Origin of the sequence: Campylobacter concisus, from assembly GCF_003048905.1 — a bacterium.
Lineage (GTDB): Bacteria > Campylobacterota > Campylobacteria > Campylobacterales > Campylobacteraceae > Campylobacter_A > Campylobacter_A concisus_V.
On record NZ_PIRO01000006.1, the window covers coordinates 1 to 57074 of the forward strand.

61 protein-coding genes and 1 other RNA gene (1 of these 62 running past the window's edge) are annotated in these 57074 nt (G+C 37.6%); 39 read left to right on the plus strand and 23 right to left on the minus strand.

The features are described from left to right. The 3 genes from CVS95_RS08600 to CVS95_RS08610 form a co-directional block, all read right to left on the minus strand. The coding region (locus tag CVS95_RS08600) for an Rrf2 family transcriptional regulator (RefSeq protein WP_107696316.1) at positions 1-341 on the minus strand (341 nt) is incomplete at its 3' end. Positions 342-441: 100 nt separating this feature from the next. Continuing rightward, positions 442-1077, minus strand: a complete 636-nt coding sequence (locus CVS95_RS08605) for an NAD(P)-dependent oxidoreductase (RefSeq protein ID WP_107696317.1) — start codon at positions 1075-1077, stop codon at positions 442-444. A gap of 28 nt (positions 1078-1105) precedes the next feature. Beyond that, positions 1106-1480 carry a cupin domain-containing protein gene (locus CVS95_RS08610; RefSeq protein ID WP_107696318.1) on the minus strand — a complete coding sequence of 125 codons (375 nt, stop codon included), beginning with the start codon at positions 1478-1480 and terminating at the stop codon, positions 1106-1108. A gap of 127 nt (positions 1481-1607) precedes the next feature. On the opposite strand from CVS95_RS08610, the gene CVS95_RS08615 reads away from it, so the two are divergent. The 8 genes from CVS95_RS08615 to CVS95_RS08650 all read left to right on the plus strand — a co-directional run bounded on the left by CVS95_RS08615 (position 1608) and on the right by CVS95_RS08650 (position 7973). Next, a complete protein-coding gene (locus CVS95_RS08615; protein ID WP_413784128.1) occupies positions 1608-2516 on the plus strand; it encodes an ABC transporter six-transmembrane domain-containing protein in 909 nt (302 codons plus the stop codon). Then, positions 2494-3408, plus strand: coding sequence for a cation diffusion facilitator family transporter (locus CVS95_RS08620; RefSeq protein WP_107696320.1), 915 nt, complete (start codon positions 2494-2496; stop codon positions 3406-3408). Before CVS95_RS08615 ends, CVS95_RS08620 begins: the two co-directional genes overlap by 23 nt. A gap of 37 nt (positions 3409-3445) precedes the next feature. Further along, positions 3446-3835 carry a transporter gene (locus CVS95_RS08625; RefSeq protein ID WP_107696321.1) on the plus strand — a complete coding sequence of 130 codons (390 nt, stop codon included), beginning with the start codon at positions 3446-3448 and terminating at the stop codon, positions 3833-3835. 89 nt (positions 3836-3924) lie between these two features. Then, complete coding sequence (lepA, locus tag CVS95_RS08630; protein WP_107696322.1) at positions 3925-5715, plus strand: translation elongation factor 4; 1791 nt, start codon at positions 3925-3927, stop codon at positions 5713-5715. A 172-nt stretch (positions 5716-5887) separates the two neighbouring features. Further along, positions 5888-6118 carry a 2-hydroxymuconate tautomerase family protein gene (locus tag CVS95_RS08635; RefSeq protein WP_107696323.1) on the plus strand — a complete coding sequence of 77 codons (231 nt, stop codon included), beginning with the start codon at positions 5888-5890 and terminating at the stop codon, positions 6116-6118. Then, on the plus strand, positions 6112-6834 hold the full coding sequence (locus CVS95_RS08640) for a hypothetical protein (protein WP_107696324.1): 723 nt from the start codon (positions 6112-6114) through the stop codon (positions 6832-6834). The genes CVS95_RS08635 and CVS95_RS08640 overlap by 7 nt, the downstream gene beginning before the upstream one ends. A 12-nt stretch (positions 6835-6846) precedes the next feature. Further along, positions 6847-7404, plus strand: coding sequence for a YajG family lipoprotein (locus tag CVS95_RS08645; RefSeq protein WP_107696325.1), 558 nt, complete (start codon positions 6847-6849; stop codon positions 7402-7404). After that, positions 7404-7973, plus strand: coding sequence for a phosphoribosyltransferase family protein (locus CVS95_RS08650; RefSeq protein WP_107696326.1), 570 nt, complete (start codon positions 7404-7406; stop codon positions 7971-7973). The genes CVS95_RS08645 and CVS95_RS08650 overlap by 1 nt, the downstream gene beginning before the upstream one ends. Positions 7974-8053: 80 nt before the next feature. Here CVS95_RS08650 and CVS95_RS08655 read toward each other — a convergent pair whose 3' ends face one another. The 10 genes from CVS95_RS08655 to murJ all read right to left on the minus strand — a co-directional run bounded on the left by CVS95_RS08655 (position 8054) and on the right by murJ (position 19136). After that, positions 8054-8692 carry a YggS family pyridoxal phosphate-dependent enzyme gene (locus CVS95_RS08655; RefSeq protein WP_199906352.1) on the minus strand — a complete coding sequence of 213 codons (639 nt, stop codon included), beginning with the start codon at positions 8690-8692 and terminating at the stop codon, positions 8054-8056. Continuing rightward, a complete protein-coding gene (gene rseP, locus CVS95_RS08660; protein ID WP_107696327.1) occupies positions 8689-9798 on the minus strand; it encodes an RIP metalloprotease RseP in 1110 nt (369 codons plus the stop codon). Before rseP ends, CVS95_RS08655 begins: the two co-directional genes overlap by 4 nt. Positions 9799-9994: 196 nt before the next feature. After that, positions 9995-10540, minus strand: a complete 546-nt coding sequence (pgsA, locus tag CVS95_RS08665; protein ID WP_085657289.1) for a CDP-diacylglycerol--glycerol-3-phosphate 3-phosphatidyltransferase — start codon at positions 10538-10540, stop codon at positions 9995-9997. 33 nt (positions 10541-10573) lie between these two features. Continuing rightward, positions 10574-11362, minus strand: a complete 789-nt coding sequence (locus tag CVS95_RS08670; protein ID WP_107696328.1) for an enoyl-ACP reductase — start codon at positions 11360-11362, stop codon at positions 10574-10576. Continuing rightward, positions 11362-12231, minus strand: coding sequence for a 4-hydroxy-tetrahydrodipicolinate synthase (dapA, locus tag CVS95_RS08675; protein WP_054197407.1), 870 nt, complete (start codon positions 12229-12231; stop codon positions 11362-11364). The genes CVS95_RS08670 and dapA overlap by 1 nt, the downstream gene beginning before the upstream one ends. Before the next feature lie 26 nt (positions 12232-12257). Further along, positions 12258-13499, minus strand: coding sequence for a M16 family metallopeptidase (locus tag CVS95_RS08680; RefSeq protein WP_107696329.1), 1242 nt, complete (start codon positions 13497-13499; stop codon positions 12258-12260). A gap of 11 nt (positions 13500-13510) precedes the next feature. Beyond that, entirely contained in the window at positions 13511-14584 is a 1074-nt protein-coding gene (locus tag CVS95_RS08685; protein ID WP_107696330.1) for a quinone-dependent dihydroorotate dehydrogenase, read from the minus strand. Between the two features lie 53 nt (positions 14585-14637). After that, positions 14638-16362 (minus strand): ABC transporter ATP-binding protein, encoded by a 1725-nt coding sequence (locus CVS95_RS08690; RefSeq protein ID WP_107696366.1) that lies wholly within the window; start codon positions 16360-16362, stop codon positions 14638-14640. After that, a complete protein-coding gene (cysS, locus tag CVS95_RS08695) occupies positions 16355-17749 on the minus strand; it encodes a cysteine--tRNA ligase (RefSeq protein ID WP_107696331.1) in 1395 nt (464 codons plus the stop codon). The genes CVS95_RS08690 and cysS overlap by 8 nt, the downstream gene beginning before the upstream one ends. Continuing rightward, the gene (gene murJ, locus CVS95_RS08700; RefSeq protein ID WP_107696332.1) at positions 17736-19136 is read right to left on the minus strand and encodes a murein biosynthesis integral membrane protein MurJ; all 1401 of its coding nucleotides are present in this window, start codon (positions 19134-19136) and stop codon (positions 17736-17738) included. Before murJ ends, cysS begins: the two co-directional genes overlap by 14 nt. A 123-nt stretch (positions 19137-19259) precedes the next feature. On the opposite strand from murJ, the gene CVS95_RS08705 reads away from it, so the two are divergent. From CVS95_RS08705 to CVS95_RS08735, 7 genes are all read left to right on the plus strand, one after another. Next, the gene (locus CVS95_RS08705; protein ID WP_107696333.1) at positions 19260-21173 is read left to right on the plus strand and encodes a flagellar assembly protein A; all 1914 of its coding nucleotides are present in this window, start codon (positions 19260-19262) and stop codon (positions 21171-21173) included. 17 nt (positions 21174-21190) lie between these two features. Beyond that, positions 21191-21745: a Holliday junction branch migration protein RuvA gene (gene ruvA, locus CVS95_RS08710; RefSeq protein WP_087578896.1), complete on the plus strand. Its 555-nt coding sequence runs from the start codon at positions 21191-21193 to the stop codon at positions 21743-21745. An 11-nt stretch (positions 21746-21756) separates the two neighbouring features. Further along, the gene (locus tag CVS95_RS08715) at positions 21757-22797 is read left to right on the plus strand and encodes a D-alanine--D-alanine ligase (protein ID WP_085657260.1); all 1041 of its coding nucleotides are present in this window, start codon (positions 21757-21759) and stop codon (positions 22795-22797) included. Between the two features lie 64 nt (positions 22798-22861). Further along, positions 22862-23092: a type II toxin-antitoxin system Phd/YefM family antitoxin gene (locus tag CVS95_RS08720; protein ID WP_021091404.1), complete on the plus strand. Its 231-nt coding sequence runs from the start codon at positions 22862-22864 to the stop codon at positions 23090-23092. Beyond that, complete coding sequence (locus CVS95_RS08725) at positions 23082-23867, plus strand: alpha/beta fold hydrolase (protein WP_107696334.1); 786 nt, start codon at positions 23082-23084, stop codon at positions 23865-23867. The genes CVS95_RS08720 and CVS95_RS08725 overlap by 11 nt, the downstream gene beginning before the upstream one ends. After that, positions 23864-25288, plus strand: a complete 1425-nt coding sequence (locus tag CVS95_RS08730; RefSeq protein WP_107696335.1) for a Mur ligase family protein — start codon at positions 23864-23866, stop codon at positions 25286-25288. Before CVS95_RS08725 ends, CVS95_RS08730 begins: the two co-directional genes overlap by 4 nt. Next, positions 25285-25725 (plus strand): hypothetical protein, encoded by a 441-nt coding sequence (locus tag CVS95_RS08735; protein ID WP_107696336.1) that lies wholly within the window; start codon positions 25285-25287, stop codon positions 25723-25725. The genes CVS95_RS08730 and CVS95_RS08735 overlap by 4 nt, the downstream gene beginning before the upstream one ends. Before the next feature lie 11 nt (positions 25726-25736). Here CVS95_RS08735 and CVS95_RS08740 read toward each other — a convergent pair whose 3' ends face one another. After that, positions 25737-26750, minus strand: a complete 1014-nt coding sequence (locus CVS95_RS08740; RefSeq protein WP_107696337.1) for a hypothetical protein — start codon at positions 26748-26750, stop codon at positions 25737-25739. Between the two features lie 62 nt (positions 26751-26812). Here CVS95_RS08740 and CVS95_RS08745 point away from each other — a divergent pair, with 62 nt between their 5' ends. The 4 genes from CVS95_RS08745 to rnpB all read left to right on the plus strand — a co-directional run bounded on the left by CVS95_RS08745 (position 26813) and on the right by rnpB (position 30255). Further along, complete coding sequence (locus CVS95_RS08745; protein ID WP_107696338.1) at positions 26813-27634, plus strand: thiamine-phosphate kinase; 822 nt, start codon at positions 26813-26815, stop codon at positions 27632-27634. Then, complete coding sequence (gene truD, locus CVS95_RS08750) at positions 27612-28736, plus strand: tRNA pseudouridine(13) synthase TruD (RefSeq protein ID WP_107696339.1); 1125 nt, start codon at positions 27612-27614, stop codon at positions 28734-28736. Before CVS95_RS08745 ends, truD begins: the two co-directional genes overlap by 23 nt. A 433-nt stretch (positions 28737-29169) precedes the next feature. Then, complete coding sequence (locus tag CVS95_RS08755; protein WP_159071268.1) at positions 29170-29787, plus strand: Type 1 glutamine amidotransferase-like domain-containing protein; 618 nt, start codon at positions 29170-29172, stop codon at positions 29785-29787. A 142-nt stretch (positions 29788-29929) separates the two neighbouring features. After that, an RNA gene (gene rnpB, locus CVS95_RS08760) (RNase P RNA component class A) lies at positions 29930-30255 on the plus strand. Positions 30256-30269: 14 nt separating this feature from the next. On the opposite strand, the gene CVS95_RS08765 is transcribed toward rnpB, so the two are convergent. From CVS95_RS08765 to CVS95_RS08780, 4 genes are read right to left on the minus strand one after another with little or no spacing between them, the layout of a single operon-like run. Beyond that, positions 30270-30497: a hypothetical protein gene (locus CVS95_RS08765; protein WP_107696341.1), complete on the minus strand. Its 228-nt coding sequence runs from the start codon at positions 30495-30497 to the stop codon at positions 30270-30272. Continuing rightward, positions 30490-30861 (minus strand): flagellar export chaperone FliS, encoded by a 372-nt coding sequence (fliS, locus tag CVS95_RS08770; RefSeq protein WP_072594313.1) that lies wholly within the window; start codon positions 30859-30861, stop codon positions 30490-30492. Before fliS ends, CVS95_RS08765 begins: the two co-directional genes overlap by 8 nt. A gap of 9 nt (positions 30862-30870) precedes the next feature. Next, entirely contained in the window at positions 30871-32631 is a 1761-nt protein-coding gene (fliD, locus tag CVS95_RS08775) for a flagellar filament capping protein FliD (RefSeq protein WP_107696342.1), read from the minus strand. Positions 32632-32633: 2 nt separating this feature from the next. Further along, on the minus strand, positions 32634-33029 hold the full coding sequence (locus CVS95_RS08780; protein ID WP_072594311.1) for a FlaG family protein: 396 nt from the start codon (positions 33027-33029) through the stop codon (positions 32634-32636). 120 nt (positions 33030-33149) lie between these two features. Here CVS95_RS08780 and CVS95_RS08785 point away from each other — a divergent pair, with 120 nt between their 5' ends. The 14 genes from CVS95_RS08785 to CVS95_RS08850 all read left to right on the plus strand — a co-directional run bounded on the left by CVS95_RS08785 (position 33150) and on the right by CVS95_RS08850 (position 44627). Beyond that, entirely contained in the window at positions 33150-33494 is a 345-nt protein-coding gene (locus CVS95_RS08785; protein WP_107696343.1) for an ornithine carbamoyltransferase, read from the plus strand. Next, positions 33491-34057, plus strand: coding sequence for a 16S rRNA (guanine(966)-N(2))-methyltransferase RsmD (gene rsmD / locus CVS95_RS08790; protein WP_107696344.1), 567 nt, complete (start codon positions 33491-33493; stop codon positions 34055-34057). The genes CVS95_RS08785 and rsmD overlap by 4 nt, the downstream gene beginning before the upstream one ends. Before the next feature lie 64 nt (positions 34058-34121). Then, positions 34122-35174, plus strand: coding sequence for a flagellar basal body P-ring protein FlgI (locus CVS95_RS08795; RefSeq protein WP_021091361.1), 1053 nt, complete (start codon positions 34122-34124; stop codon positions 35172-35174). After that, positions 35174-35473, plus strand: a complete 300-nt coding sequence (locus CVS95_RS08800; RefSeq protein ID WP_107696345.1) for a rod-binding protein — start codon at positions 35174-35176, stop codon at positions 35471-35473. Before CVS95_RS08795 ends, CVS95_RS08800 begins: the two co-directional genes overlap by 1 nt. A gap of 58 nt (positions 35474-35531) precedes the next feature. Next, on the plus strand, positions 35532-35735 hold the full coding sequence (locus tag CVS95_RS08805; protein ID WP_188116655.1) for a flagellar biosynthesis anti-sigma factor FlgM: 204 nt from the start codon (positions 35532-35534) through the stop codon (positions 35733-35735). Positions 35736-35748: 13 nt separating this feature from the next. Next, complete coding sequence (gene flgN / locus CVS95_RS08810) at positions 35749-36180, plus strand: flagellar export chaperone FlgN (RefSeq protein WP_072594306.1); 432 nt, start codon at positions 35749-35751, stop codon at positions 36178-36180. A gap of 3 nt (positions 36181-36183) precedes the next feature. Then, positions 36184-38055: a flagellar hook-associated protein FlgK gene (gene flgK / locus CVS95_RS08815; protein WP_103600858.1), complete on the plus strand. Its 1872-nt coding sequence runs from the start codon at positions 36184-36186 to the stop codon at positions 38053-38055. Further along, positions 38052-38819: a TIGR02757 family protein gene (locus CVS95_RS08820; protein WP_107696346.1), complete on the plus strand. Its 768-nt coding sequence runs from the start codon at positions 38052-38054 to the stop codon at positions 38817-38819. Before flgK ends, CVS95_RS08820 begins: the two co-directional genes overlap by 4 nt. Before the next feature lie 66 nt (positions 38820-38885). Further along, a complete protein-coding gene (locus CVS95_RS08825; RefSeq protein WP_021091394.1) occupies positions 38886-39422 on the plus strand; it encodes a superoxide dismutase family protein in 537 nt (178 codons plus the stop codon). Positions 39423-39575: 153 nt separating this feature from the next. Beyond that, positions 39576-40337: a TSUP family transporter gene (locus tag CVS95_RS08830; RefSeq protein ID WP_103579803.1), complete on the plus strand. Its 762-nt coding sequence runs from the start codon at positions 39576-39578 to the stop codon at positions 40335-40337. Between the two features lie 65 nt (positions 40338-40402). After that, the gene (locus CVS95_RS08835) at positions 40403-41086 is read left to right on the plus strand and encodes a F0F1 ATP synthase subunit A (RefSeq protein WP_107696347.1); all 684 of its coding nucleotides are present in this window, start codon (positions 40403-40405) and stop codon (positions 41084-41086) included. Positions 41087-41250: 164 nt separating this feature from the next. Next, on the plus strand, positions 41251-42672 hold the full coding sequence (gatB, locus tag CVS95_RS08840) for an Asp-tRNA(Asn)/Glu-tRNA(Gln) amidotransferase subunit GatB (RefSeq protein ID WP_107696348.1): 1422 nt from the start codon (positions 41251-41253) through the stop codon (positions 42670-42672). A gap of 12 nt (positions 42673-42684) precedes the next feature. After that, a complete protein-coding gene (locus tag CVS95_RS08845; protein ID WP_107696349.1) occupies positions 42685-43575 on the plus strand; it encodes an NAD(P)H-dependent glycerol-3-phosphate dehydrogenase in 891 nt (296 codons plus the stop codon). Further along, complete coding sequence (locus CVS95_RS08850) at positions 43572-44627, plus strand: glycoside hydrolase family 3 N-terminal domain-containing protein (RefSeq protein ID WP_107696350.1); 1056 nt, start codon at positions 43572-43574, stop codon at positions 44625-44627. The genes CVS95_RS08845 and CVS95_RS08850 overlap by 4 nt, the downstream gene beginning before the upstream one ends. Before the next feature lie 15 nt (positions 44628-44642). Here the strand turns inward: CVS95_RS08850 and CVS95_RS08855 are convergent, their stop codons facing one another. From CVS95_RS08855 to rarD (CVS95_RS08880), 5 genes are read right to left on the minus strand one after another with little or no spacing between them, the layout of a single operon-like run. Further along, a complete protein-coding gene (locus CVS95_RS08855) occupies positions 44643-45836 on the minus strand; it encodes an McrC family protein (RefSeq protein WP_103628834.1) in 1194 nt (397 codons plus the stop codon). Beyond that, positions 45808-47850: an McrB family protein gene (locus CVS95_RS09815; protein ID WP_234400052.1), complete on the minus strand. Its 2043-nt coding sequence runs from the start codon at positions 47848-47850 to the stop codon at positions 45808-45810. Before CVS95_RS09815 ends, CVS95_RS08855 begins: the two co-directional genes overlap by 29 nt. 47 nt (positions 47851-47897) lie before the next feature. Continuing rightward, positions 47898-48350 (minus strand): aryl-sulfate sulfotransferase, encoded by a 453-nt coding sequence (locus CVS95_RS08870; RefSeq protein WP_107696351.1) that lies wholly within the window; start codon positions 48348-48350, stop codon positions 47898-47900. Continuing rightward, positions 48343-49230: an EamA family transporter RarD gene (gene rarD, locus CVS95_RS08875; protein ID WP_107696352.1), complete on the minus strand. Its 888-nt coding sequence runs from the start codon at positions 49228-49230 to the stop codon at positions 48343-48345. The genes CVS95_RS08870 and rarD (CVS95_RS08875) overlap by 8 nt, the downstream gene beginning before the upstream one ends. Then, a complete protein-coding gene (gene rarD / locus CVS95_RS08880; protein WP_021091407.1) occupies positions 49214-50101 on the minus strand; it encodes an EamA family transporter RarD in 888 nt (295 codons plus the stop codon). Before rarD (CVS95_RS08880) ends, rarD (CVS95_RS08875) begins: the two co-directional genes overlap by 17 nt. A 144-nt stretch (positions 50102-50245) precedes the next feature. On the opposite strand from rarD (CVS95_RS08880), the gene CVS95_RS08885 reads away from it, so the two are divergent. The 6 genes in view from CVS95_RS08885 to CVS95_RS08910 are tightly spaced (at most 24 nt apart) and all read left to right on the plus strand, a layout consistent with a single transcriptional unit that may run on beyond the window. After that, complete coding sequence (locus tag CVS95_RS08885) at positions 50246-51586, plus strand: class II 3-deoxy-7-phosphoheptulonate synthase (protein WP_107696353.1); 1341 nt, start codon at positions 50246-50248, stop codon at positions 51584-51586. Between the two features lie 24 nt (positions 51587-51610). Then, positions 51611-52567, plus strand: coding sequence for an NAD(P)/FAD-dependent oxidoreductase (locus tag CVS95_RS08890; protein WP_107696354.1), 957 nt, complete (start codon positions 51611-51613; stop codon positions 52565-52567). Positions 52568-52569: 2 nt separating this feature from the next. After that, entirely contained in the window at positions 52570-54822 is a 2253-nt protein-coding gene (locus tag CVS95_RS08895) for a vesicular transport factor Uso1p (protein ID WP_107696355.1), read from the plus strand. Beyond that, positions 54819-55526 (plus strand): tRNA1(Val) (adenine(37)-N6)-methyltransferase, encoded by a 708-nt coding sequence (locus CVS95_RS08900; protein WP_107696356.1) that lies wholly within the window; start codon positions 54819-54821, stop codon positions 55524-55526. The genes CVS95_RS08895 and CVS95_RS08900 overlap by 4 nt, the downstream gene beginning before the upstream one ends. Continuing rightward, positions 55523-55888 carry a YkgJ family cysteine cluster protein gene (locus CVS95_RS08905; protein ID WP_084107877.1) on the plus strand — a complete coding sequence of 122 codons (366 nt, stop codon included), beginning with the start codon at positions 55523-55525 and terminating at the stop codon, positions 55886-55888. The genes CVS95_RS08900 and CVS95_RS08905 overlap by 4 nt, the downstream gene beginning before the upstream one ends. Before the next feature lie 8 nt (positions 55889-55896). Continuing rightward, a protein-coding gene (locus CVS95_RS08910; RefSeq protein ID WP_188115817.1) for a tetratricopeptide repeat protein crosses the window boundary here: on the plus strand, positions 55897-57074 show its 5' portion. Its footprint extends 58 nt past the window's final position; the window shows 1178 of its 1236 coding nt (coding positions 1-1178); its start codon is at positions 55897-55899; the stop codon falls past the right edge of the window.

Below are 57074 nucleotides of genomic sequence, written 5' to 3' on the forward strand. Positions count from 1 at the left end.
TTTAGGAAGTGACCAGTTAAGAGTCCCTCGATCTTGCTACCAAGTGGGCAGGCTTTGGGTGAGTCAGAGTGGATCTTAAAAAGTTTTTCTTTATCATTTACTGCGTTAAAGATTTGAAGGAGGGTTATATCTTTTGGCTCTTTCGCAAGACTCACACCACCAACTCCAGCTACAATATTCACAAGTCCTGCAGCCTTTAGAGTGCCAAGCAGGCGCCTAACGATAACTGGGTTTGTGTTTATGCTGCCAGCTATAAATTCGCTAGTAACCTTTTCGTTTTCAAAAAATTTAGCACATAAAAGCGCGTGTATTGCAGTTGAAAATTTAATGCCAACTTGCATGATCGTCCTTAAATTTTTCGTGATTATACTTAAATTTTCTGCCAAAGACAGCCAGCTAAATTTGACTTATGAGCCTTTGCTAGCTGTCAAATTTATAAACTCATGCTCTCTCTCCGACGGCGGTAAAGCGCTTTTGGATAAATTTCTTGTTTTTTAGCTCGTCAATGATCGCAAGCGCAAGGTCTGCGTAGCTTATGTAGCTCTCATTTTTTGAGTTTAGTATGAGATCATCCCCGCCAAGCACGTATTTGCCCGTGCGAGCGCCATTTGCGTCGTAGTCGCCTGCTGGACTTACATACGTCCAAAGCACATTTGTGCTACCTTTTAGCTCAAAATATGACTCCGCCGTAGCCTTTGCCACACCCATATATGCTGCTGGGAAGTCTGGCGTATCCATGACCATAGTGCCTTTGCTATCAACAAATAACGTGCCAGCGCCGCCAACTACGATGAGCCTTGTGTTAGTGCCTTCTAGTAAATTTACTAGGTGGGCGGCCACTTTTTTGTGAAGTGGGAAGGTTTCTTCGCTCCATGCTGCAAATGCGCTAATAACCGCGTCAAAGCCTGCTAAATCAGCCTTTGTAAGCTCGAAAATATCTTTATAAACGACCTTTACGCTTTCGTTTTTATACTCTTTGTTTCTAACGATCGCTGTGACGTCGTAACCTTGTTTTAGCGCCTCATTTACTAAATTTGCACCGCTTTTGCCGTTTGCACCTATGATTGCTATTTTCATTGTTTATCCTTTAAATTTGTCTTTAAATTTAGAGCCAGCTTGGCTTTACGTCATCAACTATCACGCCGTCGCTCATAGTGTATTGCTCTAGGCTACCGCGTTTTGTCTGGATGCAGATCATTTTGATGCCGTTTTTGCCAGCTTTAAAGCACCTCTTACCCTCTGGATCTATGCGCACCGCGTCACCTTTGCTTACATTTATCACTTCGCCGTCGATGAAGAGCTCGCCATCGCCATCAGTGATGATGTAAAGCTCCTCGTTTTGCTTGTGCGCATGGACAAATGGCACGCTTACATTTGCCGCAAGCTCATTTATAGATACCTCACAGCCAGTTAAATTTAAAGCTTCTTTTAGCTCGACTCTTGGCTCGTTTGCGACCTTTGCAACCTGATAATTTTTCATTTTTTCTCCTTATTTTTATGTTGTAATCTTTTTACTTACAACTGATGAGCGAAGTATAATAATTTTTTGTTGTAATGTCAAGAGTTACAACAAAAAATTTCAAATTTTTATAAATTTGGGCTAGAATTTGCAAAAAATTCTAGGAGTAAATTTGCAAAATAACGCCTTTAAAACGCTAAAGAGCATAGCGACCGAGCATAACAAAAAGCTCATTTTGACCTTTGCTTTGGTGCTAGCAGAGAACGGACTTTTTCTAGCATACCCGATATTTGCGGGCTTTGCGATAAACGCAATCATGCAAGGAAATACGTTAAATGCTCTCATTTACGCACTTTTTGTGCTCATAGCGTGGCTTGTAGGAGCCATTAGACGCCGCGTGGATACGCAAGTTTTTGCAAATATCTACGCAAAGCTTGCTGTAAATGTCATCATGAATGAAAAACAAAATGCCAAAGACGACTCCGCCATCATCGCCAGAGTAGCGCTCTCGCGAGAGTTTGTAAATTTCTTTGAGACGCATTTTCCTATATTTTTTACATCGGTTATTTCGATCATCGGCTCAGCGTTTATGCTCATTTTTGTTGAGCCAAAGGTCGCTGTGGCGTGCTTTGCCGTAATGATCGCTTTTCTTATATTTTTACCAAGATATATTAAGAAAAATGACGACCTTTATCTTCGCTTAAATGACCGCCTAGAAAAAGAGGCAAAGGTGATAGGTGTTTTTAACAAAAGCACGCTAAATAGGCACTACGATGTCGTTTCTAAATTTCGTATAGCGATCTCAAATAGGGAGGCGATAAGCTATTTTATCATCGGCATTAGCGCTTCACTGCTCTTTTTGGTGGCGATAATAGTGTTAAGCTCGCAGCAGACAAATGCCGGCCACATCTACTCTGTGATGACCTATATATGGAATTTCGTCATCAGTCTTGATGACTCGCCAAAGCTCATAGAGGAATTTTCAAATTTAAAAGATATCGGCAAGAGGATCGACGCCCAAAAGAAGGACAATGATGCACAACAAGAACGTTCTTAGAAATTCATTTTTTCTAATTTTCACGTTTATGATAGTTGAGGCCGTTTTTGGCTTCGTTTCAAACTCGCTTGCGCTTGTTAGCGACGCATTTCACATGCTCTCAGACGCTGCGGCTCTCTTTTTGTCGCTGATTGCTTTTAAGATCGCAGAAAAAAGGGCAAATTTACAAAAGACCTTTGGCTACAAAAGGGTCGAGATCATCGCTGCTTTCATAAATGCCATCGCTCTTATCGCACTTGCAGTCTTTGTCGTAGTCGAAGCTATCATCAGGCTTTTTAACGAGCCAGAGATCAAAGCTGAGACGATGCTTTTTGTTAGCATTTTGGGGCTTGTGGTAAATTTAGTCGTGGCTATTTATATGCATAAAAGTGCTGATACAAAAGAAAATTTAAATATGAAAGGTGCTTATTTGCACGTGCTTGGCGACACGCTTGGCTCGGTTGGTGCCATCGTCGCGGCACTTCTTGTGATGAAATTTAACTTCACGCAGGCCGATAGCATCGCAAGTATCTTTGTCTCGCTACTCATCATAAAAAGTGGCGCTAGCTTGCTAAAAGATAGCTTTAATATCCTGATAGAAGCCGTGCCGCTTAAGCTTGATACGGATGAAATTTTAGGCGTTATAAAGGGCGTAGATGGCGTTAAAATCGTGCATGACCTACATATCTGGGCGATAAATGCTGGCACAAACGCGCTCATAGCCCATGTGGTGGTGGATGATGCGCTAAGCGTGGCTGAAATTTCAAAGATGATAAAGCGCATCGAGCACGAGCTTTCTCACGTTGGCATCGGCCATGTCACGCTTCAGTTTGAGAGCGAGAGCCTTGGGCACAAAGATGATCTCATCTGCGAGCTAAATGATGAAGATGATCACTTTGGGCATCATCACTAAAATTTGAGTGAAATTTGACGCAAAAGGCTTAAATTTAATGTTTCGCATAAAAAATGAATATCCAATGGTCGTGGCTATCGGTTTGCTTGGTATTTTTATGGATATGGTTCCTCTTATCGCAGTAAATTTCGTAGTAGCCTTGATCTGCGCTCTATTTTGTATGAAAAAGGGCTATATATTCATTTTGTTGCTGGCGTTAAATTTTGCTCTGTATTTTAATGCCATAGATGCTCCGTTTAAGCAGCCAGAGCTTTGGACTTATCACGTGCCAGTGCTGGCAACTGCGACATACGGGCTTAGTGCTTTAGTTTATGCTTCAGCTTTTCTCGCTTTTTTACCGCTTTTTGCTTATCTTTATTTTTTATATTCACTTTGCGTTGTGCTCTGCGCTTTGCGTAAAAGTTTAAGAGCTAAATTTGAGCTTTAAATTTAAGCCTTGCTAACCTAGCAAACTCATTTTTACTCAACTTTAACGATTTTTTTTATAAAATCGCCTAAAATTTAACTAGGGATTTCATGAAAAACATTAGAAACTTTAGCATCATAGCTCACATCGACCACGGCAAAAGCACGCTTGCTGATCGCCTCATTCAGGAGTGTGGCGCCGTAAGTGACCGTGAGATGAGCAGCCAGATCATGGATACGATGGATATCGAAAAAGAGCGTGGTATCACGATCAAAGCCCAGTCTGTCCGCCTAAACTACGCAATAAATGGGCAAAATTTTGTTCTAAATTTGATAGACACTCCAGGACACGTCGATTTTAGCTACGAGGTAAGCCGTAGCCTAGCTAGTTGCGAGGGTGCGCTGCTAGTCGTAGACGCTTCTCAGGGCGTAGAGGCGCAGACTATCGCAAACGTCTATATCGCGCTAGAAAACAACCTAGAGATCATCCCAGTCATCAACAAGATCGACCTACCAGCGGCTGACCCTGCTAGGGTAAAAGACGAGATCGAGCACATCATAGGACTTGACTGCTCAGGAGCGATCGAAGTAAGCGCAAAAACAGGCGTTGGCATAAAAGAGCTGCTTGAAGCGATCATCACGAGGATCCCTGCACCAAATGGCGACGTAAGCAAGCCTACAAAGGCGCTAATCTACGATAGTTGGTTTGACAACTACCTTGGCGCGCTTGCTCTTGTGCGTGTTTATGATGGTGAAATTTCAAAAAATGATGAAATTTTGGTCATGGGCACGGGCAAAAAACACATCGTGCTAGACCTCATGTATCCAAACCCTATCGCTCCTATCAAGACAAAAAGCCTTGCAGCTGGCGAGGTTGGCATCGTTGTTTTGGGGCTTAAAAATGTTAGCGACGTGCAAGTTGGAGATACGATAACGCAGTCAAGAAATCCTCTAAAAGAGCCAGTTGGCGGCTTTGAGAGGGCTAAGCCGTTTGTTTTTGCGGGACTTTATCCAATAGAAACTGATAAATTTGAAGATCTGCGTGATGCGCTGGATAAGCTAAAGCTAAATGACAGCTCCATTAGCTACGAGCCAGAGACCTCGGTCGCACTTGGATTTGGCTTTAGGGTTGGCTTTTTAGGTCTTCTTCATATGGAGGTCGTCAAAGAGAGGCTGGAGCGTGAATTTGACCTAGATCTCATCGCCACAGCGCCAACTGTGACTTATGAAGTCATCCAAACTGATGGGCTAAATTTAAAGATCCAAAACCCAAGCCAGCTGCCACCAGTCAATAAAATAGACTCGATCCTTGAGCCATACGTGAAAGCGACTATTATCACTCCAAGCGAGTTTTTGGGCAACATTATCACACTCTTAAACAACCGCCGCGGCATACAAACGAAGATGGACTACATCACGACTGACCGCGTATTGCTCGAGTATGACATACCGATGAACGAGATCGTTATGGACTTTTATGACAAGCTAAAGTCAAGCACCAAAGGCTACGCGAGCTTTGACTACGAGCCTAGCGACTACCGCGTGGGCGATCTAGTAAAGCTTGATGTCAAAGTGGCTGGCGAGACGGTCGATGCGCTCTCTATCATCGTACCTGAGAGCAAGGCGCAGACAAAGGGCAGGGACTTCGTAAAGGCGATGAAAGAGATCGTGCCGCGTCAGCTCTTTGAGGTGGCGATACAAGCTAGCATCGGCAATAAAATAATCGCTCGAGAAACCGTAAAATCAATGGGTAAAAACGTCACAGCCAAGTGCTACGGCGGCGACATCACTCGTAAGAGAAAGTTGCTTGAAAAGCAAAAAGAGGGTAAAAAGCGTATGAAGGCGATAGGAAAGGTGAATTTGCCGCAAGAAGCATTCTTATCCGTCTTAAAAATAGACTAGAGGCGTGCCGTGAGCGCCTTTGAATGAGCTTTAAATTTTCTCTCTTCGATGGACTATTTGTCCTATCTTGATCGAAAATTTATGCGCAACATCCAAAATCATCTCACGACATTATGACTTGTCTTATGCTGTTTTGATAGGTTTAAATACTAAATTTACAAAAAGGAGCACTATGCCATTTGTGAAAATTTGTGTGACAAAAGAGGGTGATAGCCCAAGTGTGGAGCAAAAAGAGAAGATGATAAGCGGAGTTACAAAGCTAATAAGCGAAATTTTAGGTAGAAGCGCTCAAAATACCGTTGTCATTATCGATGAGATCGATACGAATAACTATGGCATCGCAGGCGAGAGTGCGAAAAATCTTCGTAAAAAACAAAACGAGCAAAAGGAAGTAAAATGCTAAGAATGACATTACTGGCAGTTTTTGCAGCTGTCTTTCTAACTGGCTGTGTGGCAAAAGCTAGCCTTTGTCTATCATGTGAAGGAATAGACGGCGTGCAAAGTACGAGCATAAATAGCGAAGATAAGATGTATTTTGAAGAGGTTATGAGGATACCGGCTGACTGCAGCGCTTGTAAAGGCAGGGGCGATGGTCTTTTTATAAATGGTGTTAAATACAAAAGTGATGTAGCAATAAACTGCTGCTTGGAAAAAAACATGATCGATACTAATGTTGGATTAAAAAAGGTTTATTTTCACAGAATCGTTGATGCTAGAAGTAGTGCAAGATCGATATATTACACAGGCGTTGAAGGAAATACTGCAGTTTTTAACTCAAATCCGCGCCTTGAAGTGCTTTTTTACATGTTTTTGCAGCGTGAGTTAAATTCTCGCGGGATCGTTGTTGTCGATACTCAAACATCGCCTTACACATATAGGCTTGATTTTAGATTTGACGAGCTTAGAGGAAACTACTCAGGAAGTTCAGAAATTTTAAATGGACATCTAAATGGGCTTCTTATTCTTTCAAATATAAATTTCAAAAAAACGTTACCTATCTCGACTAGGCACCATGTGGAGAAGCTAGAGGCTTCAGAGTCTGGTCAGTTTGACTTTTTTATCGCACTTTTGGTTAAACAAGCCGCGATAAAAGTAGCCGATGAGATCACTAAACTTTAAAAAGGAAAAACGATGAATAAATTTAAATTTTTAGCTATTTTTGGATTTTTTGTTTTATTTTTAACTGGTTGTGCGCCAAGTCAAAGTGTTGTCGCATTTGATCCATATAAGGCTGCTGCGAGCCAGCAAAATAGCGGCTTTGAGGCCTACATAAGCGCAGTGCATGATAACCGCAAAAATAAAAGTACCATTGCTACGATCACTGATAGCAAAGGTACCGTAAAAGAATATGTCGTGCTTCAAAACGATCTTGCTACTTATTTTATTGATTCGCTCAAAAAAGAGCTTATGGCGCGCGGTGCAAATGTAAATGGCATGGGTGGCGTTGTAGTTGAAATTTTTATCAACGAGTTTGAAGCAAATATGAGCGGATACGGCACTGATAATACAAAAGGTAATATTAAGATTACACTTAAGATCCAAAAAGGCGATCAAAGCATCGTTAAAAACATTTCAAATAATCAAACCAAATTTGAGTTAATTCCCACAGGTGGAGCATTTAAATCATTTTTAACTGAGATCATAAATGATGCCATCAAACGCACAGCAATTGCTATTTTAAATAGCTAATGTTTTGTGCGTTTTGCAAGAGCTTTACGCTAAATACATTTTGTAAAATTTGCTCACAAATTTTAAGCGAGCCAAGCCCGATAGTAAGAGAACTAGAGGGCTTTAAAATTTATAGCTTTTACGGCTACTCTGAAATAAAAGAACTCATCCACTCCAAGCACCAAATGTACGGATATCTTATATATAAAAACTTAGCCAAATTTGCATTTAATAAATTTGCTAAAAGCTTTAGCTTTCCGGAGAAAGTCTATGCTCTGCCTATAGATGATAGAGTTCATTTTGGCTACTCACACACGGCTATTTTGGCAAATGCACTAAGGGCTAAAAATCTAAAGCCCATATTTCATGCACTGCATGCAACCAGTAAGATCAGCTATAGTGGTAAGGATTTACAATTTAGACAAAATAACCCAAGAAATTTTAAAATCCTAAAAAAGATCACTGCGCCAGTTATTTTGGTAGATGACATCGTAACCACTGGCACTACGATACTTGAGGCTAAAAACACTCTAGAAAAAGCTGGCGTAAAAGTACTTTTTGCTCTAGTTTTAGCTGACGCTAAATATTAAATTTTAATTTTTTTCAAGTCTTTTTAGTAAAAATTTATCAAGCTCCAGCAGCAGAGGCAAATCAGACAAAAGCGATAAAATTACAGATAAAGCATAGTGCCAAGGCGGATCATATTTGAGCCACATTTTATCGCTAGCTCGAAGTCACTACTCATGCCCATTGAGCAGATAGTTGCACCTTTTGGCTTTAGGCTATCAAAAATTTTATAAGTTAGTTTAAAGCTCTTTTGAATCTCTTTTGGCTCATCCACATGCGCTCCGATACTCATCACACCTTTTAGATTGATATTTTTGCACTCGCTTTGGATACGCTCATAAATTTCTGCCGCATTTGCTACGCTTACGCCTTGCTTTGTATCTTCATCAGCCGAGTTTATTTGAAGCAAAGTATCTAGCTTGTAGCTAAGCCTTTTATCGACCTCTACAGCTCTTTCAAAGCTATCGCAGCTTTGCCAAAGTGTGGGCTTTAGGCTTACCATTTGATTTATTTTGTTATTTTGCAAGCGGCCGATCATATGCCATTTTATATCAGTAAAATTTTGTAGTTCTAGCTCTTTTTTGGCTAGCTCTTGGACTCTATTTTCGCCAAAATTTCTTTGCCCCTGTGCGTAAAGCTCTCTTACTTCAGCACTTGTGACGTTTTTGCTAACGGCGATGAGCGTCACATCTTTGCTTAAATTTTCGATTTTTTCTAGCAGCTCTTTTAAAACTATCATCATAAACCTCCGCTTAATCTCATAATGTCATTAAAAGTCGCAAGTACCATTATGCCAAGCAGTAGTGCCCAACCACAGTAGGTGAGCATGATGAGCACTCGCTCATTTACCTCGCGTCTAAAAATCAGCTCATATAAGTTAAAAAGTATGTGGCCACCATCAAGTGCAGGGATTGGGAATAAATTTAAAACGCCTAAATTTACTGAGATTAAAGCAACAATCGTCAAAAGTACGCCAAGACTTATTTTTGCGGCTTTTGAAGTGACATCAGCTATCTGTACGATGCCGCCAACTTCTTTTAATGGCACCGCTCCGCTTACTAGTTTGGTAAAGCTTTTAAAGATTAGTTTTGATGCCTCGATCGTCTCACTAAAGGCAAAATCTATGCCCGCAAGACCAGTGTGGTAAATTTTTATCACTTCTCCATTTGGAGAGATCCCGATCAATGGGCGTTGCACCTTTTCATTAAATAGATTTATCGTCTCGCCTATCTTTGGTGTTAAATTTATAGTCATTTGCGAGCCGTTGCGATCTATCAAAATGGTGCTTGGCTCAAGCTTTACATTTTTACTGATCTCATCCCACTCGTTTATCTTTACGCCATTTATTGCTAAAATTTTATCATTTTTAGCTAGTCCAGCGCTCGCAGCTGCCGAGCCTTCAGCTATGTGGCCGATACTTGGTGCAAGTCTTTCAACTCCGATAAATCCAAGCAATATATATATAAAAAACGCCAAGATAAAGTTAAAAAATGGCCCTACAAAGAGGATGTAAATTCGCTTTATAGGACTTAGCACGTTGTAGCTGTCCGCGTCGTAGTTTTTAGCTTTTGGGTCGGTATCGTCTTGACCTTTTAGCTGTACGTATCCACCAAGTGGGATCGCGCTTAGGCAGTAGTCGGTGCCGCCAACATTTTTGGTGTAAATTTTCTCCCCAAAGCCGATACTAAAGGTATTTACCTTTACGCCAAGCGTTCTTGCTGCCAAAAAGTGGCCAAGCTCGTGAAAAAATATGAGAAAACTAATGGCTAAAACGGTCACTAAAAAATAAAATGAATACGCATAAAGCCCAAGACAAAGTAGGGCTAGCGTGAAGAAAATACCTTTCAAAACTTACCTTTTTTTGAAAAATTGATGAGATTTTAGCCAAAATTTATAAATTTACTCTCAAACGGCGTTTAGCTAAAAATTTCTTTTAGCTAGGAGAAATTTTTAACTTAATTTTACTTATTTAGAAAATGAAGATTTGATTATTTTATATAAAATTTTGCAAGTAAAAACTTTAGGTCTTACGAACGAAAAAAATTTAGCTCTTTTTCATCGCCTTTACATAGGCAAAGATATATTCAAACCCAGAATAAAGCGTGAGCGCAACAGCGATCCAGAGTAAAAGTTCGCCACCAGGCCAGCTCATCAGTAAAAATCCAACCGCAAACATCTGCGAGACTGTTTTTACTTTGCCAGCCATTGATGCAGCGACCTCGACACCATCACTTGCCATCACGACACGAAAACCAGTTATAAAAAACTCCCTTACCAAGATGAGATAAACAGCCCAAGCGCTCGCTCTACCAAGCATCATAAGGCCTAAAAATGCAGCCAAGATCAGCATCTTATCAGCTAGTGGGTCAAGGATAGCGCCAAGTTTGGTCTTTTGATCCCAACTTCTGGCGATGTAGCCGTCAAAAAAGTCAGTCACCGAGGCGATCACAAAAATAAGAGCTGCGAAGTAGTTTATCCAGCTTATGTGAATTTGCGTAAAAATTCCTGGCGCATTTACAAGCATAAAAAACATAAGTGGAGCCAGTAGTATCCTAAAAAATGCCAATGCGTTTGGTAAATTTAAACTCACAAATATGCCTTTATGCTTAAAATTTCAATCTTCTCATTTAAAGGTCGTGCCACCATCTATTATAAATGTATGTCCAGTCACCCAGCTAGCCTTAGATGAGCACAAAAATAGACATGCTCCGGCTAGATCAGCAGGCTGTCCCATGCGGTTTAGCGGGCTAAGCTTTGCTGTCATATCGCGCACCTCTTCGTAGTTGGTAAAGGCTCTTAGTGCATCTGTCTCGATAGGGCCGCCACTTACGACGTTTACACGGATATTTTTCTCGCCAAGCTCGGTCGCAGCGTATCTTGCCATGGCTTCAACGGCTGCTTTTGCTGTACCGTGACCTGCGTAGTTTTCGATATATACTAAATTTCCAGTCGATGATAGGCTGATGATGCTACCACCACCCACTTTTTCCATGCGTTTTGCAGCTTCTTGAGTGCCTACAACAAAGGCATTTACTGTTGCTGTAAAGATATTGTTTATGCCTCTTGGTTTTAGCTTCATAAATTTAGTGTATCCGCCAGCTACTGCACGACCTGAGATGATAGCATTTGAGATGAAAAAATCAATCCTGTCAAAATCCTCGTCTATCTTTAAAAATAGCTCTTTATAAGTCTCTGGCTCGAGGATATTTAGTGCATATGCTCTTGCTTTTATCTTGTAAGTAGTCTCAAGCTCTTTTGCTTGTTCTTTTGCAAGCTCTTCGTTTGAGTTGTAGGTAAATGCTATATTTACACCAGCTTTTGCAAATTCTTCAACTATAGCTCTACCGATACCTCTAGTACCGCCGCTGATGACTAGTGTTTTACCTTTAAATTCGTTTAGTGTGTCCTTCATTAAAAACCCTTTATTTCGTAATTTTTTATTACTTCTTCTATCTTTTTAAAATTTTCTTTACTTGGTTTGCAAAGTGGCAAGCGGTACTCCAAAGAGTCGATGAGCCCAGCTAGATACATCGCCGCTTTGATCGGTATCGGATTGCTTTCGCAAAAGAGCGTTTTATTTATAGTATATAGATTATCGTTTATTAGTTTTGCTTTTTTGTACTCTTCGTTCATTGCAAGGTGTGTAAGCTCTGAAATTTGATCTGGTAAGAGGTTTGCAGTAACCGAGATAACGCCTTTACCGCCATTTGATATGATAGGATAGTTGATCGCATCTTCGCCGCTAATGACTACTAAATTTGGCTCGTGAGCTAGCAGATCTACGCATCTATCTATACTACCTGTAGCCTCCTTGATGCCGTAGATATTTTTACACTCTTTAAAAAGCCTAAAAACGGTTGCTGGCAAGATATCCACGCCAACTCTGCCAGGAACATTGTAAAGAAGCACAGGGATTTCAATGCTATTTGCGATAGCTTTGTAGTGCTCGTAAAGCCCTTCCTGTGTTGGTTTGTTGTAATAAGGCGCAACTGAAAGGATACCATCAGCGCCATGGGCTTGAGCAAATTTAGCAATACCAATAGCTTCGTGAGTGGCGTTACTACCAGCTCCAGCTAGTACTTTTACATTTGTGCCTTTACATGCATCTACGGCTATTTCGATACAAATTCTATGCTCATCATGCGTTAGTGTTGCACTCTCGCCGGTAGTTCCAACTGGCACAACAACATCTATGCCGTGTTTTATCTGTCTTTTTATTAGTTTTTCAAAACTGACTTCATCCACTTTTTGATTTTTAAATGGCGTAATGAGTGCGGTCATCGCACCTTGAAGCGAATTTTCCACGTTTATTCCTTTTTTAAAATTATTGTTGTGCTGGTTTTTTCATTAAAATATCTATTTGCTATCTCTTTTAAAAGCTTGGCATCTATCTTATCGATATTTTTTTCAAGCTCATAAAGTGGCTTTATGTCGCCTCTAGCAAGATATGAGCCATATAAATTTGCGACCTTGCTTGCACTCTCAAATGAGTAAATAAAATCAGTTTTTATCAAATTTTTAACTCTTAAAACATCATCTTTGTCGATTGGTTTATTTTTTAAATCATCTATGATCTTTAAAATTTCAGCCTCAACCACACTTGCTTCGACATCTGGATTGCAAACTGCTAAAAATATAAATAAATTTTCATCAACGCAGCTCATATTATAAGCATAAATTTGATTTACAAGCATGAGCTCATCGATTAGACGTTGCTGTAAAATCGAGCTTTTGCCAGTAGCTAGATATTCACTGATCGCATTTAGTCCCACTTGATCAGCATGCCTAAAGTCTGGGATCTTATAAGCGATAGCTAGCATTTGCGTTTGGCTATCTTTATAGATGATAGCCCTTCTAGCGCCGTCTTGCTCAGGCTCTTTGCAGTGTAGTTTTGGGATGGCTCTTTTGTTTTTTATGCCACTAAAATTTTTCTTAGCTAGCTTAAATGCCTCATCCTTGCCGATGTCGCCACTTATCATCAAAATCGCATTTTTGGGCTGATAATACGTAGCGTGAAATTCTTTTATGTCGGAGATATTCCAGTTTTCGATATCTTTTATAAAGCCTATCGGTGTCCAGTGATATGGATGATAGATAAATGCGTGGTTGTAGAGCCTAAAGTAGAGGTATCCCATAGGGTTGTTGTCTGTTCGCCACCTGCGCTCTTCATGCACCACGTCTCGCTCTGGCTGAAATTCTTTATCTTTTAGGCTTAAATTTTTCATAAGCTCGGCAAAAAGCCCAAGCGTTTTGTCTAAATTTTCATTTGAGGCTTTTATGAAGTAGTGAGTGTAGTCAAAGCCTGTACTTGCGTTATTTACGCCACCAAAGCCCTTTACTATCTCGTCAAATTCGCCAGCACGTAAATTTTTGGTTGATTTGAAATTTAGATGCTCTAGCATGTGAGCGATGCCGCTTTTGCCCATCACTTCGTTTCTTGAGCCAACTTTGTAAAATACATCGACACTTATCACTTTTGAGCCAGGATTTACTGGTACATGATAAATTTCTAGTCCGTTTTCTAGTTTTGTTTTATTAAATTTTATCAATCTTTTGCCTTTTATTTTTTAACATTAATACCGACCGCTTCACTAATAGAGGCAAAGCCATCTCTTTTTAAAAGTTCTAAAATTTCTAAATTTATATCTCTTGCGATCATCGGCCCTTTAAAGATAAAGCTTGTAAAAATTTGCACTAAATTTGCTCCCATTTTTATGCGTTCATATGCTTCTGCACCGCTATCTATGCCGCCACATGCGATAAGCGTCGTCTTGCCATAAAGTTCGTCTGCCACGGCTTTAAAGATCTCTTTTGACTTTTTAGTGATCACCTTGCCGCTTAGTCCGCCAAAATCCTTTAAATTTGACGAGTGAGAGAGCGAGTAATCAACGCTTGTATTTGAAACAAGCACGCCGCTAGCGCCGTTTTCTACCGCGCAGCTACAAAGCTTGATCGCATCTTCGTGGCTCATATCAGGAGCGATTTTAAAGATGATCGGCCTTTTAGTAAGTGGCAAAATGACACTAAAAAGCTCTTTTATAAAATTTTTATCTTGCAAGGCTCTTAAATTTGGCGTGTTTGGCGATGAGACGTTTATGACAAAGGTGTCGCAAATTTCACTAAATTCTCTTACTAAAATTTCATAGTCTTTTATTGCGTCTTCGTTTGGTGTAACCTTGTTTTTACCGATGTTTGCCCAGATAGGTAAAGTATAAGGATAAAGTTTTTTGACTCTATTTTTAATAGCCTCGCAACCATCGTTGTTAAAGCCCATCGCATTTTGGATGCTCTCTTCGTCTATAAGCCTAAAAAGTCTTGGTTTGTCGTTGCCAGGTTGAGGTTTTGGAGTAAATGTGCCAAATTCTAAATACCCAAAGCCAAGAGCCGTGAGTGATTCAAACATTGTGGCATTTTTATCAAAGCCCCCAGCTATGCCAACTGGGTTGTGATAAGTGCTTGAAAATAAATTTTGTTTTAGTGCATTGTCATCGACCACGCACTTATTTGCTACAAAGCTTAAAGATCCTGGAAAAATTTTATTTGCTCCGACCATTGCAAATTCTGCGATTTTATGGGCGGTTTCAGGATCAAATTTAAAAAATATAGATTTTAAAGTATCGTAGTTTAAGCTCATTTTAACCTCTTTAAAATGCCTAAAAATTTACGCAAATCTTAGCAAAAATCGCCTTAAACTAAGGCTTTGCCTTTAAGTTTTGCATAAATTTCATTTCTCTTGCTAAGTTCTTCATCGCTTCCAATATCAACTATCTTTCCACCACTTAAAACTGCGATCTTATCAGCACTCTCAACCGTGCTTAAGCGGTGAGCGATGACAAAGATGATCTTTTTGTTTCTTAGGTTGTTTATAGCCTTTGTGATCTCTTTTTCACTCTCGTTATCAAGCGCTGAAGTGGCTTCGTCAAAGATAAGAATTTGTGGGTTTTGATAAAGAGCCCTTGCTATTGCTATACGCTGTCTTTGACCGCCTGAAAGGTTTGTGCCAAATTCATTTAAGATAGTGTTTATGCCGTTATCTAGTTTACTTACAAATTCATAAGCATTTGCCATTTTTAGTGCATTTATCACGGCTTCTTCGTTAAATTCTCTACCGTAAGCCACGTTTTTAGCGATTGTATCGTTAAAGATATAGACACGCTGGGTTACAAGTCCGATATTTTGGCGAAGTGAGTGGATTTTGATATCTTTTAAATTTGTCTCATTTATTAAAATTTCTCCGCTATTTACGTCGTAAAATCTCATAAGTAGATTCATGAGCGAGGTTTTTCCGCCACCGCTTGAACCAACCAGGGCTATAAATTCTGACTTACGAGCCTCCAAATTTATACCTTTTAAGACCTCTTTGTCGCCGTAGTTTAGGCAGACATCATTAAATTTAATCAAATTTATCTCTTCACTTAACTCTTTTTCGCCATCTTTTATCTCGCTTACCTTATCCATTAAGAAGAAGGTTCTCTCACTTGCGGCGATGGCGTCTTGCATTTTGTTGTATATATTTACGATGCGTTTTAGTGGAGTGTAGAGCATAAAAAGTGCAGTTAAAAATGAAAAGAAAGCACCCATGTTTATATTTCCGTCAATGACGTCTTTGCCGCCTATTATGATGACAGCAGCTACTCCGATCGAGCCAATTGTTTCCATTAGTGGGCTTACTAGTTGCTCGATTTTTACTGTTTTAAGGTTTAATTTGAAAAATTTGTTATTTTCTTCAATAAAACGTGAATGCTCGTATTTTTGGGCGTTATTTGCCTTGATGATCTCGATATTTGTAAAAATTTCACTAAGTGCAGAGGTGATATCAGATGTCTTTTCTTGTGATTTTTTTGAGATTTTTTTCATCTTTTTAGCAAGGCGCGAGATCGGATAAATCGCTATTGGCATAACAACAAGTGCAAAAAAGGCTAATTTAGGGCTTTGATATATGACTACACAAAGCAGACCTATGATAGTTACAAGCTCTCTAATAAGCTCAGGTATGATGCTTGAAACAATAGATCTTATGCGCTCTATGTCGTTCGTGGTTCTGCTTATTAGCTCGCCTGTTCTAAAATCATTAAAAAATTTCATGTCCAAATTTAGTAAATTTTCAACCATCTTTTCACGAAATCTTCTAATCGTATCTTGCCCAATATATGCCGTAAAATAAGCCTGCATAAATGTGCCTATATTTTTTAACACATAAATGGCAATAATCGCACATGGCAGCATATAAAGCAGTATTTCATTTCTTTCAACGAAAATTTTATTTAATACTGGCTCCACCAGATACGCACTGACCGCTGTTCCGCCACTTGCAAGCCCCATGCCGATGAAGGCTAGGATAAAGTGTGGGATGTAGTCTTTAAAATATGGGCCAAAGCGTTTTAGAACATCTTTTAAGCCAAAGTTAGTCATTATTTTTCTCCCAAACTGCGCCATTTGGTGTATCCATGATAGAGATGTTCATCTTTTCTAGCTCGTCTCTTATCTCATCAGCTCTTGCAAAATTTCTCTCTTTTTTAGCTATCGTCCGCTCATCAAGAAGCCTTTTTATCTGTTCCTTTTGCTCGTTGCTTACACCAAATTGAAAATACTCCACATAGTTTGTGCTAGCAATGCCTAAAATTTCACTTATAAGCTCCAAATTTGCCACTACTTCGGCCTTGTAGGCTTTATCTTTTGGGCTATTATCAAGCCTTTCGTTTGCTGTTTTTACAAACTCATCAACACTTGCAAGCGCTTTTGAAGCGTTTAGATCATCACTTAGTGCCTCAAGTAGCTCATTTTTAAAGCTCTCGTTTATAGCGCCAGCTTGCACGCCATCAACCCTTTTTTTAAGGCGATAAATTTTATCTAGCCTCTTTTTTGAAGCCACTAAGTCTTCATCTGAATAATTAAAATGCGCCCTGTAATGGCTCGTAAGCAAGTAATATCTAAGTACTTCACCATGAACGTTTTTTAGGGCGTCTTTTACGAAAAAGCTGTTATTTAGGCTCTTACTCATCTTTTCGTTATTTACTTTTATGAAGCCGTTATGCATCCAGTATTTGCTCAAATTTTTATGATAGGCGCATCTGCACTGGCTTGCCTCATTTTCATGGTGCGGAAAGAGTAGGTCGATGCCACCAGCGTGGATATCGATCTCAAATTTATCATTTTCTTTGTTGCTTAAAAACTCCCTTATCATCGCCACACATTCGGTGTGCCAGCCAGGACGACCCTTGCCAAATGGGCTCTCATACCATTTCTCGTCAAATTTCCAAAGCACGAAGTCTTTTTCATCTCTTTTCTCGCCAAAACTAGCCACTCGTGCGATTAGATCGGTATTATTATCCTTTCCGCTAATGCTAAAATATCCACTATCCTTGCTCGTATCAAAGTAAATTCCATCACTCGTTTTATACGCCACACCTCTATCCATAAGCACCTTGATGTAGCTAATGATCGCATCCAAGCACTGCGTAGCCTTTGGCTTAAAGTCTGGATCAAGCACGTTTAAAGCGCCCATGTCGCTCTCGTAGTGCGCTATATATTTGTTTGTGATCTCCTCTAGGCTTTGACCAGTCTGCGCCATTTTATTTAAAATTTTATCGTCGATGTCGGTGTAGTTTCTTGCAAATTTGACCTTGTAACCAAGCGCTTTTAAGACCCTTCTTAAAAGATCAAAGCTAACGGCTGACTTTGCATGCCCCAAATGTGCGTCGTCATAGACCGTTGGACCGCATAGGTAGATGCTAACTTCACCTTCTTTTATTGGGCTAAACTCAACCTTTTCTCTTTTAGAAGTATCAAAAATTCGCATTAAATATATCCTTTAAAAATGTTAAACCAAAATAGAGCAAAACCGCCAAAATAGCGATGGCGGCTATAAATTTAGGCTCGATTATAGCTAAAAATCGCTTAGCTCCAAAGGCTCTTATATATAAAATAAGCTGTAAAAATCCCCCAAGTGAGCTTGCAAATGCAAGGCCAGCAGCTCCAAATTTCTGCATCAAAATGACTGCTAGGATCAAATTTATCACAAGGCAGATGATGGAAATTTTAGCTGCCTCTTTTTGCTTCATATTTGCGTAAAGCCAAAGTGAGAAAATTTTAGCCAGACCAAATGGCGTAAGCCCCACCAAATAGGCACTTAGCACCTTAGCGCATTCAATGGTGTTTGCCCTTACGAAATTTCCTCTCTCAAACAAGAGCCAAATGATAAATTCGCTTAGCACGACACCTGTGATAGTGGCGGCTAGTAGGGCGCAAAGAAGCAGATAAAAGCTCTTTTTCGTCCAAACTAGGGCGTTTACTTCATCTTTTTGCTTTAAAAGTCTAGTGATCTTTGGAAAAAGCGCCTGGGAGAGCGCGATCGCAAAGATGGCAAGCGGAAGCTGAAAAATTCTATTTGCATAAAAAAGGTAGCTTATCGAGCCACTTACTAAAAAGCTAGCCAGCCAAGTGTCCATAAATGCGCTTATCTGCATCGAACTTGATCCAAGTAAGCCGTGGTAGAAATTTATGAAAAAGCCTTTGCTACTAGCTTTTTTGCCTTTAAAATATCCGCTTAGACCGCCCCAGAAAATTTTATTTAAGGCGTTAAATTTCATAGCGATTAGATGCACCAAAACCTGCAAAATGCCGCCTGCAACGACGCCAAAGCTAAGATAAAGTGCGACCACGCTCTCGCTCTTGCCACGAGCCAAAAGTAGCGATGCGATCATGGCTAAATTTAGTAGCGCAGTTGAAAACGCAGTCGTTGCAAAGTGCCCTTTATACTGAAGCAGTGCACCCATGAAAGTGACGATATAAACAAGGGCTAGATAGTAGAAATTTATACGCACAAGCGGCACTGCATCCATGATATTTTGCTCGCTTAAACCGCTTGCGATGATCTTTATAAAGTAGGGCGTAAATAAATTTACAAGAAGCGTCAAAACGCCTATAAAAAGTAGAAATTTGATGAAAATTTCAGCCTGAAAGATCGCTTTTTTCTTGCTATTTGCAAAATTTGGCAAAAATGCCTGCGTAAAGGCGCCTTCGCCAAAGATGCGGCGAAATAAATTTGGTATCTTAAATGCTATAAAAAAAAGATCGCTAAATATGCCAGCTCCAAGGATAGAAGCTGTTAAAAGGTCTCTTATAAGTCCAAGAATTCTTGAAACCATAATGCCAACTGAGTTTGAAAAAAAACCTTTTATAAACATCGCTCACCTAAATTAAATTTGAAAACGCAATAGTAACAAAAGATGCTTTAAAGCTTACATAACCCAAATTTAATAAAATTTTGGCGATAATAAGAGCCAAATTTTATGTGAAATGGATCAATTTTGAGCGAGAACGTGCAAGAAAACGAGAGATTTTTACCGCCAACGCAAATTCAAACTTCAACGCCTTATATATCGCTTAAAGAATTAAGCAAGCAACACAGCGTACCGGTAGAATTTATAGATTTTAAAATTTTAGATATTTTGACTTATTATAAAAATAAAGATAATGAAGAGCCAGTTTTTGTCTCTGAAGAAAATTTAAACTTTTTTGATGATAATGCATTTTATCTTGACGAGACATTGGAGATCGAGCAGGTCTATGACGTGGAATTTTTTGATGTTAGGCTAAATGCTGTACCAAAGCTTCCAAAGATAGAAATCGGTGTAAATTCAACAGTTACAAAAGTAGTCGCAAAGGTAAAAGCCACAAAAGATTGTGAATACGAACAGCATTACGAAGATAAACTTTTTGAATATATCGCCAAACAGCTTATGAAAGCTCAAATTTTAATAGGTATAAGGATCGGCAAACTAAAAGATGAGTTAAAACAAATAGCCTCAGTTGTGCATGTAAAGGGCGAACTTGATAAAGACTACATACTAAACATAACACAAGGTATAAATCCAAAAAAAGCTACCGATGCAAAGATACTTTACTACTACAAAGATAAACTTGATTCGATAAAAGAGGAAGATAAGGTTGATTACGCTGATAGAGGTTTTGTTTTTGGCGTGGCACAAGATGAAGTGATAATGGAAGAGAAAAAGTCTCACGAAGGGCAAAATGGCCGTGATGCGAGAGGCAAATTATTAGCAGTAGAAAAGCCAAAAGAAGATACTGGCAAAGAGATAAGTATAAGCGAAAATATAGAGAGAGTAGAAAATGACGATAGCATAATATACATCGCTAAAAAATCAGGATATGTAGTTGAGAAGAATGGCTCATTTGACATTGAAGAGCGTATAGAGATAAATGAGGCAAATTTTAAAACAACTGGCTCTATTCAAGCAGGCACTGATACAAATGTGACTTTGGTGGTTAGGGAAACTGATACTATAAAAGACGCCATCGGCACTGGCATCATCGTGGAGGCTGACGAGATAGAGGTTAAAGGAAACGTCGGTGCAAATGCGATGGTTAAAGCAAATGAAGTAATAATCGGCGGTCAGACACACCAAAAGGCTAAAATTTATGCAAAGAATGCAAAAATTTCTATCCACATCGGTAAGGTTGAAGCTGAAAATGTTGAGATAGATAGGCTAGAAGGCGGAAATGTCGTAGCAAAAAGAGTTAAGATAAATAGCGTCGTTGGTGGCTCTATAACCGCTCAAAATATCCAAATAAATACGCTTGGCTCAAACTGCACTATCACAGCTTCACACTTAATAGACGTAAGATATCTAAGAGGCACTGACAATAAATTTATAATCGATACTAGCAAAATGCCTGAGAGTGCTGAGGCTACGCAAGAGCAATTAAATAAGATCGAATATACAAAAGCAGAGCTTGCTTCGCTTCTAAAAAATATTGAAACAAAGAAAAATGTCATAAATGAAAATAAAGACTCGATTTATACCATAAAAGCAAAGGTAGAAGAGCTCTCAAAAGCTAAAGTGATACCGCCAGTTACCTTCATGAAAAAGCTAAAAGAGTATCAAGGCCTAGTCAATGAATACAATACTTTGCTAAAAATTTTTAAAGATAAAAAAGAGTTGCTAGCTACTCTAAAAGATGAGCTTGAGATCATGCAAAATGGAATATTTTCTGCAAAAGTGATAAATAGAGGCAACTGGGTTGAATTAAATGAGATTAGATTTGTTATCGTTGATCCTCCACAAAATGTCACTTATATCTCAAAGCAAAATGAAACCGCTCATGCCATTACTTTAGAGAAGATCGGTGATGGTGATGAGGCTGAGTATAAGATCAAAAAGTCAAATAAATTAGAAGACTACACAGATACAAATTTTTAAGAATAAAAGGTTAAATGATGATAAAAGCGATCGAAGGTATCGTCAGCAAAAAAGATCCCGCGTTTGTGATACTTAAGACAAATAGCGGCGTAAGCTATGGAATTTTTATCTCGCTTTTTTGCTCAGCCAAGCTTAGCAAGGGCGAAAAAGTCGAGCTTGCCATAACACAGATCATAAGAGAGGACGCAAATTTACTTTACGGCTTTTTGGATGCAAATGAGCAAAAGATGTTTGAAATGCTTATTAAATTAAATGGTATCGGAGCTAGCACGGCTATGGCAGTTTGTTCAAGTCTAAGCTCACAAGCATTTACAAATGCCATAATAAGCGGTGATGCAGACACCTTTAAAAGCGTGCCAGGCATCGGACCAAAGACCGCTAGACGCATCATAGCTGAGCTGAGCGACGCAAAACTAATAAGTGATGAGAGCGTGCCAAGCTATCAAAATGAGGCACTTTTGGCACTTGAAGCGCTTGGCTTTAAGCGTGAGAAGATAGTAAAAATTTTGCCTGAGTGCAAGAGTGAAAATACGAGTGATCTTATAAAAGAAGCATTAAAGAAATTAGGATAAGGATTAAAAAGATGAATTTAGGTGTGGTATTTGGAGCAAAGAGCTATGAACATGAGATAAGCATAGTTAGTGCGATAGTTTTAAAAAATGTCCTAAAGCAAGAGCTAAAATTTATATTTTGCGACGCAAATAGGGACTTTTACTTGATCGAGCAAAAAGATATGAGAGCAAATTTCTTTAGCTCTGGTAAATACAAAAATTCAAAAAAGCTCATTTTGTCTAAGGGTGGATTTTTCATACACTCTCTCTTTGGCGATAAAAAAGTAGAGTGCGACGTCATTATAAATTTGATCCATGGCATGGACGGCGAAGATGGCAAGATAGCGGCACTTTTTGACTTTTACGGCATAAAATATATAGGTCCAAGGCTTGAAGTGAGTGCGCTTAGCTACAACAAAGAGCTTACTAAATTTCTAGCGCAAAAAGCTGGTGTAAAGGCGCTTGACTATGAGATGCTAACTCGTCAAAGTGAGCCAAAATTTCACTATCCTATTATCTTAAAGCCAGCAAGACTTGGAAGTAGCATTGGTGTAAACATAGTGCATGACGCTAGCGAGCTAGCTTATGCAAAAGACGTGGCATTTGAGTTTGATAAGGATGTGCTTGTCGAGCCTTTTATAAAGGGAGTAAAAGAGTATAACCTCGCAGGCTGTAAGATAGATGGAAAGATAAAATTTTCTATCATCGAAGAGCCAAAAAAGAAAGAATTTCTTGACTACGAGCAGAAATATCTTAGCTTTTCAAATGAAAACAAGGTAAAAGAGGCTGAAATTTCTGAAGAGCTAAAGCAAAAGCTTAAATTTAACTTTTCAAAAATTTATGATTGTGGATTTGACGGGGCGATAATTAGATGCGACTTCTTTGTGATAGATGATGAGGTCTATCTAAATGAGATAAATCCAAATCCAGGAAGCCTTGCAAACTATCTATTTGAGGATTTTGAAAGCACTTTAAATGCTCTTGCAAACTCACTTCCAAGAGAGCGTAATATAAAGATCGATTATAGCTTTATAAACTCGATCACTTCAGTAAAAGGTCGCGGAAAAATTTAGGCCATTTAGTAGATTATAAAGTAGTTTGTGATATTTTACGTAAAATTTTACACAAAGAGCGACAATGGTAACTTTTACAAAAGACGAAATTTATACAGCAACTGAAGTAGTTAGAAATTTTAGTTCAGTGCTCTCTCGTGTGGGAGCTAATGAATTAAAAAGAGCGGTCATTGTTAAAAATAATAAATTTGAAGCAGTGCTTTTGAATATGGAAGAATATGAGCGCCTTTGCGAGGCAGTAAGCGTGCTTGAGAGCATTTATACTGCAAAAAAGAGAGAAAACGATGGCGAGTAGGGCGGTAAAATACGGCTCAGACGAGTATGAGATCAGCTACGAAGTAGTAAATCCAAAATGTAAAAAAATAGTGCTTTTCTTGCACGGCTGGGGTGCAAACAAAGAGATAATGAAAAAGGCTTTTGGGCACTATCTAAACGAGCTTTGCCATGTCTATATCGACACGCCAGGCTTTGGTAAAAGCTCCATTATTGATCCGTTAAAAACAAGTGATTACGCAAAAATCGTTGAAATTTTCTGTGATGAGCTTGGCATAAAGCCAGATATCATCGTAGGACATAGCTTTGGTGGCAAGGTTGCAACGCTTCTAAAACCGCCATATCTTGTGCTTTTGAGCTCAGCTGGCATAGTTGTCAAAAAGCCATTTATTGTGCGCACAAAGATCGCTATTTTTAAAATTTTTAAGCTTTTTGGATTTGGAAAATTTTACAAACTCTTTGCCACAAAAGATGTGAGCGGTATGAGTAGAGTGATGTATGAAACCCTAAAAAACGTCGTTGATGAGGATTTTACAAAGCATTTTGCCAGCTTTAGTGGCAAGGCTTTTATATTTTGGGGAGAAAATGACAAGGCAACGCCTATAACAAGCGGAGAGAGTATACATAAGCTCATAAAAAATAGCTCATTTTTTCCGCTTAATGGTGATCATTTTTTCTTTTTACTTCACGCTAAATTTATAAGTGACGAGATAGAAAAAGGGATAAATTTTGAGCTAAATGAAGCAAAAAATGTTGTGCTAGATGACGATGAGAGCGGGATTGAGGAGATAAGATGAGTATATTTTTAAGCATAAGCACGGTTTTATTTATCTTTGCGCTCGCTTTTTATGTGATTACTTGCTTTCAGTGGTTTTCATATAGGCCTGAGCGAGTGCTCTTTTACTTCACAAAGCCTGCTTGGCACGTCTTTTTCTTTATCGTACCGTTGGTATTATTTTACACGACTGGTAAGTGGTTTTTTATCTATTTTTACTTTGCGCTTTTACCAGCTCTTTATCTTTGGAACAAAAAACTTGATAAAAAGCTAGTAATTACTGGCAGGATCAAGCACTTTTTTGTAATCCTTGCTTGCGCTATTATCCTAAACTATGCTCTAAATTTCATCATCCACAAGGCATTTTTAGCTCCGATGCCACTTTTTGTCTTGGTTGTGAGCCTATTTTTTAGTGAAATTTTAGAAAAGATAAAATTTCAAGGCTTTAAAAACAAAGCACTTAAAAAACTGGGCGCAAATAAAGATCTAAAAATTATCTTGATCACAGCAAGCTATGGCAAAACTAGTATCAAAAATTTCTTATTTGAAATTTTAAAAGATAGCTTTGTCTGCTACAAAACACCTCGTAGCGTAAATACAATGGCTGGCATCATCAAAGATATCAATGAAAATTTAAACGAGCAAACGCAAATTTACATCGCTGAGGCAGGCGCTAGGCTAAAGGGCGACATCCTAGAGATCACTAAATTTCTAAATCCGCAAATCGTAATCGTTGGCGAGATCGGCGCGCAACACATTGAGTATTTTAAAACGCTTGATAATATCCGAGCCACCAAGCTTGAAGCACTTCAAAGCACTCGTTTGCAAATGGCATTTTTACATAGCTCGACAAAGAAAGAGCCAAGCCAAAATTTAGAAATTTACGATGAAAGTCTAAAAGATATCAATGCAAATTTATATGGAATTTCGTTCACGCTTGATGGCAAGAGTTACGCTTCGCCGCTGCTTGGCAAATTTAACGCTACAAATTTAGCCGTTTGTATCAAGGTGGCAAGATATCTAAAAATGAGCGATGAGGCGGTAGATAGAGCGCTATCTAAGATGAAAAACGTCGAGCACCGCCTAAGCAAGATCGAGGCTGGCGGCAAGCTGATAATCGATGATAGCTTTAATGGAAATTTTTCAGGCATGAGTGCAAGCTACGAGCTTGTAAGCACCTATACTGGCAGAAAAGTGCTGCTAACACCTGGTATCGTCGAGAGTGACGCGGAGCAAAATGCAAATTTAGCTAAGATCATCAACGAAATTTTTGATCTTGTCATCATCACAAGCTCGCTAAATGCTGAAGTTTTACTAAAGCACATCGTAAAGCCAAAGATCATCATCTTAAAGGATAAAAATAAAATGCAAGAAATTCTAGCTCAAAATACGCGTGCTGGCGATCTCATACTTTTTTCAAACGATGCACCGAGCTTTATATGAAAAAGATAGTTTTTTTAATCCTAGCTTTAAATTTGGTATTTGGCTTTGATATTGATGATTATGATAGAGGTATTGAGGCGCTAAATGCCGGAGATTACGTAGCTGCGTATGAAATTTTCTACGATGGCTGTGAGCAAAAAGATGTGCTTTCGTGCGAGGCTTTGGGTGATATGTTTGTAAATGAAGAGATAAATGAGCAAATGGATAGTGATCTAAAAAAACACTCAAATATCGAGCTTGGCGTGAGTTATTATATGAAAAGTTGCGACCTTGGCTACCAAAATGCTTGTGATGATGTGATGAGCTTAAGGGACGATTTAAACATAAGCCTACCAGCTGGTGTTTATGAAAACGCCAAAGCAAGGTACGATGAGATAAGGCAAGAAGACGAAAAAGAAGAAGCCTTAAGCGAGCAAAATGCGACTTTGCAAAAATAAATTCTCTAGTTTTAGACTAGATTTACTTTTAGCGTATGCTCTTTTATGCTTGCTGGAATTTTGCCATTTTCAAGCTCTATCAGTTCGCTAACTCTTAAAATATAAAAATCCTGCAAGCTTCTGTTTGTAAATTTTTCAAGCTTTTTTGAAAGCGTGTCAAACATATAAAACTCAGCCTCATTGCTAGCTAGTAAAAAATCAGCCCCGCTATCAAACGCATTAAAGATGGTCTTACTTGCAAATGCAAATGCAAGCTTTTCGTTTACTTTTAAAAGTTCAAACCCACAAGGAAATTTGATGTTTAGATTTATAAAATTCGCTCTAAATTTATCTAAATTTACAGGGATTTTATCGCTTACGGCTATTTTAAACTCTTTAAATTTATCCAAGCTCTTTATCTTTTCAAGCTCGTTTTTTGAGGTTTCATCCTCTTTTATCCCTAAAATTTCTTTAAAAAACCTAATCGCTTCGGTATAAATTTCGCTTCCGCCAAAGATAAAATCATCAATCTTGCAAGCTATCAAAATACCATTTTCATTGTTGATAAGCCTTACGATCTCATCATTTTTTTCTTTTTTATAAAGATGATGAGCTAGTATGATAGCAGCTGCACCTATAAAATTTGGCTCGTATTCTCTCACAAAATCAGCATAAAAATATGACTTTAAGCTCGCATAAAATTCTTTGTCTGCTTGATCACAAAATTTATCAAATGGCTTAAATTTCTCCCAAAAGTCGTCATCATTTATCTCAAGATCTAAAACCGCTCGTCTTTCATCAAGTGGCGAAATCACAAGCTCGCCTGCAAATTTTTCATATAAATTTACCAATGGTTCAGCAGTGCTCACTACGACATCATTTACTTTCACAAAGCCAGTTGTTAGCTGAAAATAGGGATCAATTTTTTTAACATGCAAAAATAGCTCGTCAAGGTTTGCGTAATCTAAAATTTCTAAAAAATATGGTTTAAAATACGACAAAATATCCTTGTTTACATTAAATCTAAAAATTTCTATTTTTTGCATTTGACTCCTTTTTTTGGCTTATTTTATCCTAAAATTAAAAGGAGTTTCATTATAATGGCCCGATGGATAAAGAAAATTTCACGATTGAATGCTTTGGTAACGCTTATATTGGCGATGATGCGGCCGTGCTTGGCAAGCAGGTCTTTAGCAAAGACATCTTTGCTGAAAACTCGCACTTTAGACATGGCTGGCTAAGCATTGAAGAGATTGGCTACAAGGCGATGATCGTAAATTTTTCAGATACGATCGTGATGAATGCTAGACCAAAATTTGCGCTTCTTGGACTTAGCTTGCCAAAGAATTTTTCGCCGCAGCAAATCAAAGAGCTAAGTGGCGGCATAAACAGAGCTTGTGATGAGTTTGGTGTAAAGATAATCGGTGGCGACACGATAAGTAGCAAAATTTTAAATATAAGCGTTAGTGTAATTGGCGAGCTAAATGGCAAAGCCGTGCTTAGGAAAAATGCAAAATACGGCGATCTGGTAGCTTTTACTGGTGAGCTTGGAGGTAGCAAAAAGGGGCTAAATTCGCTTCTAAGGCTGGCTAAAATTTCAAAAAACTCACGATTTAAAAAGCCTATTTTAAGAGATAAATTTTTCTACAAAGCAGCTCATCTTATAAACTCCGCTATGGATATCTCAGATGGGCTAAATATCGATCTTGCTAAGCTTTTAAAGGCTAGCAAAAAGGGTGCTAAATTTACAAAAAAGCTAAGTAAATTTGAGCTTAGTAGCGGCGAGGAGTATGAAATTTTATTTACTTTTAGTCCTAAAAATTTAAACGCTATCAAAAGGATCGCCGCAAAAACACGGACAAAGATTAACGTCTTTGCAAAAATTTCACACAAAAGGTTAAGACAAAATGCAAGAAGCCACCACTTTTAAGCCACTTTATGCACTCACTCATGCGCCTATCGAGGCCTATTTTTCTAAAAATTCAGATGATTTTGTTGTACGCGAGATACCACTTTATGAGTTTAGCGGTGACGGCGAGCACTTGATCGTTGAAATTTCTAAAAAAGATATGACGACAAGCGACGCTTTGCATGTTCTTAGTGAAGTTACAGGGGCTAAAATGCGCGACTTTGGCTATGCTGGACTAAAGGACAAGCAGGGTATGACGACACAATTTATCTCAATGTCGCGTAAATTTGAGAGCGCACTTGCAAACTTTAGCCACGAAAAGATGAAAATTTTAAGCCTTAATGTGCATAAAAATAAGCTTCGTATCGGACATCTAAAAGGAAATAGCTTTTTCATCCGCTTAAAAAAGGTACTACCAAGTAATGCCAAAAAGCTAGAGCAAGCATTTGTTAGTATCGATAAAATGGGCTATGCAAACTATTTTGGTTATCAGCGTTTCGGTAAATACGGCGACAACGCGCAAAGCGGGATGGAGCTACTAAAATCAGGCACCGTAAACGGTAAAAAGAGCAAAAATCCAAAGCTAAACGACTTTTTGATCTCGGCATATCAAAGCGATCTTTTTAACCGCTGGCTTAGCAAACGCGTGGAAATTTCTAGGTTTGCGCAGGATTTTAGCCTAGGCGAGCTAGCTCAAATTTACCCGTATCTGGGTGGCGAAAATTTGAAAAATCTAAAATCACAAAAGAGATTTTTTAAGCTGATAGAGGGCGAAGTTTTAGGGCACTACCCGCACGGCAAGTGCTTTTTGTGCGAGGATTTGGACGCGGAGGGCGCGCGCTTTGACGCTAGGGATATCACTAGCTGCGGGCTGATCGTGGGCGCGAAGGCGTATGAGGCTCAGGGTGTGGCGAGAATGGTCGAGGATCAAATTTTCACGCAGGCAAATGAATACAAAGCTAAAATGACGGGATCTAGGCGCTTTGCGTGGTGCTATTTGGAGGATGCAAGCTATAAATACAACGAGGAAAAAGCGCACTTTACGATAAATTTTACGCTGCAAAAAGGCAGCTACGCGACGGTGGTGTTAGAAGAAATCTTGCACAAAAATATCTTTGAGTAGGGCGGTGGCTCGCCTTGCGAGCGCTTTTAAATGATTTTTGCATCTATGCTCGCAAGTGCAAGCAGAGTATAAATTTTGCTCTGCGATAGGCTGTATTCCTTATTTTTGGACGAAATTTACTTCTTTTGTTTAGCTACGAGCATAGTGACACAGAAAACACTTAAAACCATCTCGCAAGACTTCACCTTAACTTTCAAGTTTAAATTTTTGTAAATCAAAATCCGCCTCGCCTAACGCTTTTTAAAAGCTGTGAGCAAAACGGTGCAAAAATTTTGCCTTGTCGTTTTAAGCTCAAATTTGTTCACTAAGACCCATATCTTAACATCACTAAATTTTACCCGTGGAGCAAGACGCGAGCGACGTGAAATACAAGCGTTTCTAGGCTCGTTTGGATATAATGGGTTTACAAATTTATATTTTAAAAGGATTAAAAATGGCGAATATTTTTCTTTGCTCTTATTTCGCGGAGGTTGCAAGTAAGATTAATGAAGTGGTAAAATTTCAAGGCAAAGATATTGTTTTTATCGATACGGCAGCAAAATTTGAAGAGGTGAATTTTTACGTAGATGAAGCGGTGGAAATTTTAGAAAATTTTGGTGCGAAGCTAAGACGCCTTGACGTCTCTTGCGCCAAGGATTCGGCAGCGCTAGTATCTAGCCAAGATGAGCCATCTTGTGAAGATGAAATTTTATCTACCATTAGTCAGTGCGATATCATTTACGTTAGCGGCGGAAATACGTTTTATTTGCTTAACGAGCTGCGAAAATCGCGCGCCTGGCAAGCCATAAAAGACGCTGTCAAAGCAGGTAAAATTTACGTCGGCGAGTCGGCGGGAGCGATCGTGGCTGCACCAGATACGAGATATGCTACGCTAATGGATGAAAATAGCGCGAAAACGAGCGATTTTACAGGGTTAAATTTGGTTGATTTTTGCGTCGTGCCGCACTTTGGCTGCGAGCCTTTTACGCAGGCCACGCACGAGATAATGGAGAAATTTGGGAACTTATACGATTTACGACCTATAAATAATGCTGAATTTATTGCGCTTTGAGATAAAATTTTATACGTTCTTTGCGCTAAATATTTACTCAAAGCATTCTATCTGCCTGCAAATTTACCTTTTAAATAAAAGAATATAAAGTTTAAAGTTTTAAAAAACTAGAAATTTAAGCCAAAGCCGCTATAATTTCGCTCTGGCACGGTAAGCGATCGCTTTTGTTTTTGCAAAAGAGGAAAGTCCGAGCTGCGATAAGACAAGGTTCCATCTAACGGATGGCTAGGGAAACCTAAGGGATAGTGTAACAGAAAGCAGACTTCCGCTTCGGCGGTAAAGGTGAAACGGCGGAGTAAGAGCCCACCGGCACGCTTGGTAACTTGCGTGGCCATATAAACCCAACCTGCAGCAAGAAGGGATGGTTTTGGTCTTATATTAAAACCCTTCGCTAGAGCTTGTTTGTAAAAGCAAGCGTAGATAAATGATCGCTCAAGACAGAACTCGGCTTAACGCCGTGCCTTTAAATTTATAAAAATTGATTAGTTTGTTACGTATTTTTGAGCTTTTTGTAGTTTTATAAGCTCATTTTGGATGTGCGAAGACTTGCTTTTTAAAAGCTCTATTGCGCCGCCAATTAGTGCTTGTGCTTCTTGTGCTGAAGCTAGGGTCGTAAACATATCCTCACTAAAATTTTGTGATAAAGCAGCTATCTTGCTCGTGTCTTCGTTTATCAATGCTAATTTAAATTCATTGATCCAACTATTCACCTGATGTTACCTCTCTCCATGCTTCTGATAATTGCTTTACAACATTGGTTACTTCATTTAAAGCTGCGACATCGTTTTGAATATTTGCCATAGCAAGAAGCTGCATCTGTCTTGTATAAAGGCCGCTAAGATAGTGAGCTACATCACCCTGAGAATAATCAAGCGAATTTAAAAGCTCAACAAAAATAGCGTTTGTTCTATTAATATAATAAACTTTTTTCTCTATATCTCCAGCTTCTATCGCCTTTTTGGTACGAAATATAAATTTTAAAATTCCGTCATAAAGCATTTCTATTAATTTAGTTGGGGACTCAATGCCCCCAAAACTAGACTGTGCGTATGCACTATATGCACTTTGATTCATCTTTATCTCTTATTTTCTGCTATTTATCTCTGCATCGATCATTGATTTTAGTGTCGAGAACTGATTTTCTAAGCTTGCGATGATAGCGTTATACTTGATAAAGCGCTCTTGCATTGTTGTATATTTTTCATCTAAAAGCTTTTGTGTGCTCTCTTTGTTTTTTGTGATCGACTCATTTTCATCTTTTAACTGATTTTGCATAGCAACCATCGTACCACTTTTGCCAACGACACCATCAAGCATTTTAGCTAGCTTTGTAAATAGCCCATCTGTTTTTTTAGTTACTGAATTTACAGTAGCTTCATTCATACCTAGAGCTGTTAGAGCTGGAGCTTTACCTTTTACTTCGATATTTTCACCATCACTTCTTTTTAAAATGATCCTTTTGCCGCTTTGATCAAGGCTAGCTGTCACTCCGTTGATGCCAGCATCGTTTATAGCTTGTTGAAGTTTTAGTGCATTTTCTTCGGCTGTGGCAGTAGCAGTAGTTGAAAATGTAACTGACTTGCCGTTTATCGTAAGATCGCCAGCTTTTATGTCTAGTGCTCCAGCACTAACGGTCGATGTTCCCATATAGCTTATTGGCTCGATCTTACTTGATCCCATGAAAAATTTCTGAATCTCTTCAGGATCTTTGCTAAGAGCTGCGTTAAATTTATTTAGATCAAGCTGAAGCTGACCGTCTTTATCAGGTACTATGCCATATTTACTTAATGCTTTGCCTTCGCTATCTTGTCCATTTACAAGACGACCAATGTTTGATCTTAAGCTTGAAATTTCGCTAACGCCTTGGAAAGTGCCAGCTCCCTTTTCCTCGTCATATTTTGTAGCTATGCCAAGGTTCATAGTCATTAGGTTGTAGTCTTTGATAAATTCTTCAACCGCTTTTATTACCTCTTTTGTATCCTGAGAGACGCTTACGTTTGTTTTGCCGGTTTCGTTTAATGTAATAGAAATTCCCGGTCTTAAGTCGTTGAAGGTATTTTTGCTTCTTTTTACATTTACTCCGTTATATGTAAATTCCGCATCTTGTGCCTTTAAAATTCTATTTTTTTCAAAATTTGATGTCATCTTTGGTGTGCCATCAGGATTTGTTAGTAGAGTGCCATTTGCATCTTTATCTTGAAACTGCGTACTATCCCAGCCAAGCTTATCTAAAACACCAGCCGTATCATTTGAAAATTTAATAGTCTGTGTTGCACCAGTGTTGCCTGATTGAAGCATGATTTGATTTGATTTATCTCCGCCAACGTTTAAAATTCTAGCTTGTAATTTACCGCCACTGATATCATTTATCTTGTCTACAATATCCTGATACGTGGTTGATCTAGTTACGCTAATAGAAAATTTTTGTCCATCGATCTCAACATCAAAAGAGCCGTTATTTGTTGCACCTACTAAGCTTGAAGCGTTTTTGAAATTTGAGCTTTGAAATGTATCTTTTTGAGCAAGTTTTTGCACATCTATACTAAAATTTTGAACGCTAACGCCATTTGCTGCTGAGGCTGTTACGCTTTTGCCAGCATTATTTGTAGTTCTTTTTAGATAAAGTGCCTCTCCGCCAAGTGTTTTGCCACTTACATTTACGTTGCTAACTAGAGTTTTTAGAGCTGCAAGGTCTTTTTGTTTTAGGTCGTTTCTCTCTAGCCTTTTTGTTAAAGGCTTGATCTGTCCTGCCTCATCTGCTTCTTTTAGCTTTTTGATAAGATCGTCATTTAGTCCGCTATTTTTTGTACCGATTCCTAAATTTGTTACGTTACCTACTGCCATTTTTAACTCTCCTTGTCAAAAAGTATTCCGATACTTTCCTTGAAATACTCGCTTATTCTTATAGCTTCTTTGCTTGGAAGTTGTGTTATCTCTTCGCCAGTTTTAGCATCTTTTACTTGTACGACCATTAAATTTAGCTTCTCATTGTAAGCAAATCTTACATTAGTATCGAGCTGCTGCATTTGATAGTTTAGTCTGTCAGTGACCTCTCTTGTTCTTTTGGCAAGCTCTTCGTTGCTAAGTCCGTCTAGCTCGTTAATGTCTTTTGTTTCATTGTTTTTATCAGCACTTAATTTAACATCAGAATGCTCGATAGGTCTGCTATCTATTTGACGTTGAGCGGATGTGCTCATGCTCGTATCTAGTACCTGATTTGCTGCTGCCTTAAAGATTTCCATAGTTTTACTCCTTAAAACTTACGTTAGTTTCTACATCGGTAAAATTTTAAAATCCTTTAGTGTTTATATAAATTTTTGATTATTTAGGCTAAAATCGAGCAAAAATTTATAGGAAGAGATATGAAAATTTCATTTGAGTGCGAGTGTATTTTACTTCAAAAGACACTACTGCTTTTTTGTGGAAATTTAGCTGCTCATCATAAGGATTGTGATTTTGTAGTGAGTGACCGCGAGATTGCGACAAAAAAACCACTATTTATAATAGGTAAAAATGCTCATCTTTCTCATCCTTTTACCAAAATGGCACTTCTTGATACGCTTGAAGAATTTTACTCAGCTATGCAAATTTCAAAAGCAAATGAGCTAAATGAAGCTAAAAATGAAAAGGGCTTAGAAGATAAAATTTCACTTTTGATAGATAAATTTAAAGCCGATCTTCTTGAAATTCTAAGGGCAAATCAGTGAAGCTTTACACTAAAATCTCAAGTGGTAAATTTAAAGGTAAAAGGCTTGAACTGCCAAGCCTAAGCACAACAAGAAGTACAAAAAGTATCGTAAAAGAGTCCTTTTTTAACGTCATTAGAGATGAAATTTACTCACTTACATTTATAGAGGGTTTTGGTGGAAGTGGCGTGATGGCAAGCGAGGCCGTTAGCAACGGAGCACGTGAGGCTATCGCTATCGAAAAAGATAGGGCTGCTTTTAAGATCACGCAAAGCAACCTTGCAAGCCTGCAAAGTCCAAATTTAAAAGCGATAAATGGCGATAGTTTTGCGCTTTTGCCAGATCTTGTAAATTCGCAAAATGGCAAGGTTTTGCTCTATCTTGATCCGCCATTTGACATAAGAGCCGGCTTTGATGATATCTACGAAAAGCTTGTAAATTTAATCTCACAGCTAAAAAAAGAAAAAATTTACATGATAGTTTTTGAGCACAACAGTGACTTTAAATTTAGCGATGAAATTTCTACATATAAGCTTGTAAAATTTAAAAAATTTGGAGCTACTTCGCTCTCTTACTTCCAATAATTTATAAAAATTTGGAACATCTTTTGCTTTAAAACCTAAAATAGCTAAATTTTTAGGAAAAAATATGAAAAAATTTTTATCTTTTGTAGCAGCTTCAGTGATAGCTACTTCAGCCTTTGCTACGCAGATAAAAGAGCTTGCAAGCATAGTTGGCGTAAGAGATAATCAGCTAATAGGTTACGGCCTAGTTGTCGGACTAAACGGCACAGGTGATGGCTCAACGTCAAAATTTACGATCCAGTCTTTATCAAACATGCTTCAAGGTGTAAACGTAAAGATAAATCCAGATGATATCAAGTCAAAAAACGCAGCTGCTGTTATGGTAACAGCTAAGCTTCCTGCATTTGCAAGGCATGGCGATAAGCTTGATGTCGTGATCTCATCTATTGGCGATGCAAAAAGTTTGCAAGGTGGTACTCTTCTCATGACACCACTAAAAGGCGTTGATGGTGATATTTACGCTTTGGCTCAGGGTGCTTTAAGCATCGGCGGAAAAAGCATGGGTAGATCAGGTGGCAACCACCCAACCGTTGGCTCTATCCTAAATGGAGCTTTGGTTGAGCGAGAAGTAACTTATGACATTTACAATCAAGATAGCATAAGACTAAGCCTAAAAGATACAAATTTTAAAACTGCTCTTGATATCCAAAATGCTATAAATGCAAATATCTCTGATGATGCCGCAAAGGCGATCGATCCAAGAACGGTTATCGTTAAAAAGCCAGATGATGTTAGTATTATCGAGCTTGCAAGTGCTGTGCTTGATCTTGATGTGGAGTATAAGCCAGATGAGAAGATAGTGGTTGATGAGAGAACTGGCACGATAGTAAGTGGCATAAATGCCGTAGTTAGCCCAGTTGTCTTAACGCATGGTGCAATCACAATAAAAATAGAGCCAAATAGCTACGATGAAGCAGCACAAAATGATGTAAATATAGGAAGCGATACATCTGTCGCACCTAGTCAAAATTTACTTAAAATTTCAGGCGAAAAAACAACCGTTGCAAATGTAACAAGAGCTTTAAATAAGCTTGGAGCAACACCAAGCGATATCATATCGATACTTGAAAATTTAAAGCGAGTTGGTGCGATACAAGTTGATTTGGAGATAATATAATGCAAATAGATAACACCTTAGCGCTAAATTCATATAATGAAATTTCGGCAAACAAGATAAAAAATGCAAATGCCAAACAAGATGCACTTTTAAAAGAGCAAACTGACGCTTTTGAAGCATTTATGGTAAAAGCTGTTCTTGATATTGCTTTAAAAGAAGATGATAAGAACTCACTCTATCCAAAAGCCGCTGGCAGCGATATTTACAGGTCTATGTATAATGATGCTATGAGTAAAGCATTGAGTGGAAATCTTGGTTTTTCAGAACTTTTGTACGATTTTTTAAAGAGAGACTCTTAAGTAAATTTATATTCTGCCGATGTAGTGATATAAACATTTTATTTTAAGAGGTATGAATATGATAAGGCCTTTGAACCAAAGACCAAATTTTCAGGCAAATGCGCTAAATAAAAATAGCGATGCCAAGGTCGAAACTCAGAGTAAAGAAGTAAGAACAAACGAAAACACAAAGCTAAAAGAGATAGCTGATGCCATAGCAAATGGCACTTATCAGGTTGATATCTCAAAAACGGCTAGGGCTGTGGCTGATGCGTTGCTGTAATTAAGGAATTTAAATGATAAAAAAGCTTTTGGACGAGGCTATAGGCGAGCTTGATGAGCTTATAAATTTAACCATACAAGATATCGCAAATATAAAAGAGGCTAAGCATTCAAGCGTTGATGAGAGTGTAAAGAAAAAAAATGCCTTAGTTCGTGCATTTGAAGATACAAAAAGAGCACTAGATAAAGAGCTTTTAAAGGTATCAAAAGAGAGCGGTACGACTACACTTGCTAGTGTTTTAGACGATGAAGTGAAGTCAAAGCTTGTACTTATGCGTTCAAAGCTTGAAAATTTACATAAAGTTAATAAAGAATATGCAAGACATGTTGTTGCTGTTAAAGAATTTTTTGACTCACTTAATGAAAAAATTTTTGGAACTAAAACAAGTGAATACGGCCAAGATGGAAATAGCATAGATAATAATTTTTATAAATCAAGGGTTTAAAAAATGGCTAATATTTTTATGTCATTAGGCACGGGTGTTTCAGGACTAAATGCGGCCCAGCTTCAAATAAGTACAACCGGAAATAATATCGCAAACGCTGATAGCAACTACTATACAAGGCAGCGTGTTGTCCAATCCGCATCTCCAGCGATGAATACAGTACCTGGCGGAGTTGGTACAGGCACGCAAGTAGATACTATAACAAGGCTTCATGATGAGTTTGCCTACTCAAGACTAAAATACTCATCGTCAAATTTAGAAAATACAGCCTATAAACAAAGGATTTTGCAAGAAGCTACAAAATATTTTCCTGATCTAAAAGATAATGGAATGGTGAAAGATATTCAGGAGTATTTTTCCGCATGGAATAACTTTGCTTCAAACCCTAATGCAGGTGCTCAGAAAGTAAATTTGATAAATAAAGCAAGTGTATTGACCGCAAGTATCAACCGCTCATCAAAGATGCTTTATGATATGCATGAAAAGATTGATGAAACAATAAAAATAAATATAAATGAGATAAATTCGCTAGGCAGACAAATAGCAAATATTAATAAGCAAATCCAAAGAATAGAATCAGGTGCGGACGCTGGTATAAAAATAAATGCAAATGATCTTCGTGATAAACGTGATGAGCTTGAGCTTGCGATGTCAAAGCTGGTAAATACAGCAGTTTATAAAAGCGATCTAAAGAGCAATTCTAGGGTAGATACAGGAATAACAGATCAAGGAAAATACTACAATCTAAATATCGGCGGTGTAAGTATCGTTGATGGTGTAAATTTTCATGAAATTTCTATGAGTTCAACTGAAAGTGGACGATATACAAAAATTTATTATGAAAGAGAAGATGGCAGAAGAATCCCAATGGAGGAAAAGATTACAGGCGGTAAAATCGGAGCTGCACTTGATCTTAGGGGTCGAAACTACGAGCCAGATAATGATAAATTTAGCGACGGAACGATCCAAAAATACATTGATAATTTAAATACATTTAGTAAAACCTTGATAACAAGTACAAATAATATCTATGCCGAATCCGCAGTTGAAATTTCTAACTCAGATCCGATAAGTTATTTAGAAGGCGATAAAACGTTGATGAATCATGATAATAGTATAAGAAACGGAAGTTTTGAAGCTATTGTTTATGATAACAAAGGCAATGTCGTGGCCAGAAAAACTATAAATGTAAATGGCACGACGACGATGAATGATACAAGATATGGCAACTCTATCGTCAAAGACTTTAACTCAAACTCAGATGACAATAAAGACAATAATATGCTAAATGACGTTGATGACTTTTTTGAGGCGTCATATTTTTATGATAAAAATACTCAAAAAGGTACATTTTCTCTCATTCCAAAACAAGCTCAAGGGCTTTATAGCATATCGATAGTCGATCACGGTACAAATTTTCCAGGCGCTGTTGGCATAAATAGATTTTTTTCAGGTACTGACTCAAATAGTATCGGAATAAATCAAAATTTTACCCAAGACCACACAAAGCTTCGTGCCTACTCAAAGCCAGTTATCGGAAATAATGAAGTTGCAAATAAAATGATCCAGCTTCAGTATCAAAAGCAGACCTTTTACTCAAGTGGCATAGCGCTTGATAGAGATGAGACGATAGAGGGATATTACCGTTATCTTACGACTGACATGGCGAGTGATACAGAGGCAAATAATACTATCCACGATACAAATACATCTTTGCAAAAGACAGCTGAAGAGGAATTTCAATCAACAAGTGGCGTAGATACGAACGAAGAGCTTACAAATTTAATCCGCTTTCAAGCAAGTTATGGCGCGGCGGCAAAGATCATCACAACCGTTGATCAAATGCTAGATACGCTTCTTTCGCTAAAACAATGAACGAGCTAAAGAGCCTTTTAGACTCACACGTACTTAGTAAAAATACAAATCTGGGGCTGTTTGAAGCCCCAGATCCACTTCAGGTAGCCACTAAATTTAAAGAGCCAAACATAGCGCTCATTTGTGCGTTATTTGCTTATGGTAATGCAAAAATGATAGTGAAATTTCTAAATTCGCTTAATTTTGGTTTGCTTGATGAGAGTGAGCAAAATATCAAGAAAAATTTATCAAATTTTAAATACCGCTTTCAAAATGAAAATGATGTGAGAGAAATTTTTATCACTATCTCACGCCTTAAAAAAGAGGGCGAGATAGAGGAAATTTTACGCCAAGGTCTTGCAAAAAATGGCGAAATGATAGATGGCGTAAATGAGCTTATTAAATTTATATATAAGCTAAATTCTTACCGCTCTGACGGATATGAGTTTTTCTTTGGTAAGAGTTTTGATAGGGAGCCACAAAGCCCATATAAACGCTATAACATGTATCTTCGCTGGATGGTTAGAGATAGCGATATTGACCTTGGACTATTTAAAAATTTGCCAAAAAATAGACTTTTGATACCGCTTGATGTGCATACACATAGAGTTTCTTTAAATTTAGGACTTATAAATAGAAAAAGCTACGATTTCAAAGCAGTCATGGATCTTACAAAAAAACTTAGAGAATTTGACGAGTTAGACCCAATAAAATACGACTTTGCACTTTATAGAATAGGGCAGAGTAAAGAGTTAGAAACTATCGTAAAAAATCTTAATCAATAAAAATTATTGCTAAATTTTTAAATTTAGGGTAGACTTGCCATACAATTTTATCCACAAGGAGCTTGTATGAAAAAAATCGTTTTACTAAGTGCAGTTTTAGGAACTTTGCTTTTTGCTCACGAAGGTCATCACTTTGATGCGAAAGCTGGAGAGCATCTAGTTATACCTGTTAATGAGTTAAGCGAGAAGGGCGATAAGAGTGTCGGCGAAGTAGTAGCTGTTAAGACAAACTATGGCGTTGCATTTTTTCCAAATTTAAAAGGACTTACTGCAGGACTACACGGCTTTCACATCCATGAAAATGCTGACTGTGGTGCGACTGAAAAAGGCCTTGGTATGAAAGCAGGCGGCCACTGGGATCCAGCTGGTACAAAAATGCACTCTTTTGCCTGGGATGATAAAGGTCACAAAGGCGATTTGCCAGCACTTTACGTAGATGCTGAGGGCAATGCGAACTATCCAGTGCTAGCCCCAAAGATAAAAAGTCTTGACGAGCTAAAAGGTCACTCATTAATGGTTCATGTTGGTGGTGATAATCACAGCGACAATCCAAAAGCACTTGGCGGTGGCGGTGCTAGAATGCTTTGTGGCGTTATTAAGTAATCACTTTAATAAACGAGTCTTTGAGCTAGATCTAAAGGCTCGTTTAAATTTATAAATTTCAAAAATCTCTCATTTTAAATATAAAAATTTTACAAAAAGATAAGTACAAATAAATTACAATCTACTTTTATTTCAATTATCAAAAGAGCAAAAATGGATTTTGATCTACTTAGTTATGTCGTTTTTTTTATAGCTGCGTTTTTAGGTGGTTTTATTGATTCTATCGCTGGTGGAGGTGGGCTTATAACGCTTCCAGCTATTATGGCGATGGGCGTGCCACCACACCTTGCACTTGGTACAAATAAGCTTCAAGGTGTCTTTGGTAGCTTTACAGCGACTTTAAATTTCACAAAACGGGGATTAATTAATTATAAAGAGTGCTTTGTAGGTATCATCTTTACTTTTATTGGAGCTATCATCGGAGCGGTGGTTATCCTATTTTTAAATACAAATTTTTTAAAGATAATTATCCCATTTTTACTGATTGCTATTTTTATCTATACGCTTTTTATGCCAAAAGTCGGCGAAAATGATAGAGCTGCAAAGATGAATGAAAAACTATTTTATGTAGTTTTTGGACTAATGCTTGGCTTTTATGATGGTTTTTTTGGTCCAGGAACAGGCTCTTTTTGGACATTTGCGATAGTGGCATTAATTGGGCTAAATTTAAAAAAAGCTGTAGCTCATACGAAACTCTTAAATTTTACTAGCAATATCGTTGCTCTTGGCATTTTTATAGCCGGTGGACAGATGCTTTGGGCTGTTGGACTTTTGATGGCAGTTGGTCAAATTTTAGGCGCATATTTTGGATCAAATCTTGTCATTAAAAAAGAGGTAAAATTTATTAGAACAATGTTTCTAGTGGTAGTAGCAGTGACCATTTGTAAATTGATTTTCGATTATTTCAGAGTTTAAAATTAAAAATGTTTTAACAATAATTTTGTTACAATCACGCAAAATTCTAAATCCAAGGTAAATTAATGAAAGATTTGTTTCTATTTTCAAATTTCCTAAATAGCTCCCACGCCTTTATCTATGCGTTTCACTTTCTGCTTGTAGCTTTGATTGTTATCATAGTTGCTTATATAGCAAGGAGCAAAATGCAGCTTGTGCCAAGAGGTCTTCAAAATATAGTTGAAGCTTATTTGGAGGGCGTTATATCGATGGGAAGAGATACTTTAGGCAGTGAAAAACTAGCTAGGAAATATCTTCCACTTGTTGCAACTATCGGTTTTATCGTATTTTTTTCAAATGTTGTAGGTATTATTCCTGGATTTGAGTCACCAACATCAAGTCTAAATTTAACTCTAGTTTTGGCTTTGGTTGTATTTATTTATTACAACTTTGAGGGCATTAGAGAAAATGGATTTTTCAAGTACTTTGGACACTTTATGGGGCCTAATAAATTTCTAGCTCCTATTATGTTTCCAGTTGAAGTCATCTCGCATCTTTCACGTGTAGTTTCGCTATCATTTCGTCTTTTTGGTAATATCAAGGGTGATGATCTATTCTTGCTAGCGATGCTTACACTTGCACCTTGGTTTGCTCCACTTCCAGCTTTTGCGCTTCTAACGCTTATGGCTGTTTTGCAAACATTTATCTTTATGATGCTAACTTACGTTTATCTAGCCGGTGCCGTTGCTATTAGTGAGCACGAGCATTAAAATTTAAAGCCATATTTTTATATGGCTTTTTCCTTTTTAAAACTATTTAAATTTTTAAATCACATTCTTTATTTTTCCAGTCAAAACGCTCATTTTTAGATATTTTAAAAGAAAGTATCGCTAAAATACGCCTTAAAAATTTGTATAAATTTAAAGGTAAAAATATGTTTGAAGTCGTTATTGGTTTAGAAGTTCACACTCAGCTTAATACAAAAACTAAAATTTTCTGCTCTTGCTCAACTAGCTTCGGCGATGAGGCAAATACTCATGTTTGCCCAACTTGCCTAGCACTTCCTGGAGCGCTACCTGTGCTAAACAAAGAGGCTGTAAAAAAGGCTATCAGTTTTGGCACAGCGATAAATGCTAAGATCAATAAAAAATCAGTCTTTAATAGAAAAAACTACTTCTATCCAGACCTTCCAAAGGCATATCAAATTTCTCAGTTTGAGATACCTATCGTTGAAGGTGGCGAGCTAATTATCGACGTAAATGGCACTAAAAAACGCATAGGTGTAACAAGAGCACACCTTGAAGAGGATGCTGGCAAGAACATCCACGAAGAAACCGAGAGTCTGGTTGATCTAAACAGAGCCGGCACACCACTTCTTGAGATAGTTAGTGAGCCAGATCTTAGAAGCAGCGATGAGGCGGTGGCTTATCTTAAAAAACTACACTCAATCCTTCGCTTTTTAAATATAAGTGATGCAAATATGCAGGAAGGTAGCTTTCGCTGCGACGCAAACGTCTCTATCCGTCCAAAAGGCGATACCAAGCTTTATACAAGGGTTGAGATAAAAAATCTAAACTCATTTAAATTTATCCAAAAGGCGATTGACTACGAAGTAGAGCGCCAAAGTGCAGCTTGGGAAGATGGTAAATACGACCAAGAAGTCTATCAAGAGACAAGGCTGTTTGACACGACAAATTTAGTGACAAGATCTATGCGTGGCAAAGAGGATAGCGCGGAGTATAGATACTTTCCTGACCCTGATTTGCTGCCAGTTGAGATATCAGAAGATATGTATAACGAAGCGATAAAAATTCCAGAGCTTGCCGAGCAAAAGGTCGCAAGATATGTTAGCGAGCTAGGCGTAAAAGAGAGTGATGCGCTAAATTTAACTCAAAGCGTTGAGATGGCTAGATATTTTGAAGAGTTGATCGCTACTGGAATTCAGCCAAAACTAGCTACTACATGGCTTATAGTCGAGCTTCTTGGCCGCTTAAATAACGGCGTAACGATCGAGACAAGCCCAGTTAATAGTGCTAAAATGATAAATTTACTAAAACGCATAGAAGATGGAACGATAAGCGGCAAGGCTGCAAAAGAGGTTCTAGACTACCTAATGGAAAATGACGCGGACGTCGATAGTGTCATCGAAAAGCTTGGCTTAAAACAAGTGAGCGACGACTCAGCGATTATTGCGATCATAGATCAAATTTTGGTTGCAAATACTGACAAAGTCGAAGAGTATAAAAACGGCAAAGATAAGATGTTTGGCTTCTTTGTCGGTCAGGTGATGAAAGAGGGCAAGGGTGCCTTTAATCCAGGCAAGGTCAATGAGCTTTTAAAGGCCAAAATAGGCTAAAAAAGGGCTAAAATGAGCATAGCAGTCATCGGAGCTGGCAAGTGGGGCAGTGCGCTTTTTCACGCATTTAGTGAAAATAACGAGTGTGTCATCAGCTCAAGAACGCCAAGAGACATGCTAAATTTTGTAAGCTTGGATGAAGCCTTGGAGTGCGAATATCTAGTCTGCACGATCCCAACGCAAGCTACAAATTTATGGCTAAAGCAAAACTACAAAAACAAAGGTCAAAAGATCCTAGTCGCTAGCAAGGGCATAGACACGGCAAATCTTAAATTTTTAAATGAAATTTACGAGGATTTTGTTGATAGAGAAAATTTAGCCTTTCTTTCAGGGCCGACCTTTGCAAAAGAGATCATGCAAAAGCTGCCTTGCGCCTTGGTGATAAATTCTAAAAACCAAAATTTAGCTTCAAAATTTGCCTCATTTTTCCCAAGCTACATGAAAGCATATACCTCTGATGACGTGATCGGTGCTGAAGTGTGCGGGGCGTATAAAAACGTGATCGCCATAGCTGGCGGCATCTGTGACGGCCTTGGTCTTGGCAACAACGCAAGGGCAAGTCTCATTTCACGTGGGCTTGTCGAGATGGCTAGATTTGGCAAATTTTTTGGTGCAAAAGACGAGACATTTATGGGGCTAAGCGGCGCAGGGGATCTTTTCTTGACCGCTTCATCGATACTTTCACGCAACTACCGCGTAGGTCTTGGCATCGCAAGGCACGAGAGATTAGAGAAAATTTTAAATGAGCTTGGCGAGGTGGCAGAGGGCGTCGATACTGCAAGGGCTATTAGCAAGATCGCTAAAGAAAAGGGCATATACGTGCCGATTGCCAGTGAGGTTGAAAATATGCTAAATGGCAAAGACGTTTTTGAGAGCGTAAAATCGCTTTTGGGAAGAAGATGAAAACTTTTAAATTTATACTTTTTGTGGCTATTTTTGCTCTGGGGCTAAACGGCGCTGAAGTGAGCCTAAGAGCCAAAATCTCGCAGATGATAATGGTTGGTTTTAACGGAGCTAGCACAAAGGACGCTGCGTTTCGCGCGATGTTAAGCGACGCTGGATACGAGAGATTTGGCGGAGTAATACTACTTGGCAGAAATGTCACCAATAAAGCCCAGTTAAAAGCTAGCATAAAAGCTATCAAAGAGAAAAGTCCTAAAATTTTCATCGCTATCGACGAAGAGGGTGGCAACGTAAGCCGTATGAAGGATAAGAGCTTTGAGGGCCCGTATCCTAGCGCATACGAGGTCGCAAGCACGCTTGATATCAAAAGCGCTTATGATCTCTACTCAAAAATGGCTATAAATTTAAAGGAGTGTGGCATAAATTTAAATTTCGCCCCAGTGGTTGATCTGCACGACGAAAACTCGCCGATAATTGCTGCAAAGCAAAGGGCGTTTAGCGAGTATGCAAGCAAGGTAGTGATCTACGCTGATGCCTTTATGGACGCATTTAAAGAGCAGGGCATCCTAACGACACTTAAGCATTTTCCAGGGCATGGTAGCTCAAAAGAGGACTCGCATAAAAATAAGAGTGAGGTCACGCTAAGTAAAGATGCACTTTTGCCATATAAAGACGCCATAAGCACTGGTAGAGCGCAGATCATCATGGTCGGACACCTTTTTGTAAAGGGCATCGACGAGGACAATCCAGCCACACTTTCTAAAAAAATAATAACCGATCTCTTGCGAAATGAGCTTAAATTTAATGGCGTAGTCATCAGCGATGATATGCTGATGAAAGGCGTTGGCGACGAAGCTTTGGCTCAAAAAGTGGTGAAATTTATAAACGCTGGTGGCGACATCTTGCTCTTTAGCGAGTTCAAGATAAATAACCAAAGAACGGCCGATCTAGTCGCTCAAATCATAGTTGATGCAGTAAACGAGAAAAAGATCAGCAAAGAGCGAATCGATGCTTCATATAAGAGGATAATGGCTCTAAAAGCGAAGCTTTAAATTTGACTTTTAAAGTTATGTTAGTAAATTTGCGTTATTTTCATCTTTTTCAAGATCAAAATATAAAATTTCAAGTTGCATATTTTTTTCATATTCAAATTTCATAGGCTCTTGTTGTATGCCGTCTATCTTTGGATAGATGAGGTATAGCTTGCCGTCACACTGATGCTTTTTTCCGTAAGCATATAGCTGATACAAGTCGGCTTGTGAGATATCATCTTTTGAGCTTATGATTTTCCATTTTGTGTCGGCTATAAATTTGCCTTCTAAAAATATATCAGGTCTCAGTTTGAAGCTTTGTGGATTTTCTACGAGGTATTTTTCTGAGTGTTGTAAAATAGTGCATGGAAAGCTTTTCTTTATAAAATTTCCAACATAGCTTTCAAAGAGTGCATTCATATCAAATAGCAAAGCAAAGGCTAGATCATCGCCCTTGTGCGGAGTAAAAGAGTTGCCAAGCAAAAAGATCTTGCACCATAAAAGAGTTTGCTCGTAGTGCTTTACTTGGCGGTTTATGACAAGCTTTGCAAAGAAATTTTTATAATCCTCACGCTCCGAAACCTCATCAAATATAAATAAAAGCTCGCGTATTTTTTGCTGATTTTTACTAGAATTTGACTTTTTGTATAGAAATTTAAGCGTCATTTTTATGATCCTATTTATCTTTATATCGCTTAAAAATTCGCTGTATCCTACGTAAAACCGCTCTTTGTGGATGCTATTCCTTTTGATCTGCTCGTTTATATTAAGCTTTCCTTTTAGGAAATTTAGGTTCTCCTCTAACGCCACATAGTCGCTTTTTATCCCCTTTTTTACAAGAGCTTCAAGCTCACTTAAAAACATATAGATGAAAATTTCCAAAAGCGGTAAATTTTGTATTTTTAAACTGGCTAAATTTGAGCTTTTAAATGGGAAATTTTTTAACGTCTTTAGCATTTTTATAAAAACCGCTTTTGATCTTTCGGCGTCGGTTTTGTCTGCTATTTTTGGCAAAATTTCTATCGTTAAGCCACTTTTTGTCTGCAAAACACCGACATAGTTTCTAGCCTGTATAAATTTTCCACCAACCCCGCTTGCTATCCTTAAAAACGGAGCATTTTCATCGCTATTTTTAAGGATAAAATTTTCTATATCGTCAAAGTCTTTTTTGCCTACATCATGTTGATATATACGCTCAAACTCAGTTATCGTTAGCTGACTTTGCTTCATCTACTTGACTACTTGTTAAATTGTAAATTTTTAGATAGTTTTGCTCATCATAAAAAGCTTCTTTATCTATTTCGTATAAAATTTTGTCGTTTATGTAGTCAGTGCCACTTTTAAATAAAGCATTTTCTGGCTTCTTTTCTTTGATAAATTGACTATAGCCTAAAACAAGCCTTATTTTTTCCCAATCATCATAAAAATACTCCTGCAGTAGCGGTAAAATTTTATTTTCAAAGATCGAGGCTAGCTCTTCTATATCAGCGCCATCTTTTAGCGACATAAAATAGGCGTGTCCTATCGTATGATCTCTGTCGTAAAGATATTCTATACGCTCGTTTATAGTTTTTAGCATAGTATTAAAATCTATCTCGATTTCTTTAGGATCAATATCCTTATCCTTATATTTTATTTTAATGGTTCCCAAAAGCTCAGGTTGTGGCATCATTTCGACAAATTCAAATCTTCTTCTAAGTGCCGTATCCATGAGGGCTATACTTCGATCCGCCGTATTCATCGTGCCTATGATGTATAAATTTGACTGTACTCCAAATTTCTCTTTTGAGTATGGTAGCTCAACCATTATCTCGTCATCTGCCCCGAGCCTTTTTGATGGCTCTATAAGAGTTATGAGCTCACCAAAAATTTTAGATATATTCCCGCGATTGATCTCGTCGATGATTAAGACATAGTTTTTAGAGCTATTATCTACTATGTATTTTTGTATATCTAGCCTCATGTCATCAATTATCTTTGGTTCATATGATGAATATGTGTACTCTTCACCATCAAACAATACTCTTTTAAGCTTGCTGTATGCGACAGACATGGGCGACGAACCGTTTTTTGCGCGAACGACTATAGATGGAGTTGTGTTTTTATATAGATAAAATTCATACCCAGTTTGAGTAGTTAAAACTTTACTTGATGGCGATGTAGAGTATTCTGGTAAAGTCAAAACATAGCTATCGTATAGCTCCTTAAAATTCTCCTCATTTATGATTTTGTTGTCATCTTTTGTTTTTACTATTATCTCATTTTTCTTTTTTGCTACTTGGCATAGAGCCTTAAATACGCCATCCTCTACTTCGTATTTCAAATTTCCGTTGGTATCATTTTTAGCCTTAATCCCCTCGACAAATTCTTCATATCCATAGCTTTGATGAAATGTGATAAATTTTATTTGTCCTTTTTCTACATACTCTTTAAATTTAGATCTATCATCAGAAGCATTGCCTTCTATTATTTCTAGTGCTTTACGAACAACGCTATATGTCTTTCCAGTTCCAGGAGGACCGTATAAAATTTGATTTAGTGATAAAATTTCTCTTTTTTGTTGTAAAGTGTCATTCTTTTCTAAAGTCATATCTTTATCAGTATCCTCATTGTTTAATATGTAGTTTATACTTTTTTGCGATTTTATTTCACGTTTACCTTGGATATTTTTAAGATTTTCGTATTTGTCTAAAATTATTCGAGATAACTTATTTTGATTTGTAAATTTTAAGAATCTTAGATAAATAGTGCGTTTGTCTTGTGAAATATTTTCCACTTCTGCTTTCACTACAATAGCAGCAATCGGCTCACCTGAATAAATATAAACAATATCTCCTTCTTTAATTTCTGAAAGCTGTAAATATCCATCTTTTCTTTCATTGTCCCATTGAGTAATATTGTTTTGCTTAAATTCTTCAATAGAATCAAATATTTCTTTTTTATTTGTAAATACCCAATATCGTTTCATATTCGCCTCGCTATTTTTAAATTCTATATATTTATTTACTGCTGAATTATAGTCAGTAAAAAGCTTTTTGGTTTTTCCAGATTTTAAAAACTCTTCTTCTAAATATTTTGGGTTTTTACTTTTTGAGTTGTAATAATCAAAAATAGAGTAAACTTTATTTTCTTCTAAAAATCTAATAAAGCTTTTTAAAAAAGATTGATAGGATTGAGCGGAGTTTTTGCCTATTTCTTTTTCGCAGTAAGCCTTGAAATTTTCATAATCTATATATTCATTCATATTTATTCCTTTAAATTTAAAATTTTATAAAATGTTTAGAGCCACTCTCACAACCCATCAAATTCTTTTTTTAGTTCGTCCCTTAGCTCTTCGGCTCTATCTTCGCCATTTTTGAAATTTATCTTTATAAAGCTATCAAGCTCGTCCAAGATCGCAAAGAGTTCGCTCTCCCAGCTTAAATTTTCTTTCTTTGATAAAGTTTCCAGTTTTTCTCTTATTTGCTCTAAGATATCTAATGCTTTATCTTTACCAGACTCACTATTTAGCGCATCTTCAAATAAAATATCTTGCCTTAAGGCGTTTATTTTTTTAAATATTACGTTGCAAAATTTTGGATATTTCTCAGCATTGCTTAAATTTTCTAAAACCTCCTGTGCGGCCTTTTGATAAGCTGGCTCCGCTCCCTCTTCGTCGAGCTTTTTGGTTAGTTTTTGTATCTGAAAATATAAAATAAGCGCTGCAAAAAACGCAAGCAGCAAATAAATCGTCACATTATTCATTTTTACTCCTTTTTCTAAATTTATCTATGCTAATTATTGCGAGTGCCAGCCAGATCATACAAAACGAGATGACCTTGTAGCCGTCTAAATTTTCGCCGTAAATGAAGACCGCACAAAGGATCGCGATGGTTGGCGAGATGTATTGCAAATAGCCAATCGTTGTTAAATTTATCCTTGTTGCCGCTGCGTTAAAAGCGACAAGCGGCACGATGGTTACGATGCTTGAAGCGATCATTAAAAGTGAGTCTTCATTTAGTCCAAAGTGGCTTTTACCTAAAAATGCTATGTAAAAAACGTAGGCAAGTGCAAATGGGAACATAAAAAATGTCTCTATAAAAAGTCCGTTAAATGCGCCAATCTTTGCCATCTTTCTAACTGCTGCGTAAAATCCAAATGAAAGCGGCAAGATAATGGAAACTAATGGCAATCCGCCTTGAGCATAAATTTGTACGCTAATGGCTAAAACGACTATGCAAATGGCTAAAATTCCGCTTTTATTTAGCCTTTCTTTAAAGATGATAACACCAAGAAGCATGCTTATTAGTGGATTTATAAAATAGCCCAGGCTTGTGTCTAAAATTTTGCCATTGCTAACAGCATATACATAAACGCCCCAGTTTGTAGTGATAAATATACCACTCAAAAATAAGGTTTTTAGCGAACGAATATCTTTAAGTAAAGTAAAAATTTCGCCCATTTTGCCACTAAAATAAAGCACTCCAGCCATTAAGAAAAATGACCAAATGACCCTATGAGCTAAAATTTCATAAGCATCGACATCTTTGCTAAAGAGGTTGAAATAAACCGCCAAAAACCCCCACATAAAAAAGGCGCTAAGCGCGAGAATAACGCCTTTTTGGCTCTCATTTAGTCTTGGTATTTTTGTCGCCTTTTATAGAATTTATACTATCTATCATCAAAAGTGTGACCGAGATGGCTAGGCAGATCATTAAAAAGTATGAGCTTTTCTCCAGTCTCTCGCCGATAGCAAATGAGACAAAAAGCATCATTATAGGCTCAAAATATGTAAGCAAACCTAGTACATTTATCGGCACGAGCGTGCTTGAGAGGATCTGGGCGATGAGGGCTATGCCGCTGATAGCACCAAGCAAGATGAGTAGATAGTAAATGTTTGGATTTTGGCTCATCACGTAGTTCATATCGGCTGTGAGCGCAAAATAAAATGAGAATAAAAACATAAAAATTATCTCTATAACAAAGCTTGAGAAATTTGCAAGGTTGTAGTACTTTCTAATGGCAAAATAGACTGGATAAAGGCAAAAAACTACAGCGCTCTCCCACGAGATGCCGCCGCTTAGTATAGCTGTGCTAAAGACGCCAAGGGCTGCAAAAAATATCGAGGCTAGCTTTGTTTTAGAGAGGTGCTCTTTAAAAAATATCCGTCCAAAAAGGACCATGACTATTGGCATGATGAGGTAGCCGATAGAGACTTTTAGCGCTGATCCGTTGCTTGGAGCCCAGAGATAGAGCCACATCTGAAATGAGACAATGAGCGAGGTAGCTAGTAAAACTAGTAAAATTTTAGGTTTTAGCTTTATTTTTAGAAGTAAAAATTTGAAATTTCGCTGCTGTTTTAACAAAAAAATGGCTGCGATGACAAAAGGCATGGCAAAGATCATGCGGTATCCAACAAGAGCTTGCGTGCTGATGGGGTTCATGAGCACTGACATGTAGTAGATGCAGTTAAACAAAACAGATGCCAAAAGCGAATAAAATATGCCTTTTATCATGAAAAAATTCTGCTCCTTTTTGGGTAAATTTAAAGTAGCGATTGTAGGCAAAATATCTTTAATAGCCCATTAATGGCTTTTATTTTTTAAGTTTGCCGTGATATAATCAGCGTCTAATTTAAGGCAAAAAAGATAGGAAAATAAATGACTTGGAACCACGATAGCTGGAGAGAATTTAGTATCTTGCAACAACCAAAATACCCAGATTTAAAAGAGCTTAAAGAGGTCGAAGAAAAATTAAAATCACTTCCTCCTTTGGTATTTGCTGGTGAGGCTAGAAGTTTAAAAGAAGAACTTGCAAAAGTTTGTAATGGCGAGGCATTTTTGCTTCAAGGTGGCGACTGCGCTGAGAGCTTTACAAATTTTAATGCAAACAACATCAGAGATATGTTTAAGGTTTTACTTCAAATGGCGATAGTTTTAACCTTTGCTGGTGGCTATCCAGTGGTCAAAGTGGGCCGCGTGGCAGGGCAGTTTGCAAAGCCTAGAAGTAGCGATTTTGAAGAGGTAAATGGCGTTAAGCTTCCAAGCTATAGAGGTGACATCATAAATGGCTTTGAATTTGACGAAAAGGCAAGAGTGCCTGATCCAAAACGCATGATCGAGGCGTATTATCAAAGTGCATCTACGATGAACTTACTTAGAGCCTTTTCAAGAGGCGGTTTGGCCGACCTTCATCAAGTGCATAAGTGGAATTTAGGCTTTGTTAAAAAGCCAGAGATCGGCGAGAAATACGCAAAACTAGCTGATGAGCTAACAAAGACGCTTTCATTTATGGCAGCTTGTGGCATCACTTCAGCAAATACGCCAGTCATAAATCAAACCGCGGTTTATACATCTCACGAGGCGCTTTTGCTACCTTATGAGGAGGCATTGACTAGGGTTGATAGTCTTAGTGGTGAGTGGTATGACTGCTCGGCTCACATGCTTTGGATAGGTGAGAGAACACGTGGTATAAACGACGCTCACGTACATTTTTTAAGCGGCGTGAAAAATCCTATTGGCGTGAAGATCGGACCAAGTGCAAAGGCTGAAGATGTCGTCGCACTTGCAAATAAGCTAAATCCAGAAAATGAAGCTGGCAGACTAAACGTGATAATCAGAATGGGTGCTGATAAGATAGGCGAAAATTTACCAAAAATTTTAAGAGAGCTAAAGAGAGAAGGGCTAAATATCGTTTATAGTATCGATCCGATGCATGGCAACACCGTAAAAACCTCAAATAACTACAAAACCAGAGAATTTGACAAGATAATAAGCGAAGTTAGAAGCTTTTTTGAAATTCACAAAGCTGAGGGCACAAGGGCTGGCGGCGTACATCTTGAGATGACAGGACAAGACGTGACTGAGTGCACGGGTGGGGCATTAAATATCACTGAAAGCTCGCTTGAGCAAAGGTATGAAACACAATGTGATCCAAGACTAAATGCTGATCAGGCACTTGAACTTGCGTTTTTGATGGCTGGTCTAGTTAAAAAAGCTTAAAATTTATAAAATTTGGAGAAAAAGATGGTAAATGTTTATGATCTAATCGTTGTTGGTGGCGGACCCTGTGGAATTGCTAGCGTAGTTGAGGCAAAAAGAAATGGCTTAAACAACGTTTTGCTTCTTGAAAAAGGCGATAATCACAGCCAAACGATAAGAAAATTTTATAAAGATAATAAACGCGTAGATAAAGAGTATAAAGGGCAAGATAGCACGATACATGGCGTAGTTTCATTTGAGGATGGCACGAAAGAGAGCACGCTTGATTATTTTGACAAGCTGCTTGATACTGAAAAGATCGAAGCTTTTTTTAACTCTGAAGTAGAGAGCGTGAAAAAAGATGGAGAAAATTTTAAAGTAACTACCTCAAAAGCCGTCTATGAAGCTAAAAATGTGATGATATCAATTGGCAAAATGGGACGACCAAATAAGCCTGATTATAAAATCCCGCCTTCACTAAACTCAGTTGTAAATTTTAACCTTGATAGCTGTACGAACGGCGAAAAGGTGCTTGTTGTAGGTGGCGGAAACTCAGCAGTTGAGTATGCGATCGAGCTTTGCCAATACAATAAAACCACAATCGCTTATAGAAAAGATAATTTTAGCCGCGTAAATGAGACAAATTTAAGTGCACTTTGGGAGCTAGAAAAGCATGGTAAGATAAAAGTTAGACTAAATCACGATATAAAAGAGATAGATAACGAATCAGGCAAAGTTAGAGTGCATTACGAAAATGGCAAAATTCGTGTTTATGACAGAGTTGTCTATGCGATCGGTGGCTCAAGTCCGGTTGATTTTTTACAAAAATGTCAGATAAAAATCGATGAAAAAGGTACTCCAATAGTTGATAGTAGTTACCAAAGTAGCGTGCCAGGACTTTATGTGGGTGGTGATATCGTGCTAAAAAATGGCGGCTCAATAGTCGTTGCTCTAAATCACGCTCATCACGTCATAAAAGACATTTTAAAGGGCAAGGCATAAGCTTGATAAATAAAATTTTACTAGCTATTTTTTGTTTGATAGCTGGCTTTTGCCTATCGTTTTTTAAATCTCCAAAAGAAGATGAGACACCAAAAGATACTAATCAAACGATTTATTCTATAAATTTTGATAATTTGCCAGAAGAAGAGAGACAAAAATATATCAGCAAAGACGATCTTTACGAATATGGCGGATATATAACTCCAAAAAGCTATATCCAAAATTTTACTGAAACGAACGATCAAAATTTATCAAATGATGTAAATGAACTTCAAGAACAAGTTCGTGAGCTAAGTAAAAAAAATAAAATTTTAGCTACTGATAATGTCGATATCAGCGAGAAAAATTTAGACTTTATAAGCAAAATTTCAGAGATGAAAAAAAATATCGAAAATGAAAAAAATGAGATAGTTGAAAAAAATCAAAAGACGCTAGGCGAGCTTGAAGCACAACATTTTGAAAATATACAAACTCTCACAAAACGGCTAAATGAAGCTCAAGCTGATATGATAGAGAGCTCAAAAGCCTATGAAAAAAAGATAATAGACCTTGAAAATGCGATAAATGAGGCAAAAAATGGCGATGAAAGTAAGGTAAAAGATATCGAAGCAAATTTTGCTAAATTTAAAGAGGCAGCTGAGGCAAATTACACAGCTTTAAAAGAGCAAAATATAGAGCTAAATACGACGCTGGCTCAAAAAGACGCGCTAATAAAAGAGTATGAAAATACTCAAAATGAAAAAGATAAAAACGAAAAAAGAGAAATTTTGCTTTTAAAAGAGGAGATCGAGCGAGCAAAAAATGACGCTAAGACACAAAAATTTAGCTATGAAAAAGAGATAAATGCACTAACTGATGGCTTTGAAACACAAAAAAGTGTTATGGAGGATGAGCTTTCAAAAAAGGCAAATAAGATAATTGATCTTGAGGAAGCGCTTGAGTCAAATCAAACTGCCTTAAAAGATAGAATTTATGAGCTTGATGAGATAAAGAAAAATTTAAACTCAAAAGATTTGGCAGTTGAAAACTATAATGGTAAAAATTTAGAGCTAAACGCCTCTCTTGCGGCACTTCATAAAAGTTTTAATGATTTAAAAGAAAAAAATCTTAAAAGCGAGCAGGAAAATAAACTCGCAAATGAAAATATAAATTCGCTTAAAAAAGAGCTTGAGCGAGTAAATTTGATAAATAAAAAGCTAGAGAAGCAAACTTTAGATGCAAATGCAAGTTTAAGTGAGCTAAATAAAAAGCTAAATTTGAGTGAAGAGAGCCTTAAAAATGCACGAGATGAACTAAAGACGCTTGATACAAAGACAAATAAATTTTTAAAAACTTTATTTGAGCAAAATCAAACTATCTCTTTGCAGACTCAAAAGCTTGGGTTAAATGACAGCGAGTTGAAAAATTTAAGTGCAAAGATAAATTTAAAAGATGAAAAGATAAAAGAGCTGGAAAATAATCTCACGCAAACAAGTCAAACGCTAGCAGCAAAGCAAAGTGAGCTAGAAGCTCAAAAAAGAACGCTAAAGATCGATATGCAAAATTATGAAATTTTGCGTCAGCAAATAAATATTTTGCAAAAGAAGATAGCTGATACGTCGGCTCTTTTTGCTGATAGCAATAAAAGTGGCGGTAAAAATTTACTAAGCTTACAAAATGAGCTTGAAAGTGCAAAACATAAGTTAAACGAGAGCAATAAGACGATTGAGAGGTTAAATTCTAAAATAAATGAACTTAGCTCATCTAGCGTAAAAGGAAGTCCAGTAAATGCCAAGATCATCGAACTTCAAAAAGATATCGAGCAAAATTTAAACAGGCAAGATGAGCTTGAAAATGAAAATGTAAATTTAAAAAATATCTTGCAGGCGACAACTAAGCCAGAGACGCCAACAAAGCTAGTTTTGATCTCTAGTCTTGAGTGCGATGACATGGACGCAAAAGATAAGGTTAGCGTGATGTGTAAGAATAGAGTGAGCGAATTTTTGCAAAGATTTAACTCAAACTACCTTTATGAGATAATTCCGATCGTAGATAAGAAAAATTTTGTCATCCCATCAAATGTGGCTCAAAGCATCAAAAAAGACGATCTTGGCAGGCTAAATAGCTATGTAAATTATGGCGTTGGCAAAGAGCGTGCAAAGGCAGCAGCCGAGCTTATAAAAGAAGAATTTGGCGATTTTGCAAGGATCAGCTTTAGCTCAGAAGTGATCGTAAAAGATGTCACGCGCGGCTTTATCATCAAGGTTTATAGATGATCTTGGCTCAGCTAAAAAGTGGCTATCGCTACAACAGCGATACACTGGTACTTTATGATTTTATAAGCTCAAGTTTGAAAAATTTTTCTGGCAGGATTTTAGACGTTGGTGCAGGGTGCGGGATACTTGGGCTTTTACTTAAACGCGACTTTAAAAATTCCAGCCTAAGCTTGCTTGATATCTTACAAATAAATGGTGAAATTTCTAAATTTAATGCCAGTAAGAACGGCTTGGAGGCAGAAATTATAAATGTTAATTTTGCAGATTTTAAAGATAGTGAGAAATTTGACCTCATCGTATCAAATCCGCCATTTTATCACGAGGGTGCAAAGCAGAGCGAAGATGAGCATATAAAGGCTAGTAGATACACAAGCTCTTTGGGTTTAAAAGACTTTATAAAAGGTATAAGTGTAAATTTAAAACCTCACAAAAGGGCGTTTTTTTGCTATGCACCTGATGATCTTAGTCAGATTGTAGCGTGCCTAAAAGAGTTTAAGCTAAATTTAGTAAGCCTAAAATTTATTCATACAAAGGCTGATAAACCAGCAAATTTAGCCTTGTTTGAGGTAAGAAATAATTCAAACTCAAAGTTAAAAATTTTGCCACCTTTGGTAATGAGCGAAAATGGCTCGCATACAAAAGAGGCGATTGAAATTTTTAAAAAAGCTGATACAAAGAGCATCGATTATCAGGAGCTAGCGTGAGGGTGCAAGGCTTTAACTATGAGTTTGATGCCAGCTTTTGTGAGAGCTGCGGCGGCAAGTGTTGCACGGGAGAGAGTGGCTACATCTGGATAAATGAAGAAGAAATTTCAAAATTTTGCACTGCATTTCATATGAGTAAAGATGAGTTTGAAAAGCAGTTTTTAATAAGAGTTGGTCTAAGGTGTAGCATAAAAGAGAAGCCCTATGAAGATGGCTTTGCTTGTGTATTTTTTGATGAAAAAAATAAAAACTGCTCAGTTTATGAGCTAAGGCCACAGCAGTGTAGGACTTTTCCGTTTTGGAATTATTTTAAAAAAAATTTAAAGGAGCTAAAAGCAGAATGTATTGGCGTAAAATTTTAGTATTTTTTATGAGCGTATTTTTTAACTCGCAGCTACTTTTGGCTGATGATAATAAAAGTATAAATTTACGTCTAATGCAGGCTTTATTGTTTCAAGATAGTGGAGATGTGAATGCTAGCATTCAAGCTTACTCAAACATTTTTAAAGATACAAATCAAAAAGCTTATTTAAAAGAGGCGATCAAACTCGCCTTTGCTACAAAAAATGAAAATTTAGACGCTTTGATAAGTGAAGGCGAAAAAAGTTTAAAAGACGATAGCGATTTTATCCGTATAAAGGTAGCAAATTTAGTAAATCTTTCAAAGCTAAATGAGGCTAAAAGTTTAATGCAAGAGCTTGCTACAAAAGAGCCAAATGCTCAAAATTTACTCATGCTTGGCACAATTTGTATGATGCAAAATGAAACAACGACTGCACTAAAATACTTTGAAGAGGCATACTCACTAAAGCAAGAAGAAGAAAATTTGCTCCGCATCGTTGATATTTTGATAAATCGCATGGATAAGATAAAAGACGCTACAAAATATCTTGAAAAATTTAGAGATGAACAAGGCTGCACGCTAAAGACTTGCGAGCTTTTGGCTGAAATTTACTCTCAGCAAAGAAATTTCCCAAAAGTGATCGAACTCTTTGAAGAGCTTTATGAGCTAAATCACGATACTTCGTATATTGATAAGATCGTGCAGTTTTTTATCTATGATAAAAATTACAAAGCAGCAATTGAAATTTTAAAAAAATATAGCTACAACGATATAGCGCTTATGGATCTTTATGCGGCAACTAGTAATTTTGGTGATGCATATATACTTGCTGTTAAAATTTATAACGATAGCAGGGATTTAAATTTTTTAGCAAAAGCCGCGATTTACGAATACGAGATGAATAAAGATAACTTGAACGAACAAAAAATGGCTGAAATTTTAGATAAATTTGAAGCTAGCGTGCCAAAACTAGAAAATGATATGTTTTTTAACTATTATGGCTACTTGTTGATAGATCATGATATTGACCCTAGAAAGGGTATAGAGCTTGTGCAAAAAGCGCTTGCTATCTCGCCTGAGTCGCCTTATTATGAGGATTCGCTAGCGTGGGGATATTTTAAACTTGGTGAGTGCAAAAAGGCAAAAAGCATTATGCAGCATGCGATGAAAGATGTTGATTTTAGGACTTCAAAAGAGGCAAAAGA

Excerpts from the sequence above, each read along its gene's own strand:
- CVS95_RS08605 (WP_107696317.1), bottom strand. The coding sequence starts at position 1,077 with ATGAAAATAGCAATCATAGGTGCAAACGGCAAAAGCGGTGCAAATTTA.
- CVS95_RS08610 (WP_107696318.1), bottom strand. The coding sequence starts at position 1,480 with ATGAAAAATTATCAGGTTGCAAAGGTCGCAAACGAGCCAAGAGTCGAG.
- CVS95_RS08620 (WP_107696320.1), top strand. The coding sequence starts at position 2,494 with ATGCACAACAAGAACGTTCTTAGAAATTCATTTTTTCTAATTTTCACG.
- CVS95_RS08625 (WP_107696321.1), top strand. The coding sequence starts at position 3,446 with ATGTTTCGCATAAAAAATGAATATCCAATGGTCGTGGCTATCGGTTTG.
- lepA (WP_107696322.1), top strand. The coding sequence starts at position 3,925 with ATGAAAAACATTAGAAACTTTAGCATCATAGCTCACATCGACCACGGC.
- CVS95_RS08635 (WP_107696323.1), top strand. The coding sequence starts at position 5,888 with ATGCCATTTGTGAAAATTTGTGTGACAAAAGAGGGTGATAGCCCAAGT.
- CVS95_RS08640 (WP_107696324.1), top strand. The coding sequence starts at position 6,112 with ATGCTAAGAATGACATTACTGGCAGTTTTTGCAGCTGTCTTTCTAACT.
- CVS95_RS08645 (WP_107696325.1), top strand. The coding sequence starts at position 6,847 with ATGAATAAATTTAAATTTTTAGCTATTTTTGGATTTTTTGTTTTATTT.
- CVS95_RS08650 (WP_107696326.1), top strand. The coding sequence starts at position 7,404 with ATGTTTTGTGCGTTTTGCAAGAGCTTTACGCTAAATACATTTTGTAAA.
- CVS95_RS08655 (WP_199906352.1), bottom strand. The coding sequence starts at position 8,692 with ATGATGATAGTTTTAAAAGAGCTGCTAGAAAAAATCGAAAATTTAAGC.
- CVS95_RS08670 (WP_107696328.1), bottom strand. The coding sequence starts at position 11,362 with ATGAAGGACACACTAAACGAATTTAAAGGTAAAACACTAGTCATCAGC.
- dapA (WP_054197407.1), bottom strand. The coding sequence starts at position 12,231 with ATGACCGCACTCATTACGCCATTTAAAAATCAAAAAGTGGATGAAGTC.
- CVS95_RS08685 (WP_107696330.1), bottom strand. The coding sequence starts at position 14,584 with ATGAGCTTAAACTACGATACTTTAAAATCTATATTTTTTAAATTTGAT.
- CVS95_RS08690 (WP_107696366.1), bottom strand. The coding sequence starts at position 16,362 with ATGACTAACTTTGGCTTAAAAGATGTTCTAAAACGCTTTGGCCCATAT.
- cysS (WP_107696331.1), bottom strand. The coding sequence starts at position 17,749 with ATGCGAATTTTTGATACTTCTAAAAGAGAAAAGGTTGAGTTTAGCCCA.
- murJ (WP_107696332.1), bottom strand. The coding sequence starts at position 19,136 with ATGTTTATAAAAGGTTTTTTTTCAAACTCAGTTGGCATTATGGTTTCA.
- ruvA (WP_087578896.1), top strand. The coding sequence starts at position 21,191 with ATGATAAAAGCGATCGAAGGTATCGTCAGCAAAAAAGATCCCGCGTTT.
- CVS95_RS08715 (WP_085657260.1), top strand. The coding sequence starts at position 21,757 with ATGAATTTAGGTGTGGTATTTGGAGCAAAGAGCTATGAACATGAGATA.
- CVS95_RS08720 (WP_021091404.1), top strand. The coding sequence starts at position 22,862 with ATGGTAACTTTTACAAAAGACGAAATTTATACAGCAACTGAAGTAGTT.
- CVS95_RS08725 (WP_107696334.1), top strand. The coding sequence starts at position 23,082 with ATGGCGAGTAGGGCGGTAAAATACGGCTCAGACGAGTATGAGATCAGC.
- CVS95_RS08730 (WP_107696335.1), top strand. The coding sequence starts at position 23,864 with ATGAGTATATTTTTAAGCATAAGCACGGTTTTATTTATCTTTGCGCTC.
- CVS95_RS08735 (WP_107696336.1), top strand. The coding sequence starts at position 25,285 with ATGAAAAAGATAGTTTTTTTAATCCTAGCTTTAAATTTGGTATTTGGC.
- CVS95_RS08740 (WP_107696337.1), bottom strand. The coding sequence starts at position 26,750 with ATGCAAAAAATAGAAATTTTTAGATTTAATGTAAACAAGGATATTTTG.
- CVS95_RS08745 (WP_107696338.1), top strand. The coding sequence starts at position 26,813 with ATGGATAAAGAAAATTTCACGATTGAATGCTTTGGTAACGCTTATATT.
- truD (WP_107696339.1), top strand. The coding sequence starts at position 27,612 with ATGCAAGAAGCCACCACTTTTAAGCCACTTTATGCACTCACTCATGCG.
- CVS95_RS08755 (WP_159071268.1), top strand. The coding sequence starts at position 29,170 with ATGGCGAATATTTTTCTTTGCTCTTATTTCGCGGAGGTTGCAAGTAAG.
- fliS (WP_072594313.1), bottom strand. The coding sequence starts at position 30,861 with ATGAATCAAAGTGCATATAGTGCATACGCACAGTCTAGTTTTGGGGGC.
- fliD (WP_107696342.1), bottom strand. The coding sequence starts at position 32,631 with ATGGCAGTAGGTAACGTAACAAATTTAGGAATCGGTACAAAAAATAGC.
- CVS95_RS08780 (WP_072594311.1), bottom strand. The coding sequence starts at position 33,029 with ATGGAAATCTTTAAGGCAGCAGCAAATCAGGTACTAGATACGAGCATG.
- CVS95_RS08785 (WP_107696343.1), top strand. The coding sequence starts at position 33,150 with ATGAAAATTTCATTTGAGTGCGAGTGTATTTTACTTCAAAAGACACTA.
- CVS95_RS08795 (WP_021091361.1), top strand. The coding sequence starts at position 34,122 with ATGAAAAAATTTTTATCTTTTGTAGCAGCTTCAGTGATAGCTACTTCA.
- CVS95_RS08800 (WP_107696345.1), top strand. The coding sequence starts at position 35,174 with ATGCAAATAGATAACACCTTAGCGCTAAATTCATATAATGAAATTTCG.
- CVS95_RS08805 (WP_188116655.1), top strand. The coding sequence starts at position 35,532 with ATGATAAGGCCTTTGAACCAAAGACCAAATTTTCAGGCAAATGCGCTA.
- flgN (WP_072594306.1), top strand. The coding sequence starts at position 35,749 with ATGATAAAAAAGCTTTTGGACGAGGCTATAGGCGAGCTTGATGAGCTT.
- flgK (WP_103600858.1), top strand. The coding sequence starts at position 36,184 with ATGGCTAATATTTTTATGTCATTAGGCACGGGTGTTTCAGGACTAAAT.
- CVS95_RS08820 (WP_107696346.1), top strand. The coding sequence starts at position 38,052 with ATGAACGAGCTAAAGAGCCTTTTAGACTCACACGTACTTAGTAAAAAT.
- CVS95_RS08825 (WP_021091394.1), top strand. The coding sequence starts at position 38,886 with ATGAAAAAAATCGTTTTACTAAGTGCAGTTTTAGGAACTTTGCTTTTT.
- CVS95_RS08830 (WP_103579803.1), top strand. The coding sequence starts at position 39,576 with ATGGATTTTGATCTACTTAGTTATGTCGTTTTTTTTATAGCTGCGTTT.
- CVS95_RS08835 (WP_107696347.1), top strand. The coding sequence starts at position 40,403 with ATGAAAGATTTGTTTCTATTTTCAAATTTCCTAAATAGCTCCCACGCC.
- gatB (WP_107696348.1), top strand. The coding sequence starts at position 41,251 with ATGTTTGAAGTCGTTATTGGTTTAGAAGTTCACACTCAGCTTAATACA.
- CVS95_RS08845 (WP_107696349.1), top strand. The coding sequence starts at position 42,685 with ATGAGCATAGCAGTCATCGGAGCTGGCAAGTGGGGCAGTGCGCTTTTT.
- CVS95_RS08850 (WP_107696350.1), top strand. The coding sequence starts at position 43,572 with ATGAAAACTTTTAAATTTATACTTTTTGTGGCTATTTTTGCTCTGGGG.
- CVS95_RS08855 (WP_103628834.1), bottom strand. The coding sequence starts at position 45,836 with ATGAAGCAAAGTCAGCTAACGATAACTGAGTTTGAGCGTATATATCAA.
- CVS95_RS09815 (WP_234400052.1), bottom strand. The coding sequence starts at position 47,850 with ATGAATGAATATATAGATTATGAAAATTTCAAGGCTTACTGCGAAAAA.
- CVS95_RS08870 (WP_107696351.1), bottom strand. The coding sequence starts at position 48,350 with ATGAATAATGTGACGATTTATTTGCTGCTTGCGTTTTTTGCAGCGCTT.
- rarD (WP_021091407.1), bottom strand. The coding sequence starts at position 50,101 with ATGATAAAAGGCATATTTTATTCGCTTTTGGCATCTGTTTTGTTTAAC.
- CVS95_RS08885 (WP_107696353.1), top strand. The coding sequence starts at position 50,246 with ATGACTTGGAACCACGATAGCTGGAGAGAATTTAGTATCTTGCAACAA.
- CVS95_RS08890 (WP_107696354.1), top strand. The coding sequence starts at position 51,611 with ATGGTAAATGTTTATGATCTAATCGTTGTTGGTGGCGGACCCTGTGGA.
- CVS95_RS08900 (WP_107696356.1), top strand. The coding sequence starts at position 54,819 with ATGATCTTGGCTCAGCTAAAAAGTGGCTATCGCTACAACAGCGATACA.